The organism is Desulfopila aestuarii DSM 18488, from assembly GCF_900143695.1.
Taxonomy (GTDB): Bacteria; Desulfobacterota; Desulfobulbia; order Desulfobulbales; family Desulfocapsaceae; genus Desulfopila; species Desulfopila aestuarii.
The window spans coordinates 230,510-288,180 of sequence record NZ_FRFE01000002.1 but is presented as its reverse complement, the minus strand read 5'-3'; the positions used below and the strand labels follow the sequence as shown (position 1 = coordinate 288,180).

General features: G+C 47.3%; 49 protein-coding genes and 1 riboswitch (1 of these 50 cut by a window edge). Of the genes, 24 read left to right on the top strand and 25 right to left on the bottom strand.

Features of this window, described 5'->3' with window-relative positions:
* Positions 1 to 515, bottom strand: partial view of an FAD-binding and (Fe-S)-binding domain-containing protein gene (locus tag BUF15_RS03080; RefSeq protein ID WP_073611986.1) — the beginning only. It extends 2,299 nt beyond the left edge of the window; the window shows 515 of its 2,814 coding nt (coding positions 1-515); it begins with the start codon at positions 513 to 515; its stop codon lies off the left edge, out of view.
* A gap of 1,316 nt (positions 516 to 1,831) precedes the next feature.
* Here BUF15_RS03080 and BUF15_RS03070 point away from each other — a divergent pair.
* The 4 genes from BUF15_RS03070 (at position 1,832) to BUF15_RS03055 (ending at position 5,388) form a co-directional block, all read left to right on the top strand.
* Positions 1,832 to 2,575 (top strand): hypothetical protein, encoded by a 744-nt coding sequence (locus BUF15_RS03070; protein WP_200802316.1) that lies wholly within the window; start codon positions 1,832 to 1,834, stop codon positions 2,573 to 2,575.
* Between the two features lie 152 nt (positions 2,576 to 2,727).
* Complete coding sequence (locus tag BUF15_RS03065; RefSeq protein ID WP_073611983.1) at positions 2,728 to 3,477, top strand: FadR/GntR family transcriptional regulator; 750 nt, start codon at positions 2,728 to 2,730, stop codon at positions 3,475 to 3,477.
* A gap of 416 nt (positions 3,478 to 3,893) precedes the next feature.
* A complete protein-coding gene (locus tag BUF15_RS03060; protein ID WP_073611982.1) occupies positions 3,894 to 4,598 on the top strand; it encodes a FadR/GntR family transcriptional regulator in 705 nt (234 codons plus the stop codon).
* Between the two features lie 85 nt (positions 4,599 to 4,683).
* Positions 4,684 to 5,388: a B3/B4 domain-containing protein gene (locus BUF15_RS03055; RefSeq protein WP_073611981.1), complete on the top strand. Its 705-nt coding sequence runs from the start codon at positions 4,684 to 4,686 to the stop codon at positions 5,386 to 5,388.
* Positions 5,389 to 5,677: 289 nt separating this feature from the next.
* Here BUF15_RS03055 and BUF15_RS03050 read toward each other — a convergent pair whose 3' ends face one another.
* From BUF15_RS03050 to BUF15_RS03035, 5 genes are all read right to left on the bottom strand, one after another.
* Complete coding sequence (locus tag BUF15_RS03050; protein WP_073611980.1) at positions 5,678 to 6,619, bottom strand: 2-hydroxyacid dehydrogenase; 942 nt, start codon at positions 6,617 to 6,619, stop codon at positions 5,678 to 5,680.
* Between the two features lie 233 nt (positions 6,620 to 6,852).
* Positions 6,853 to 8,460 (bottom strand): methyl-accepting chemotaxis protein, encoded by a 1,608-nt coding sequence (locus BUF15_RS03045; RefSeq protein ID WP_234981094.1) that lies wholly within the window; start codon positions 8,458 to 8,460, stop codon positions 6,853 to 6,855.
* Between the two features lie 23 nt (positions 8,461 to 8,483).
* On the bottom strand, positions 8,484 to 8,798 hold the full coding sequence (locus tag BUF15_RS27635; protein WP_234981096.1) for a hypothetical protein: 315 nt from the start codon (positions 8,796 to 8,798) through the stop codon (positions 8,484 to 8,486).
* A gap of 420 nt (positions 8,799 to 9,218) precedes the next feature.
* Positions 9,219 to 11,327 (bottom strand): acetate--CoA ligase family protein, encoded by a 2,109-nt coding sequence (locus BUF15_RS03040; protein WP_084553414.1) that lies wholly within the window; start codon positions 11,325 to 11,327, stop codon positions 9,219 to 9,221.
* Positions 11,328 to 11,533: 206 nt separating this feature from the next.
* Positions 11,534 to 14,029, bottom strand: a complete 2,496-nt coding sequence (locus BUF15_RS03035) for a 2-oxoacid:acceptor oxidoreductase family protein (RefSeq protein WP_073611978.1) — start codon at positions 14,027 to 14,029, stop codon at positions 11,534 to 11,536.
* Between the two features lie 266 nt (positions 14,030 to 14,295).
* Between BUF15_RS03035 and BUF15_RS03030 the strand changes: the two genes are divergently transcribed.
* From BUF15_RS03030 to BUF15_RS03015, 4 genes are all read left to right on the top strand, one after another.
* Complete coding sequence (locus BUF15_RS03030) at positions 14,296 to 14,979, top strand: FadR/GntR family transcriptional regulator (protein WP_159441209.1); 684 nt, start codon at positions 14,296 to 14,298, stop codon at positions 14,977 to 14,979.
* Between the two features lie 211 nt (positions 14,980 to 15,190).
* Positions 15,191 to 16,177 carry an MBL fold metallo-hydrolase gene (locus tag BUF15_RS03025; protein WP_084553412.1) on the top strand — a complete coding sequence of 329 codons (987 nt, stop codon included), beginning with the start codon at positions 15,191 to 15,193 and terminating at the stop codon, positions 16,175 to 16,177.
* A gap of 485 nt (positions 16,178 to 16,662) precedes the next feature.
* Positions 16,663 to 17,109 carry a cytochrome c3 family protein gene (locus tag BUF15_RS03020; protein ID WP_073611976.1) on the top strand — a complete coding sequence of 149 codons (447 nt, stop codon included), beginning with the start codon at positions 16,663 to 16,665 and terminating at the stop codon, positions 17,107 to 17,109.
* 19 nt (positions 17,110 to 17,128) lie between these two features.
* Complete coding sequence (locus BUF15_RS03015; RefSeq protein WP_073611975.1) at positions 17,129 to 18,784, top strand: FAD-dependent oxidoreductase; 1,656 nt, start codon at positions 17,129 to 17,131, stop codon at positions 18,782 to 18,784.
* A 154-nt stretch (positions 18,785 to 18,938) separates the two neighbouring features.
* Here the strand turns inward: BUF15_RS03015 and BUF15_RS03010 are convergent, their stop codons facing one another.
* Positions 18,939 to 20,807, bottom strand: coding sequence for a bifunctional acetyl-CoA hydrolase/transferase family protein/GNAT family N-acetyltransferase (locus BUF15_RS03010; protein WP_073611974.1), 1,869 nt, complete (start codon positions 20,805 to 20,807; stop codon positions 18,939 to 18,941).
* 240 nt (positions 20,808 to 21,047) lie between these two features.
* The gene (locus tag BUF15_RS03005; protein WP_073611973.1) at positions 21,048 to 22,004 is read right to left on the bottom strand and encodes a LysR family transcriptional regulator; all 957 of its coding nucleotides are present in this window, start codon (positions 22,002 to 22,004) and stop codon (positions 21,048 to 21,050) included.
* A gap of 174 nt (positions 22,005 to 22,178) precedes the next feature.
* Between BUF15_RS03005 and BUF15_RS03000 the strand changes: the two genes are divergently transcribed.
* A complete protein-coding gene (locus tag BUF15_RS03000; RefSeq protein WP_073611972.1) occupies positions 22,179 to 24,680 on the top strand; it encodes a 2-oxoacid:acceptor oxidoreductase family protein in 2,502 nt (833 codons plus the stop codon).
* 110 nt (positions 24,681 to 24,790) lie between these two features.
* A complete protein-coding gene (locus tag BUF15_RS02995) occupies positions 24,791 to 27,202 on the top strand; it encodes an acetate--CoA ligase family protein (protein WP_073612072.1) in 2,412 nt (803 codons plus the stop codon).
* 310 nt (positions 27,203 to 27,512) lie between these two features.
* Here the strand turns inward: BUF15_RS02995 and BUF15_RS02990 are convergent, their stop codons facing one another.
* The 3 genes from BUF15_RS02990 to BUF15_RS02980 all read right to left on the bottom strand — a co-directional run bounded on the left by BUF15_RS02990 (position 27,513) and on the right by BUF15_RS02980 (position 30,011).
* Positions 27,513 to 28,220 carry a DnaJ domain-containing protein gene (locus BUF15_RS02990; RefSeq protein ID WP_073611971.1) on the bottom strand — a complete coding sequence of 236 codons (708 nt, stop codon included), beginning with the start codon at positions 28,218 to 28,220 and terminating at the stop codon, positions 27,513 to 27,515.
* A gap of 213 nt (positions 28,221 to 28,433) precedes the next feature.
* Complete coding sequence (locus BUF15_RS02985) at positions 28,434 to 29,384, bottom strand: zinc metalloprotease HtpX (protein WP_073611970.1); 951 nt, start codon at positions 29,382 to 29,384, stop codon at positions 28,434 to 28,436.
* A 42-nt stretch (positions 29,385 to 29,426) separates the two neighbouring features.
* Entirely contained in the window at positions 29,427 to 30,011 is a 585-nt protein-coding gene (locus BUF15_RS02980) for a hypothetical protein (RefSeq protein WP_073611969.1), read from the bottom strand.
* 264 nt (positions 30,012 to 30,275) lie between these two features.
* On the opposite strand from BUF15_RS02980, the gene BUF15_RS02975 reads away from it, so the two are divergent.
* Positions 30,276 to 30,722, top strand: coding sequence for an Hsp20/alpha crystallin family protein (locus tag BUF15_RS02975; protein ID WP_073611968.1), 447 nt, complete (start codon positions 30,276 to 30,278; stop codon positions 30,720 to 30,722).
* 39 nt (positions 30,723 to 30,761) lie between these two features.
* A complete protein-coding gene (locus BUF15_RS02970; protein ID WP_073611967.1) occupies positions 30,762 to 31,148 on the top strand; it encodes an Hsp20/alpha crystallin family protein in 387 nt (128 codons plus the stop codon).
* 276 nt (positions 31,149 to 31,424) lie between these two features.
* Here BUF15_RS02970 and BUF15_RS02965 read toward each other — a convergent pair whose 3' ends face one another.
* Positions 31,425 to 31,802 (bottom strand): pyridoxamine 5'-phosphate oxidase family protein, encoded by a 378-nt coding sequence (locus BUF15_RS02965; protein WP_073611966.1) that lies wholly within the window; start codon positions 31,800 to 31,802, stop codon positions 31,425 to 31,427.
* Positions 31,803 to 31,810: 8 nt separating this feature from the next.
* The gene (locus BUF15_RS02960; protein ID WP_073611965.1) at positions 31,811 to 32,833 is read right to left on the bottom strand and encodes an ADP-ribosylglycohydrolase family protein; all 1,023 of its coding nucleotides are present in this window, start codon (positions 32,831 to 32,833) and stop codon (positions 31,811 to 31,813) included.
* A 551-nt stretch (positions 32,834 to 33,384) separates the two neighbouring features.
* Positions 33,385 to 33,458, top strand: a riboswitch (cyclic di-GMP riboswitch).
* A 138-nt stretch (positions 33,459 to 33,596) separates the two neighbouring features.
* Between BUF15_RS02960 and BUF15_RS02955 the strand changes: the two genes are divergently transcribed.
* Positions 33,597 to 35,150 carry an MltF family protein gene (locus BUF15_RS02955; RefSeq protein ID WP_084553410.1) on the top strand — a complete coding sequence of 518 codons (1,554 nt, stop codon included), beginning with the start codon at positions 33,597 to 33,599 and terminating at the stop codon, positions 35,148 to 35,150.
* A 101-nt stretch (positions 35,151 to 35,251) separates the two neighbouring features.
* Here BUF15_RS02955 and BUF15_RS02950 read toward each other — a convergent pair whose 3' ends face one another.
* Positions 35,252 to 35,602: a winged helix-turn-helix transcriptional regulator gene (locus BUF15_RS02950; protein WP_073611964.1), complete on the bottom strand. Its 351-nt coding sequence runs from the start codon at positions 35,600 to 35,602 to the stop codon at positions 35,252 to 35,254.
* Positions 35,603 to 35,774: 172 nt separating this feature from the next.
* Between BUF15_RS02950 and BUF15_RS02945 the strand changes: the two genes are divergently transcribed.
* The 4 genes from BUF15_RS02945 (at position 35,775) to BUF15_RS02930 (ending at position 40,024) form a co-directional block, all read left to right on the top strand.
* Positions 35,775 to 36,410 carry a flavodoxin family protein gene (locus tag BUF15_RS02945; RefSeq protein ID WP_073611963.1) on the top strand — a complete coding sequence of 212 codons (636 nt, stop codon included), beginning with the start codon at positions 35,775 to 35,777 and terminating at the stop codon, positions 36,408 to 36,410.
* Positions 36,411 to 36,507: 97 nt separating this feature from the next.
* Positions 36,508 to 37,053: a nitroreductase family protein gene (locus BUF15_RS02940; RefSeq protein WP_073611962.1), complete on the top strand. Its 546-nt coding sequence runs from the start codon at positions 36,508 to 36,510 to the stop codon at positions 37,051 to 37,053.
* Positions 37,054 to 37,065: 12 nt separating this feature from the next.
* A complete protein-coding gene (locus BUF15_RS02935; RefSeq protein WP_073611961.1) occupies positions 37,066 to 37,974 on the top strand; it encodes a radical SAM protein in 909 nt (302 codons plus the stop codon).
* 145 nt (positions 37,975 to 38,119) lie between these two features.
* Positions 38,120 to 40,024 (top strand): sigma-54-dependent Fis family transcriptional regulator, encoded by a 1,905-nt coding sequence (locus BUF15_RS02930; protein ID WP_073611960.1) that lies wholly within the window; start codon positions 38,120 to 38,122, stop codon positions 40,022 to 40,024.
* Positions 40,025 to 40,107: 83 nt separating this feature from the next.
* Here the strand turns inward: BUF15_RS02930 and dctP are convergent, their stop codons facing one another.
* The 9 genes from dctP to BUF15_RS02885 form a co-directional block, all read right to left on the bottom strand.
* A complete protein-coding gene (gene dctP, locus BUF15_RS02925) occupies positions 40,108 to 41,106 on the bottom strand; it encodes a TRAP transporter substrate-binding protein DctP (protein ID WP_073611959.1) in 999 nt (332 codons plus the stop codon).
* A 26-nt stretch (positions 41,107 to 41,132) separates the two neighbouring features.
* A complete protein-coding gene (locus BUF15_RS02920) occupies positions 41,133 to 42,437 on the bottom strand; it encodes a TRAP transporter large permease (protein ID WP_200802314.1) in 1,305 nt (434 codons plus the stop codon).
* Positions 42,438 to 42,442: 5 nt separating this feature from the next.
* Complete coding sequence (locus BUF15_RS02915) at positions 42,443 to 42,961, bottom strand: TRAP transporter small permease (RefSeq protein ID WP_073611958.1); 519 nt, start codon at positions 42,959 to 42,961, stop codon at positions 42,443 to 42,445.
* Positions 42,962 to 43,028: 67 nt separating this feature from the next.
* Positions 43,029 to 43,388, bottom strand: a complete 360-nt coding sequence (locus BUF15_RS02910; protein ID WP_073611957.1) for a RidA family protein — start codon at positions 43,386 to 43,388, stop codon at positions 43,029 to 43,031.
* A gap of 18 nt (positions 43,389 to 43,406) precedes the next feature.
* Positions 43,407 to 44,834, bottom strand: a complete 1,428-nt coding sequence (locus tag BUF15_RS02905; protein WP_073611956.1) for an FAD/NAD(P)-dependent oxidoreductase — start codon at positions 44,832 to 44,834, stop codon at positions 43,407 to 43,409.
* The gene (locus tag BUF15_RS02900) at positions 44,818 to 45,120 is read right to left on the bottom strand and encodes a (2Fe-2S)-binding protein (RefSeq protein WP_073611955.1); all 303 of its coding nucleotides are present in this window, start codon (positions 45,118 to 45,120) and stop codon (positions 44,818 to 44,820) included. Before BUF15_RS02900 ends, BUF15_RS02905 begins: the two co-directional genes overlap by 17 nt.
* Entirely contained in the window at positions 45,113 to 46,234 is a 1,122-nt protein-coding gene (locus tag BUF15_RS02895; RefSeq protein ID WP_159441208.1) for an NAD(P)/FAD-dependent oxidoreductase, read from the bottom strand. Before BUF15_RS02895 ends, BUF15_RS02900 begins: the two co-directional genes overlap by 8 nt.
* Before the next feature lie 491 nt (positions 46,235 to 46,725).
* Positions 46,726 to 48,165 (bottom strand): aminodeoxychorismate synthase component I, encoded by a 1,440-nt coding sequence (gene pabB, locus BUF15_RS02890; protein WP_073611953.1) that lies wholly within the window; start codon positions 48,163 to 48,165, stop codon positions 46,726 to 46,728.
* Positions 48,162 to 48,758 (bottom strand): anthranilate synthase component II, encoded by a 597-nt coding sequence (locus BUF15_RS02885; protein WP_073611952.1) that lies wholly within the window; start codon positions 48,756 to 48,758, stop codon positions 48,162 to 48,164. Before BUF15_RS02885 ends, pabB begins: the two co-directional genes overlap by 4 nt.
* Positions 48,759 to 49,291: 533 nt before the next feature.
* Here BUF15_RS02885 and BUF15_RS02880 point away from each other — a divergent pair.
* From BUF15_RS02880 to BUF15_RS02850, 7 genes are all read left to right on the top strand, one after another.
* The gene (locus tag BUF15_RS02880; RefSeq protein WP_073611951.1) at positions 49,292 to 51,538 is read left to right on the top strand and encodes a molybdopterin-containing oxidoreductase family protein; all 2,247 of its coding nucleotides are present in this window, start codon (positions 49,292 to 49,294) and stop codon (positions 51,536 to 51,538) included.
* Positions 51,531 to 51,857 (top strand): 4Fe-4S dicluster domain-containing protein, encoded by a 327-nt coding sequence (locus BUF15_RS02875; RefSeq protein WP_073611950.1) that lies wholly within the window; start codon positions 51,531 to 51,533, stop codon positions 51,855 to 51,857. The genes BUF15_RS02880 and BUF15_RS02875 overlap by 8 nt, the downstream gene beginning before the upstream one ends.
* A 613-nt stretch (positions 51,858 to 52,470) precedes the next feature.
* Positions 52,471 to 52,884, top strand: coding sequence for a DUF3592 domain-containing protein (locus BUF15_RS02870; RefSeq protein WP_073611949.1), 414 nt, complete (start codon positions 52,471 to 52,473; stop codon positions 52,882 to 52,884).
* Between the two features lie 75 nt (positions 52,885 to 52,959).
* A complete protein-coding gene (locus BUF15_RS02865; RefSeq protein ID WP_073611948.1) occupies positions 52,960 to 53,265 on the top strand; it encodes an NIPSNAP family protein in 306 nt (101 codons plus the stop codon).
* A 91-nt stretch (positions 53,266 to 53,356) separates the two neighbouring features.
* A complete protein-coding gene (locus tag BUF15_RS02860; RefSeq protein ID WP_073611947.1) occupies positions 53,357 to 53,833 on the top strand; it encodes a GNAT family N-acetyltransferase in 477 nt (158 codons plus the stop codon).
* 62 nt (positions 53,834 to 53,895) lie between these two features.
* Positions 53,896 to 54,408 (top strand): AAA family ATPase, encoded by a 513-nt coding sequence (locus BUF15_RS02855; protein WP_073611946.1) that lies wholly within the window; start codon positions 53,896 to 53,898, stop codon positions 54,406 to 54,408.
* Positions 54,409 to 54,584: 176 nt separating this feature from the next.
* Positions 54,585 to 54,881 carry a hypothetical protein gene (locus tag BUF15_RS02850; protein WP_073611945.1) on the top strand — a complete coding sequence of 99 codons (297 nt, stop codon included), beginning with the start codon at positions 54,585 to 54,587 and terminating at the stop codon, positions 54,879 to 54,881.
* 498 nt (positions 54,882 to 55,379) lie between these two features.
* Here BUF15_RS02850 and BUF15_RS02845 read toward each other — a convergent pair whose 3' ends face one another.
* Together BUF15_RS02845 and BUF15_RS02840 are read right to left on the bottom strand one after the other, a co-directional pair.
* On the bottom strand, positions 55,380 to 56,195 hold the full coding sequence (locus tag BUF15_RS02845; RefSeq protein WP_073611944.1) for a cytidylate kinase family protein: 816 nt from the start codon (positions 56,193 to 56,195) through the stop codon (positions 55,380 to 55,382).
* A 20-nt stretch (positions 56,196 to 56,215) separates the two neighbouring features.
* Complete coding sequence (locus BUF15_RS02840; protein WP_073611943.1) at positions 56,216 to 57,499, bottom strand: L-lactate MFS transporter; 1,284 nt, start codon at positions 57,497 to 57,499, stop codon at positions 56,216 to 56,218.
* Positions 57,500 to 57,671 lie beyond the last annotated feature (172 nt).

The window sequence follows — 57,671 nt, the reverse complement described above, 5'->3', positions numbered from 1 at the left end:
ACGATCCTGATATCCTTCATTGTTGCATAGGCATTCTGCTCGACAGTACAGCACATTCCGGCTGCATTATTGACTATAATGCCACCCATATTTGCCGAGGCAAGGGATGCAGGATCAGGGCCCATCATTTTCTGAAAAGGCTTCAGCAACTCGTTGACTTTTGCTCCAAGAACGCCGCTCCAGGCCTGGATGTATCTACCCTCATCCATTACCTTGGTCTGGTTCCAGAACGGGCCGCGAATCCGAGCCAAAATGCCGGAACCGCTGCACTGTCCATTAATGCTTGTTCCACCGGCACGAAAGGTGATAGGGGTGCCGGTCGTACGAGCATGCTCAAGTAATTTGACGACTTCCTGTTCGTCTTGTATGTCGACTACTGTCTTGGCCACACGATCAAACATGCTGGCATCGACGGAATAGGCTGTTCTTCGAACTTCGTCCCTGTAGATTCTTTCCGGTTCAATAAAATTATCGAGATCCTTGGTAACATTTTGAGATGTTTTAGCAGTACTCATGACTTTCCTCCGAAGCAGCGTAACGCATTTCCATATTCCAAAGCCCCGCAATAGAACCGGAATAACAATAAGGCCAACCAGGCAGGTGGGCTGTCTGATAATTTTCGTCCCCTCAAGCGGGCGCTGAGTCAGACAAAAACAAGATGGTAAATGTCCAACTTTGTATTTGTGTAAATTAAACGTTAACTTAAGTGGTATGTTTAGCTGGAAGCTAAATTGCTCCGTTCCAGTTTCAAGGTCTTCCACCACCAAGATTTCATTTTTTACTCATACGCCAACTTATAATGTCAGATGTATTAATTCTATTTGTCAACTCTTGTCAACTCATTTTTGTTGCCGTTGCCATCGTCATGATGTTGGTGGTAAATTACTGTTATGCTGTTGAATATGAAAATTTAAAACGCGGTTTCGTCTGAATGTATTTGTTTTTACATGTAATAATCCGGCTTGGTTGTTGCTGTTTTTTTCGTCTCGTTCGTGATTCGAGATTGTAGTAGCGGTAATTTTTCATCTTTGGCGTGATGAAAAATTGATTTTTCTCAAACATGGCATGATGTTTTTTTGTATGGAGACTGGTTCCCTGATCATATGCCCGAGTATCTCCTGAAACTCGGAGTTGAGGGAAGGTACATCGTTAAAAATCTCTCTGTTTCTTGTCGGCCTGTTGGGTCTTCATCGCTGGGCATGCGAAATAATATCACATAAAAAACGATTATTTAATGCATGAATGTGGGTAGTATGTCAGCGATGAGATGTCAATGAGATCATGTTTTTTTTACAAAGTGATAATCATCGTAGTTGTGAGTACTCACTGCCATGGTCGATGGGCTTGATAGCCTTCAAGGGGCGTGTTTATGTTTTCAGGTATATCATTTTCAGTGAACTGTTTATTCGTCTGACCTTATGGGATGTTTTTAGTTGACATAATGTCAGACTTTTAATAATTTCTCATTCACACAGGAGTTCACCTTCCTTTGAATGAAGGTCCAGACCGTGTGTGAATTTTATCTGCAAAGAAGACACAACTGCTACTATTGTCAAAATGGTCGTCCTTACATGATGCTGTGAATGCTGCCGTTGTTTTCCTGGACCAATTTTTGCCCGGTCTACACGCTCTTTTACAAACGGATACATCGTAATTCCTGCCTTCATCCGATAATGGCATTTTGCCCTCTTCTCGTAGGCATCTCTGTTTCTTGTAACTGACTTGGGTGGGGGCTTGATTTTTAACTATATTGAATAGTGTCTGTGCACAGACACTATTCTCAAAAATACAGGAAGTAGTAGGAAATATTAATTTTTTACGGTGTGGTAACATGAGCCACATTGCACTGAGGAATGGAATGAAGGTTGCAGATTTTAAAGTTTTTATGGCGGTGTTTTTGTTTTCTTGCGTGTTTATTTTTATCCCGGAAGCTGGTGAAGCGTTTCGGAATGCCAGTATTCACCATGGATTTATTTTAAGTTTTTTCAAGTTTGCTATTCTGGCGACGTTTGGAGAATGTCTTGCTCTGAGGATGCGTACAGGAAGTTACAATCAGCCGGGGTTTGGCATACTTCCAAGAATGTTCGTATGGGGGATACTCGGAGTAATCATTAAGACGGCATTCACTGTTTTTTATACGGGAACTCCATCAGTCCTAGTATACTTAGGGTTTGCGGATAAAACTGCTGACCTCTTTTCAGGCTCTATGGAGCTGAAAGTCTTAACTGTTTTTTGCATCAGCGCTGCAATGAATATGACTTTTGCTCCTGTAATGATGACAATGCATAAGATTACAGACATGCATATCACCAGCAATGGCGGAAAACTTTCAGCTTTTTTGTCTCATAGAATCGATTTTGCTCAGGCGCTCAGGGACATCGACTGGAAGGTAATGTGGAATGTTGTTTTCAAGAAAACCATTCCGTTTTTCTGGATTCCTGCCCACACCATTACATTTCTGCTGCCGGCAGAATTCCAGATGCTGATTGCTGCGCTGCTTGGAATGGCGCTGGGCCTGATTCTTGCTGCCGCAGGCAACCTGAAACAGGAAACACCTTGTCTGGCGACGACATAAAAAGCATAAAATACCCGTTGCTAGACGATATCTCAACTGTTAGGTTATTGTTGGCGTGTACGAATGCAACGGGTCATTTTCGCAATGTCACCCGGCATGATTTTCTTCATCTTCTCTTTTGAATATCTTGCATACAATGTTGGGGTGATATCGTGGATCTTTCAAAAGCTGTTCCTGCCCAATCTCAGAGTGTCATACCTAATCGTAGTGATGAAATTGTCACTCTTCTCAAGAGGAAAATTACTTTCCAGGAATATTTGCCGGGAGATGTGCTTCCAAACGAGGAATTGTTAGCGCAGGTATATTCCGTCAGCCGTGCATCAATTCGCGAAGCTCTTGGTATTCTTAAAGCCCAGGGATACCTCGAATCACGTCGGGGAAAGAATGGCGGCACCTTTGTCAAAAACATCCTTGAATCTGAGAAGATAGATAATCTTTATAGTGATCTCGTATTGATGGGCCAGATGAAGATAGAAGATCTTCTCTCGGCCCGTCTGCTTATTGAACCTGAAGCTGCACGGGCCGCAGCCATTCGGGCCACTCATGATGAGCTCGAAAAACTTGCAGAATATCACAACCTGGCAGCACAGGCCAAAACGCTGGATGAACGCATCCAGGCGCATATTAAATTTCATAACGCAATCGGCGAGATGAGCGGCAATCCTTTTTATGCCATATCCATTCGTAGTTTCATGAAATTTACCTATATGTTTCTTAAAGTGGTTGGCGACAAATTTTCGCATGTTCATGAAGATAGAGATCACAACAACATCCTGCAGGCATTACGGTCTAGAAAGCCTCAACTTGCCTATGAGACAATGTATGTTCACGGCTCCAGTACTAAAAGCAGTATGATGGTCTTGGAACAGATGTTTCGAGAAATACGGATGAACCAAAAATAATTTGCCGTTTTAACAGAGCAATAAGTTGAGCAAATGGCAAAATTCTCTCACCGTGCCACAGATAACCGTACTGCAGTAAAAAACCGCTTTGTTGTTCCTATCCATTCGATTCTGAATTTTCCTTTCATTGACAACCGCATTTCCACGCGAAAATACATCTTGAGATGAGAGGTTCAAACCTTCGATAAGATCTATCTCCTAAAGGTGAAATCTGAATGCCCGCCCCAACTTTTGGGGCGCGATGTTCTGTTTCGGCCAAATGATAGGCGATGATGGGAATCTCTTATTATCTTTCTGGCAAGAGACGAAACGTTACGGTATCTTATTGTGCTGATCCTTGTGTGTAAAGTTGGGCGCGATAGTCGATTAATTCTCGCCATGAGGTTAAGGCAAAGCATTTTCAATAGGATAGGTACATGATTAAGCCTGTGAAACATCGCAACGTCGCTGATTTGGTTCATGAACAGCTTCGCGATATGATCTATCGTGGGGAGATTGAGCCTGGTGGTCGTTTAATGTCAGAACGTGATATGTCCGAGCGTTTCCAGGTTGGACGGCCGACCATTCGTACAGCGATCCAGCGACTCATCAGTCAGGGGCTCGTTGAAAGCCGTCGAGGCGTGGGAGTGTTTGTTCTTGATCAAGATCAGGCTATCGATAAGAGACCATTGCTCCAGGCGCTTAACGGTGAAGTGTATACTATCGCCGATATCCAGGAAATCCGTATGGCACTTGAGGTGAAAAGTGCTGAACTTGCGGCAAAACGAGCGACAGATGAAGATATTCGACTGCTGAAAAAAGGCCTTGAGCGAATACAAAAAGAACGTATTGAAAATAGGATTCGCATCAATACGGATATCAGTTTTCACATGAATATCGCCTATGCCAGTAAGAATGTGGTTCAGATCCACTTGATGAAAAGCTTTTATGAAGTGCAGACCTATGCCATGTCCTATTCATATATTAATGTATTGGAATCACTTAATATAGGTGAGATGGTGGACCGGCAGCATGAGGAAATCCTCGCGGCTATTGTCAACCACGATCCAATACGGGCGCGCCAGGCTATGGAAGCCCATATAGGTGCCATCCTTGAGATTTGCCTGGAACACGGTTTATAAGCCGACCCTCTGACGTTACCAAACGGACCATGTCCGGAGCCCTCATTGGGTTGAGGTCGGAGCTCATTTTCTAAAGGAGTATTACGTGAAATTTAAAGTACATCCGGATGTGTTTGCAACATTGCCAACGTGCTGCTTTGGTGTAGTAACGGCCTACGGCCTCGATAACACAAAGAGCCAGCAGAAAATCGGCGACCTTCTGGAGGGTTCGATTGCAAACATTCGTGATCGTCTGCTCGACGTCAATATCAGGGAGTTACCAGAAATAGCGGTCTACAGGAGCGCATTCCAGACACTTGGCTACAACCCGAACAAGTTCATGTGCTCCATTGAGGCTCTGGTCAAACGGATTTTGAAAGGTGGCAATTTCCCGACAATTAACACCGTGGTGGACCTCGGAAACGCCATTTCCCTGAAATACATATTACCTATCGGTGCCCATGATCTCAGAGCCAGCGAGGACGATATCGAGATTCGTTTTTCAGTGCCTGGGGATACCTTTGTACCTTTTGGATCGGAGGAGCCTGAGAACGTTGATGTTGGTGAGCTGGTGTATGCAAGAGGGAGTGATATCAAGACCCGCCGGTGGATCTGGCGGCAAGGCATTTCCGGCATGATCACGGAGAACACAGATGCGGTTTTCTATCCGATTGACGGTTTTTCCGGGGTAAACGATGCGGCTGTTCTCAGTGCAAGAGATGAGTTGGCGGAATTACTCAAGAATGAATTAGGCTGTCAGGTGAGTGTTGGTTGGGTGGATTCAAAATGTATGGAAATGAATATAGGGTAGGGTAAGGGTCGCATACCCATACTGTGGTTATCCTTTATTATAGGCCCGGGCAGTTCTGTCTGGGCCTTATATTTTGCACCTTCACTTTTGGTCGAGTATCTTACGGACCTTTGTCGTCAGGTCATCTTTAGCAAATGGTTTCTCCATGAAGTGAAGCCCCTTTTCAAATAGATCACCGTGAACAATGATATCAGTTGCATAGCCTGACATAAACAGGCATACAATGTCAGGGTGCAAGTGTAGTCTTGCTTGCGCCAGCTCTATGTATATCGTTATTTTTACGAGACGATCAAAGGTTAACAGGTGTCAATAATGTTTTACCTGCAAAGAAAGCATCGACGTTGGCAAGGGTTAACTCCCCCATTTTTAATCTTGAACGATGTGTTGCTGCCCCAAGGTGCGGCTGCAGCACAACATTATCGAGCTTGAGCAACTCCTCTGGAATATTCGGTTCAGTCGAAAAAACATCAAGCCCGGCCCCCCAGATTCCCCCGTTGACAAGGCGTTCCACCAGGGCTTGCTCATCGACAACAGAGCCTCTGGCAACGTTGATAAAAATTCCCTGTGGTCCAAGTCTATCCAGAACAGGTGCGGAGATGATTCCCTGTGTTGCCTTTCCACCGGGGCAGGCGGCGATTAAAACATCAGCCCAGCATGCAAGATCTTCGAGACTCTGATAATAAGTGTACTCAACAGGTTTACGCCGGGGACCAAAATAGCCTATGTCTGAACCGAAAGCCTTACAGAGCCGAGCTACCTCTTGCCCTATGGCCCCTAAGCCAACGATACCGATTTTCATATCTCTTATGGAACTGCCAAGCGGAAAATGGCCTTCCAACCATTTTCGCTCGCGCACAAATCTGTCTGCTGCAACAACTCGTCTTACTGTGGCCAACAAGAGAGCGATGGTTAAATCGGCGACATCATCTGTTATCACTCCAGGAGTGTTGGAGACCGCTATCCCGTTCTGGGTGCAGTAGTTCACATCAATCAAATCTACCCCAACCCCGAAATTTGCAACCAGCTTCACACCTGGTAATGCGGCTAGATGATTTCGTTCAATCCCGGTTCCGCTGTTTGTTACAAAAACGCGACACTCTTTCGACCAGCTGTCAGGAATTGATGCAAAATCTGCCTCACTCTGAATATGGAAAACATTATAGGCATTTTCAAATTTTGTTCGTATCCCCGGATACATCGATCCGGCCATAAATATCTTATGTTTTTCCATCACGTATCTTCTTGGTTGAGGTTATCAGGCTTTTTGTAACAGGACTCACGAGACGGTTTCTTGCAAAGCAAGCTTGATCATGCAGACTGGCTCTGCAGACACGTACAACCTTCTTTAGAAAACTCGATGACGAGGTGTTGTGTCTGAAATGACAATCTGATCATACATAGGGTACGTATGGCCTTTATCATTTCAGACCGAAAACGATGGAGAAATATTTCCCTACGAGGCTATTACACTTTAAATTTATTCACCTGGCTATTGAGTTGAGTTGCAAGTTCTGCCAAACCGAGAGCATTGGTCTTCACCTGTTCACTGCTGTTGGATATTTCATCCGAAGCGGAAGTCACTTCAGTAATATCTTTGGTAATCTGCAAAGTTACGGAATTTGCTTGGGCTACATTCTCATTTACTTCAATAAGTCCTGCTGATGCCTGGGATACATTACCGGCAATTTCATTGGTTGTGGCCGATTGTTCTTCAACTGCAGAGGCAATTGTAGAAACTATATCGTTTACCTCATTGACAACTGCACTGATTTCTCTGATCTGGTTAACGGTAGTACTGGTAGAAGAGCGAATGCCTGTTACTTTATCTTTTATTTCACCCGTGGCGGCAGCTGTCTGTTTGGCCAGTTCTTTTATCTCATTTGCTACAACCGCAAAACCTTTGCCAGCCTCGCCGGCTCTGGCTGCTTCGATTGTGGCATTGAGGGCAAGAAGATTTACCTGTTCAGAAATATCTGTGATCGTTTCAATTACCTTGCCGATATCTTCAGCAGCACGTCCTAATTCGCCAACCTGTTCGGATGCTTCCTGTGTCTGATAGACTGCATTTGTCGTTATCTGGCTACCTTTGGCTGCGTTATTGGCAATTTCGTTGATGGTGACGGTCATTTCTTCTGCGGCAGAGGATACCATATGTATGTTGGTCGTGGCTTGTTCCATGGCGGCTGCCACTGAGCTCATATTTGCGCTCATCTCTTCTGACGCGGTTGCCACGGTATTTGCCCTATGAGAGGCATCTTCGGCACTTTGTGCCATGGATCTGGAAATCTCCAACAGCTTGCCTGATGAATTCTCAAGCTCGGAGGTATTACCGGTAATATCCTGAATGATGATCTGTATTTTCTCAACAAACAGGTTGAACCATTTACCGAGATCGCCGACTTCATCATCTGTTGTGATCACGATTCTTTTGGTGAGATCTCCTTCTCCTTGGGCAGCATCTTTCAGGCTGTCGACCACCCTGTTGATTGGGGTAACGACTGATTTTGTAATAAAAAATATTATACATGAGGCAATGACAATTACTGCTGCCGTTACCAGAAGATTGGCACGGCCGAGTGAGGTGACCGCAGCAAAAACCTCATCTTCCACAGCGGTTATGACGATGGTGCAAGCGAGTTGGTTGTTGGTTTTATACACGGCAATTTTATTGACACCGTTGAACTCATACAGTTCCGTACCATTTTTTGTTTGCATCATTCTCTTTCCAAAGTCCAAGGTATCAATGTTATCTCTCGAGACCTTCTCTTTGTTTGGATGACTGACGGTAATTCCATTCTTCATAAAGGAAAATGTGTAACCATTTTCGCCAATTTTTTGTGTATCGATAAATTGCTCACTGAAGGCGCTATAGTTAACAACACCGAACATGATTCCGATTATTTTTCCATTGTTTATGACGGGAGTAGAAATAACGATGATGGGCACATTGGTTTTTCGATCTAAGAGCACTTCAGAGACATAAGTGTTTCCTTTTATTGCCGTTTGGAAATAGGACCTGGTAGAAATATTATCCTTTTGAGTCATATCTTTTTGATTGGGATCAGCGACGATAATACCATTGGCATCGGCAAGTACTACTGATATATAGTAGGGATAATTTTTTTTAAATCCTGAAGATCTTTTACAGCGGTTTCTGCAGAAGATGTCCCTGCTAATAAGCCCACAAAGTCTTTTCGGTTGCTCCAGTAAACGATATCTCTTTTTTGATCGTTCAGCCAACTGTCCATCAGGTTGATAGTCTCTTCAGCTTGCTGATTTATTTGTGAATTCAACGCATCGCTGATGGCATTCTTTGCTTTGTAATACGAGATGGTACCACTTGTTCCCATTCCAAAAAATATGAGCAACAGACTTGGTAGAAGAAATTTATTTTTCAGGGTTAAGCGCATTTTTGTCGCCTCGTCGTAATTGAAAATTGTTTTTCGTTAAACAATCTATAATGCAATTTAATTGAATCTATAGGTCATTGTTAACTACAGAGTAGTTTATCTGAGTTTTCCACGATTCTGCAGGTAATGGACGCGCCAATAGTATCGTTTATATATCCACAATGGTTATTGACGAAATTACCACAAATGGTGTGATCTGGTTTCCATCGAAAGGACTTGCACACCTGTGAAAATTGGTAATGGACATTTTGCAAACCAAGGATAGGTAAGGAAGATTATGCGTGTCGGTAGGAGGTAGTGGAGGACGATAATATCAAATTGTGATAATTCGTACTAACGCCCCTGGGAAACTTGTATTTTTCATTGGCGCGGGCGCTGTTGGCCGCGCCAATGAAGAGTGTATTTATGAAAAAGTGATTCTCATTTTTTCATGATGATGCGGGAATCTACAACATAGAGACGATCGCCGGTGCCTTTGACCGGATTAAGGTCGATCTCAGCGATCTCTGGAAAATCAGCAACGAGATGACCAAGACGGACCAGGAAATCTGACAGGATATCGACATTCATTCCCGGCTCACCGCGGACACCGTCAAGCAGTGGACGACAACGAATTCCATCTATCATTCGACGTGCTTCCACTGGTGCGAGTGGAGCCAGAGCAAAACGTACATCTTTTAATACCTCGGCATAGATACCGCCAAGGCCGAACATGACGAGATGACCGAACTCCCCTTCAAGGCTGGCGCCAAGAATCACTTCCTGACCAGTTACCATAGGCTGCAGGAGAACACCAGTAGCCTCGTTTATTGCCATGAGCTCTGTCCAGGTCTTCAGGGCGTCTTCTTCATTGGCAATGCCGAGGCGGACCCCGCCGACATCAGTCTTATGCAGCGGGCCGATGACCTTCATAACAAGCGGAAAACCGATGCGCTGGCACTGTGCAGCAAGTTGCTCTTTTTCGAATACCTCGATTTGTTCAGGCAGAACAAAACCGGCAGAAAGAAGCACCTGTTTAACGATAGCCGGATCAAGGGCACCTTCAACTCCAGTCAACGCCTCTTGGATTGCAGTCTGGTCATAGCCGGCAGGACGGTCAGTTACCTCAACCGGTTCGAAGTAACCGGCGACTTTGCCTACGGCAGTCGCCATTCCCACTTCGTCTGGAAAGAAGACATTGCCCTGTCGGATGAAGGTGTCAATCTTCTCGCCGCAAGAGGTAAGCGAGCTCAGCATCGGCAGGATCGGAATCGGGCTCTTGGGTGCCGCATCGGATATCGCCTGATAGATTGCGGCATTGTCGGAAAGGCCTGAATCGCCTGTGAGAAATGCGATGGCATCTAGATTATCCGCTTCGAGTTCACCCAGGACGCGGATGATAGCCTCAATCTGTTTATCCGTACGGGACGGCAGAGCATCAATAGGATTAATGATCGAACTCTCTGCCGGCAGGATTTTGGCAAGCTCTTCCAGAGTTTTCTCTGACAGAGCAGGGAGTTCCATTTTCGCCCGGTTCAGCTCATCGGCCAGCATAACTCCCGGACCACCTGCATCGGTTACGATACAGACGCGTTTTCCGGAGAGACGTCCTTTAACCGCTTTAACAACGCAGCCAACATCGATCAGGGCCCCACGACCGGCAACCCGGATAATGCCAGCTTTCTCAAACAGTGCCTCAACTGCAGTATCGCTTGTGGCCATGGCACCGGTATGACTGGCAGCGGCCCGTGAACCCGCCTCGGTAGCTCCTGACTTAATGCCAATCATGACGCAGCCTTTTTTGCCAAGACTCCTTGCATGTTGAAGCAAGAGTGCCGGCTTTTTGACGGCTTCCATGTAAATCATAAGGATCTTGGCACAATCCTCATTGTAGTTTTCATCGTAAATCTTCAGCAGATCCTCAACGCCCAATTGAGCAGAGTTACCGAGATTGATGACGGTTCCAAACGAGAGTCCACGGGCCTCGGCGCATTCCATTACATAGTCAACCGTTGCACCGGAACCGCTGATGAAATCCACATCTCCACCTGGCAACTGGGGAACAATGCCAGCGAACTTGCCTTTATATGTTGTGGTAAGAAAGCCGGAGCAGTTGGGGCCGATCAGGGCCATACCGGCTTTATCAGCCACCTCTTTCATTTTGTTTTCAAGCTCTTTACCAGCAGCATCTTTTTCACCAAAGCCAGAGGTGAGAACAATAACCGCACCTGTGCCCATTTCGGCCAGTTCGGTGACTGCATCGAGTACCATGTGGGACGGTATGGCAATCAGTGCCAGATCCGGGGCGGAGGGTAAGGCGGCAATCGATGGAATAACCGGTACTCCGTGGAGTTCTGTGGCTTTAGGGTTTATCGGCCAGAGAGTCCCTGCGTACCCATGTTGATGGATGAGATTAAACACCCGTCCACCAGGCTTCAAAGGGGCAGTACTGGCTCCGACAACCGCGATGCTCTGCGGCCGGAACAGACATTGATAGATTCGCTGCGAACGCTCTGAAGCGGCAACAGCTGTAGCATTATTTATTGTCATGACAACTTTCTCCTGGTTTCGCGTCCATCCGGGACCACGGTGTTGTATTTGAGTGCAGGTAATCCTGGACTTCCGGTAAATGCAGACTCCGAGACACAGCAACTGCTATCTCGGAGTCTCACTCATCACTTATCGGAGGATAAAATCTGACAATTTCGCCGGGTATCGGCGAAATTGTCTATGAAAACGGGAATTAACTTTGTTTCTTACAGAAGTTTTCGCCCTGCAAGAAATGCCTGGTAATTGCCACCCCAGGCCGGAGCAGGTGTGACCTGCTTCAAGGCTCTGAGCCAAACCTGATCTGGGATCTGATTGAAAGGAGCCATCATGCTCAAGGCGCCCATCATAACAACGTTAGCGATGCGACCGGTTGTGTCGCCAAGTCCAAGCGCTGCCTCAAGGACGTCGATTTCGATTAATTTGAAGCCTTCCGTTGCCTTTCTGATAGCGTCCAATTCCGGGTAATCTTTTTTATCCATACCCTGCGGTACCAGAACTGTTTTGGCCGCGAGGATAGTACCGTTCGGGCGCAGCAGCTCAAGAAAACCCGGTCGGAGTATCTCGCTCATTTCCATGGCGATCAAACAGTCAGCTTCGCCTGGCAGCAGTACCGGACTGTGAACTTTGCCACAGGCAAAGGTACTGATAACCGGCCCGCCCATCTGGGCCATGCCATGGGTTTCACCCTTGACAATGTTCTCTTCGCCATAACCACTTAAGAAAGCGACCTGGGTGAGCACTTTGCCGAAGAACAGGTTGCCCTGGCCACCAACTCCGCGAATAGCAAGACTCAACCTGGCGGGCAGTGAGTTCCGGTCCAGACGAACATCTGTCAGGGCGGGTGGCTCATCAAAACGTGCGGCACTGGTTTTGACCTTATCAGCTTCGGTAAGGGGTTCCATCGCTTTGTGAGGACACATCTGCATGCAGGCATTGCCCTGTTCGCCGCAGCCTGAGCAGAGATTGTTGAACTGTGGGAACCCGTTTGGTCCTTTCTCGATTCCTGAACAGATGAGACAGGAATCACACTGTTCGCATTTCTCCTCGTTGATCTTCAAACGGATGCCTTTTTGTGCTGCAGGCAGCTTTTTCAGGCAGCAGCCGCGAACGACCAGGGTTGTGAACTGTCCTTCTGCGGCATCTTTCAAGGCATGACGCAAACCGGTTTGCAACTCTTTACGATCGTATGCATTAACTGCAACAGTTTTGGTGCCGGTACCTTCAAGAGCCTTAAGCAGATCGAACCGACATGGATCTCCAGCAAGGTTGACTGGTGAGGACGGGGAGGGCTGGCCACCGGTCATGGCTGTCCAGTAGTTGTCGAGAACAACTTTTACGCCAGGTACATTGCGGAAGACGGTATTGCGGGTTGCGTCCATACCGCTGTGGCACTCAGTACCGTCGCCTAGCACGCTGATGCACTTGTCAGCCATTTCCGGGCGGGAGAGAACAAATCCCATACGTTTGGCCTCACTTGCACCCATGGCAAGACCGGTATCAAGGGAGTTCATGAAATAGAGAAGGGCATTACAGCCGATATCGCCAAAAATGGCTTCCAGCTTGCCGCGTCGCTTCATGGTGGAAACGGTCTGAGCGAACAGGCCGTATGGGCAACCTGGGCAAATCATCGGCGGACGTTTAACAGGGGCCAGCGAAGCTCCCTTGGTCGTTATTTCACGTCCGAGAACCTCTGCTATTGCAGCGGGTGTATATTCGGTACGAGGTGCCAATTCTTCTTTACCGTAAACCTGAAGGCCCATGAGTGTGAGCTCTTCCTGGAGATACTTGTAACCGTCATCAATGACATAGACTTTTCCAGAAATTGCCGCATGGAACTCCTGAATGAGTTTTTTGGGAAGAGGGTTGGTGAAACCAAGCGACAGGATATCGATATCTTCGCCGAAGGCTTCCTTTACTTCGAGGGCAAAGGCGGTGTTGATGCCGGTGGTAATGATGCCGATTTTACCTGAGCCTTTAATCCATTCATTATAAGGAGATTCCTCAACCATCTTCATGAGGGCAGGCATCCGCTCAGTCAGGACTGTATCGTAATTGTTGCGTGCCATACCCGGCAACAGGTTGAAGGCGCGTAAATTCTTGTCCATCGCCAGTGGCTCACGGCTCTGAATCGGATTCAACTTAACCAAGCCCTCGCTATGGCAGAGTCCACCGGAGGCGAGCACGACGACTGGAGTCTTGTATCGTCGGCCGATATCGGCAGCGATACCTGCGGCTTCCAGCATTTCCTGGTGATTACGGGGTTCAAATACAGGCAGGAAGCAGGTTTTGAAGAGATAATGGGGGTCGACTAAGTGCTGGGTGGAGCTGGGGGCAAAATCACTGGCGATGAAATAGATAAGTGCGCCACGCTCCTCGGTAAAAAATGAAGAACTGGTGAAAATATCGCCAGCCTGGAAGAGGCCGGGGATTTTCATGGTGACAATCGAATCTCGACCGGCCAGGGTGTGGCCGAAAGCAACGGATGTTGCAACTGCCTCGTTCAACGACCAACCGACAGTGATCTTGTCCTGCACCTGTGACAGACCACGGTCGATGACTTCAGTGCTGGGGGTTCCTGGATAACCATCTGCGCTGTGTATTCCTGCCCGCACACAACCAACCGCAAAAGCAATATTTCCCTGAAGTACCTCGGCCTGGCCCGCTTCCTGTTCGCACAGTACTTGTATTTTATTTTTTTTCATGATCTGGCCTCCTGCTGTTTTTCTGTAATGGATGTCAAAACCCCTTCATCCACGTTGATGTTTCACATTGGCACCCATTTTACTGGGAGCCATTTTTAATATGTTAAACGTATGACCTTTGATGTTTGACAAAGTATTATAGAATTTGGTATGGTGTGTCAAGTTTTTTTATTAATCGAATTTGTCACCAAAAATGACGCTACTGGAACAGTATGGTATTACCTCTTCGAAATGTCGGACGGCCCCAGAATCTGTATATGGAGGCAATGAAATCCATAAAAGATGCAATCTTTCGTGGTGATTTCAGACCTGGTCAATCGCTGCCAAGTGAAAAAGATTTGTCGCTGCAATTAGGCGTAAGCCGGCCGGTTCTGCGCGAGGCCCTGAGGGCCCTCCAGATCCAGGGTTTTCTGGATGTCCGAAGAGGCAGCCGCGGCGGTACCTACGTCACCGATCTGAGCAATATCTCGATCAGGGACAACCTCGAAGACCTGCTCCGGATTGGCAAACTCTCCATGGCTGATCTGACCCAGGCGCGTTTTCTCCTCGAACCGGAAGTATTCCGTCTGGCTGCGCAGAACGCCACAGACGAGCAGCTGACGGAAATGGAAGCGGTGGTGCATGATGCAGGTGCAACCAGAGACCTGAGACTTCGCATCCAACTCCATTCCGATTTTCACCGGCTCGTCGCAATAGCCACCGGTAGCGAGATCTACCTTCGTTTCATGCAGATTATCTTCGATTTTCTGGAAGTCTTCGCAGTCAATATTCAGCCTGAAGATTTCCAGGTCCACGATGATCAGGACCATGAAGAAATCTTCGACGCTTTGAAACGTCGCGATGGTGAACTGGCTGCGCGACTTGCAAAAAGCCATGCTGAGAAAGTGACCAAGGCGATGATAAAACTTGAGAAACAGTGGATGAAGAGTCTGGAAGCTCAGGAATCCTGAGTACTCCGGAAGGCTGATAAACGGGTGGTTTATACTGCAGAAGAAAAAGGTTTACCCACAGTCAGAGCAAAGCGTTGAGACAGGTAACCTTGCAATTACAGCAAGCATACCAGATCAACTTTGATCTGGGACAACGTCTCAATGTATTGGAGAAAATAACCTTTTTTCACGACTGTGAACTTGCAAAACAACTCACATTGAGAGGCTGAAGATGGATTTGAAAAACAAGGAAACAATTGATTTTGAGCGAAGAAGTTTCTTGAAAACGAGTGCTGTTGCTGCACTAGGTGTAGCCTCCACGAGTTTGATTGGTCCATTTGGTACGGTAAGTTCAGCATTTGGACAGGGAGAGGCCACGCTGAGTGAACTCGATAAACCTCGTACCTTTACTGGTGTACCTCCAGGTGTTCCGCCAGGACTTCCAGAAGAGTTGTTTGATGATACTGCTCTGGTACCTACGAAGGTTTTTGACAATTTGTATTGTATTGGTAGTCGAAGTGTCGTTGCCTGGGTATTAACAACATCCGAGGGGATTATTGTCATCGACTCCATGTGGGATAATCGTGACGGAAAACTCATTCTTGATGGCATCACGCAACTTGGCTTAAACCCCGCGGACGTTAAAATAATAATTTTAACCCATGGTCACGGGGATCACTATGGCGGCGCTCAATATATCAAAGACAAGACCAATGCAGAAATATTGCTGGGTAAAACTGATATCGGTTTTATGAAAGCAGTCAGTACCGGTGCGAACGGGCCCCGTTCGCCAAAACCAAGCATTGTCTCTCCCATGAGTGACGGTCAGAAAATTACCTTGGGTGACACGACAGTGACAGTCATAGATACACCGGGGCACACCCCAGGCTGTATGTCTCTCATTTTTCCGGTAAAGCAGGGCGGAAAAACCTATATAGCAGCACAATGGGGTGGAACTGGCGCGCCAAGAGAAATGTCTGATAAACTGACATATAAAGAATCTATTGATTATTTCGAAAAAAAGACGCAGGCCGCAAATGCGACGGTGAAGATCAACGCACATCTCTTTGAGGCTCATGGCTATGACATGCTGGATGCGGTGAGAAACCTGAAAGCCGGAGAGGCGAATCCTTGGATAATTGGTAAAGATGGCTTGACCGCGTATTTCGATGGATTGCGAAAATATATAGGTGAAGCAATCGAGAAGAAGCCCGCATGATATAAAAAAGGCTGCCATTTGTCTTGGCCTTTAAACAGTGGTACAGGTGTGGCGATAGTCACGATTGAAGTGGCTATCGCCTTGTTTTCCATACACGATTGCACAACGGGTAATAGTATCTCCGCATTTCTTTCCTTTGTTCGACTCCCTTCAAGGTTGCCACGCAGTAAGCTGCAACGATAGAAATCACGAACTTTCTCACAATCCACTTGCAAATATCATGTTTAAAAACTGCCTTTGGTTGATCTGATAGGCTTTGATCCATGAATTTAATACTAGAAGGAGAACGACACGGAAAAAACAAAAAAATACAGCAGGCCAACTGCGGAAATGGGAAATGCTGGAACTCAACTAAAGAGGATGAGAATGCAGTATTTCTCTGCTCACATGGCCACGTTAGTACGGTCAATTACCTTGAAAATTCGACCTGTTCAATCATGAATGAGTAGTCTTAGACCAGTTATTTTATTGGAAGGAGCTATCTAATGCCCAAGAAATTCGTTACGGCGTTATTATCACTATTTTTTGCCATGCTGGCATGCAGCTTCACAGCTGAAGCAGTCGAAAAAAACAAAATTCCTCAAGATATAAAACCCTACCAGGATTCTCTTAGCGCAGGGGACCTTCTCGCAAAAAGTCATGGCGATGCAGGCCTTTCCTGCCAAGATTGCCATGATGCCTCTTCAGCGTATCCAGAAAAGGGGACGTTCCAGGACGAGTTCTGTCTCAGATGCCACGATGCAAACGAGATTGAAAAGAAAGTGGTTTATACATCCAAAGGAGCTCAAGTTCATCCGCACGATGAACATGTGGGTGACATACAATGCGTTGACTGCCATAGCATGCACAGTAAATCAACTCTGAAATGCGCAGAATGTCATGTTCAACCCTGGATGAAAACACTTCCCCAACGCTGGGAACAACCTAAATAATAGACCTTCTGAGGCTAATATGGATATTAAGGGTAAAGAAGTTATTGATATAGCGAGAAGAAAGTTTTTAAAAACAAGTGCGGTTGCCGCACTTGGTGTTGCTTCTGCAGGTTGTGCTGCTTCCACTGGTTTGGTTGGCGGTGATGCATCTCAAGGGGAAGGGAAACAGCAGCAGTCATCAGCATGTGAAGGGCAGTATGCTTTTGAAACAGCTCCAGAGCCAATTCCAGCGTCCAAGATTACAGAGACTGTAACTACTGACGTTGTTGTTGTCGGAGCTGGTGTTTCAGGCGTTATAGCCGCACTTTCTGCACAGGAAGCAGGTGCCAGGACTATTGTCCTGCAAAAAGGACCGGTAGTAATGTGCCATGGAACTACTTTTGGTGCTATCGACAGCAAGTTGCAGTTAGAAAAAAAATGTCATGTCGATAAGATGGGCGCTATCAATGAGTTTCAGTACCAGAGTTTAAATAAGCCGAAATATCAGCTCCTCAAGAAATGGGCTGATCATAGTGGAGAAACCTTCGACTGGATCAATAAGATTACTACAGAGCAGGGTAATCCGGGGAAATTTCTGGACAAGGCAGGCTCTCCCACTGGGAATACAGGGGGGAAAAGTTGGTTCAACGCCTATTCAACCGGACATACGTGGAAAGGCGGAATGATGAAGGTTATCAATCAGGTTGCCAGAAAAGCGATACAAAAAGGTGTCGAGTTCCGGTTTTACACTCCTGCTGTTCAGCTTGTCAGGAAAGAAAATGGCCGTGTTACCGGTGTAATAGCCAAATCTGAAAAAACTGGCCAATACAAACAATTCAATGCCAGAAAAGGTGTGATCCTCTGTACTGGAGACTACAGCAACAACCCCGATATGGTTGCTAAATACTGTCCCTCCGCTGTTGGCCTGCAGAATTACTATCAGCCTCGATACAACACCGGAGACGGTCATGTAATGGGGTTGTGGATAGGTGCCGGTATTGAACAAGGCCCACATACCAAAATGGCTCATGTGCATTCAAGCCTTGATACCGGTAAAGGTGATGCACCCTCGAAAGGCGCCCCCTGGCTTTCAGTTAATCATAAAGGTGAGCGATTCTGCAATGAAGATATGCCATTCTTTCTTATGGCAAATCAGACCGGTGGGGATCAAGGTGACGGTTATTACTACCATATTCTTGACGCAGATTGGGAAGACAACCTGAAGCAATTTCCTCCACGGATTCAAATGGTAGGAAGGCCTGGAGAATTTGAACAGGCTCTGAAAGCTGGAACGATCATTCAGGCTGATACAATTGAGGAACTTGCGAGTCGCCTGGGACTACCACCGAGTAACCTCAAAGAGACCGTTGCCAGGTATAACGAACTGGTCAAGAAAGGAATGGATGAAGATTTTGGTAAGGATGCGATTGATTTAACCTTTATCAAAAAAGCTCCTTTCTACGGAATTCCCCGGCTTGCGTGTGTTTCAGTGGTGCTTGGCGGACTCAACATTAATAGCAACATGCAGGTGCTTGATACGGAAGGTGAGGTCATTCCAGGCTTGTATGCCGCCGGTAACGCATCTGGTGATTTTTTTGGCGGGGCCAATGATTATCCATTTCCTATCATTGCTATCAGCGTTGGACGAGCTGGGACTTTTGGACGTCTTGCAGGCAAACATGCCGCAGCTGCATGAGGTGATTGGTAATTGAAATCGTACGTCAGGGCTCGCAACAGATCGAGCCCTGACAATCGCAGGCTCTCTCTGAATGTCTTTTGCTGTACCAAATGTATTGTCAAATCGTCATCTCAGATCTTCCATGAAGCCGATTGAACTTTTTACGAGTCTATTATGATGAAATTTCCGGAGAAAACTTCATCCATATTTCCGTTTCGTCTGCAGTTCTTTTTATCTGAACATCGGAAAAGCATTTCTTGCACAGGTTGAGCATAGCCCTGTTCTCAGGTAGTATGGAGGCAAAGAATCCCTCAAAACCATTTGCCGCGGCAATTTTTTCAAGCTCCTTGAAAATATACGCGGAAATACCCATGTGCTGAAAGTCTTCCCTGACCACAAATGCGACCTCCGCCCATTTGTCATCTTTTTCCGCGTAGGTACCTATCGCAATAATCTCTTTATTCCCCTTGTTCTGGACCGTGCCGATCAACGATATGTTTTTTCGATAGTCCATATTTGCCCAATGTGCCTGGGCCATTTTTCTGGAGAAGATGGTGACAGTATGGAAGAAACGTAAAAAAATCGTTTCTTTCTGTAGTGAATAGAAGAAATTGCGGTAAGCGATTTCATCGGAAGGCAGTAACGGGCGTACAGCCATGGTCTTGCCATTTTGCAGCTTTATGCGGCTTTTGTACTCCTCGATGAACATGAGATCTTCGGCTCGAGGGGGTAATTGATCGGTGAAGATGTAATGATGTTCTTTGGCCGCTTCAATCAGGCTTTCCCTGAAATCCGGATGAGCTATCTGGCACAGTTCTATTACTCGTTGACTGATACTTTTCCCTTTGAGCTGTGCTATACCAAACTCCGTAACGACAAAATTGACATCCGCCCTCAGTGTGGCGACTCCGGCACCGGCACTGAGGGTCGCGACAATCCGTGAAACCTTCCCGCCCTTTGCGGTTGAGGGGAGAGCAATGATGGACAAGCCTCCTTTTGATAGGGTCGCTCCTCTGATGAAGTTCGCCTGATCACCGGTGCCGCTGAAAAATTGCTTACCAACAGAATCTGAGCATACCTGGCCTGTCAGATCAACTTCCAGGGCGGAACTAATCGAGATGAAGTTATCATTTTTCCCAATGATGGCAGGTGTATTTACCCAGTCTGCTGTACCAAAATAGAATTGGATATTGTTGTCTATATAATCATACGCAATCCGCGAGCCCATGCAGAAGGTGGCCACGGCACGGCCAATCATAAAATTTTTACGTTTATTGTTAATGATGCCATCTTCGATAAGAGGAATGAACGCATCTGAAATCATGTGAGTATGGATGCCGAGGTCATTTTTGTTATCAAAATAGCGTAGCAGGGCATAGGGCATATGTCCGTACCCAACCTGCAGGGTGCTACCATCATCAACCAGTTCTTTCACGTATTGTGCGATCCTCCTGGCGATTGGCTCCTCGACGCTCTCATGATCTATACAGATCAACTCCTCTTCATGGGGAATCAGATAATCGATTTCATCGATATGAAGAAAACCGTCACCATGGGTTCGCGGCATCCTGGGATTGATTTGAGCAATGACCGTTTTGGCATTTTTTACTGCCTCCAGGGTCACATCAACCGAGACACCAAGGCTGGCGATACCAAAAGCGTCCGGGGGACTTATCTGGATGAGTACAGTATCGATGACAATCTGGTTATTTCTAAATAAATGTGGCAGCTGGGAAAGGTAGGTTGGAATGTAATCAACCTTACCTTCGAATGCCGCCTGCTGCATTTTTATAGGTACAAAAAAGAGTTTTACGGAAAAGCGCTGGAGAAAGGTTTCGCTGTTCAGGTAATCGGCAAGAGTGTGAGCCAACACCTGGAATATCATGATATCGTTCAGGTTGTGGTTGTTGGCCAGAGTATGAATGAGGTGCTGAGGTTCGCCGCAGCCAGAACCGATAAAAATTCGACTGCCATTTTTAATGGTTGCTATTGCTTCATCCGCAGTGACGTATTTTCCCTTGAAACGTTTGTTGTCTGCCATTGTCTCGGAATTTCCTCCTGTGCAACAAGGATGAGTGACATGCCGGCAACAGATACATCAGATATTACAGCCATAATTTTGCCGGCCATCTTTACTATGCAACCATTTCAACTATCCTACCTCTGAAGTGACTGCTCGAACAGTAGAAAATCGATATTGTGCGAAAATTTGAATGAAATTCAAGGTAATATGAACATGCAGATTATGCTGTTGGATAGCAGCTACGTTAGTTCCGGCAGATCATTTCAAACTCAGGCTAAGCCGTTTGAGCGCCTTGCTCTTTCTGGAAACAGATTCGAAGTGTCTGAGGAAGGTTCGCTCGGTGAGTGTTGGGATCTTATCCTGCAGTTGGACGACAGAGATCCTGTTGACGGCTTGTAGTTCTCCATCCCGTATTATAACGATTTTTCCTGATTGAATATCGTCCCATACAAGATGGTTTACGATGATACCGAGGCCGATATGATGTCTGATGCCTGAAACGACTGTCTGATGATGAGCAATTGTGAGAACGATATTCAATCGTGTCGGTTTTTTGCCAAAATGATGGAGGAACCAGTTGTAGAGAGCCCTGCCATCTTCTTCCTGGGAGATAAATGGGGAGGTTACCAGGTCGTCGTATGTAGGCTCTTTTTTGAAGTGGGTATCAAAAAAGGATTTGGAACAGGCAAGCACAACCTGTTCGTCAATGATGGGCTGAACGCTGAAACTGCCAAAATCACTATAGTGTTGATCTTTAGTAGGAAAGGTATCGACAAAAGCAAAATCCAGTTCCCCTGAGTTCACCTTGGCTAACAGGGTTGATGGCCGGCCCAGTTCAAGGCTAAAGGAAACCTTGTCATACTTTGCCCGGAAGGTCGAAAAGACATATGGCAGGTAGATGGAGCCAAACTCCATGGGTGCGCCGATTCGCAACAGCCCGTTTGGTTCACTGCGCTCCTCTGCCATTACTGTAAGACCTGCATTGAGATCTTTGAGGATTGGTTCGATCAGTGCGAAGAGACGATTGCCTTCAGCTGTTGGCACCAGTTGTTTGTGCAGGCGGGTGAACAGCACCATCTTCGTCTCCTGCTCCAGTTTCTTCAGCTGTTGGCTGACTGCCGAAGGAGTGATGCCCAGTTCTGCAGCAGCCACGGTAATGCTGAGGCGCCGGAAGATATGATAGAAAATTTGGAGCCGGTTAAGATCATGTTGCATTAGATTTCCTTACCCATAGGTGAATATAACATAAATTTACTAAACCTTATGGAAAGTGTAAACACTTTACGAGATGAGTCAGCGGATGAGCAGGGCCGAAGTCCTCTGGTTGAGCATGAAACCTCGATATACAATATCCTTGCAGAGCAAGAGAACTGGTAAAAGGAAACACACATGAATCCGATTAAAGACCTTTGCACACAGGAAACCGGCACCCCGACCGTCCTTCAGGGAAACATCGCATTTGCAGCCGGTTGCGTACGATATGGAATCCACGCTGTCGACGGCTACCCTGGAACTCCCAGCACTGAAGTGATCGATAAGGGGTTGTCTCAGGTTCAGGATATGATCACCGTTGGCTGGTCCGTGAATGAGGCTGCTGCTGTTGCCATGGGCCATGGTCATTCCCTTGGTGGCAATGATTGTGTGGTCACCATGAAAATTCCAGGCTTGTTTCAAGCGGGTGACCCCTTCGCCAGCAGTGCATTTTTCAACGATGATCGTGGTGCATTGATATACTATATAGCTTCCGACTATACTCCGAGCTCTACCCAGCATCTGGTAGATCCACGTCCGTTCATTAAAAGCTGCTTTACACCCATTTTAGAGCCGCGAAACCATCAGGAATTTCATGATGCACCCGAGATCGCAGCTGATCTGGGTCGTGAATGTAATAGCCCTGTTGTGATCATGGCAAGTGGGACTCTCTGCCACAGTGAAGGCCTTGTTCGTCTCTCGCCGATAAAAAAGCGTGAGAAGGTAGAGCTTACAGTCCCGCTCAAAACGTTCAACACCCTCCCCGGTGTCGCCCGGAAAAATTACGACCGCGTTGTTACTGAACGTCTTCCAAAACTCCTGGAGATTGTCGAGAAAAGTACCCTGAATAGATGGGACAGAGGGGCGGGGAAAGTTGGGGTCGTGACCTACGGCGTAAGCGATCTCATGGTTCGTGAAGTAAAGCAATCTCTTGGAGAGAATATTGATATACTTTCTTTAGGGTTCACCTATCCTCTGCCCATGAAACTCATTCGCGAGTTTTATGAGTCCATCGATGGTACACTCTATGTCATTGAAGACGGCTATCGTTACCTGCAGGATGAAATGCTGCGCCAGGGGATGCACGTCGAAGGAAAGAGCGAGACTGAAACGCTTACAGAGTGGAGCCCTGCAGAAATTGCGGCAAGAGTGGGATATAGCATTGAACAGATGGAAACTCCGTCGGTCCAGCCGCTTATGCGTCCGCCCATGATTTGCCCTGGTTGCCCCTATAGGTTATTTGGGGAAATAGTTCGTAAGATGAAAAAGAGAGGCAAGCTGGAGAGCGTATTTGGTGATATTGGCTGCAATACATTGCTCTATTTTATGGATGCGGTTGATACCAATCTCTGCATGGGTGCTTCTGAAGCAAACCGTTCCGGCTATGTCCTGGCAAATCCTGAAAAAGCATCGAAAGTTCTCAGTCTTCTTGGTGACGGAACGGAAACCCATAGTGGCCTGGACGCGACAAGAAACGCTCTTTTCCGCCAGGTCCCAGGGGTAAAGGTTATTCTCGATAACAGCTGGACTGCCATGACTGGCGGCCAGCCTGGACCAACCTCTCCTGTAAACCTCGCCGGCCAAAAGAATAGTTTCGATTTGCAGGCATCGCTTGCGGCACATGGTGCCAGGGTGCTTGTTGCGGATGGTTATGATAAAAAGGGAGTTGAGCAGGTCCTTAAAGATGGTTTGACTGCTGCCGCAGAAGGTGAATTTGTCACTGTTGTCATCACAGGCGTTTGTATCCGGAAAATGCCAAAATCCGCCCACGGGACAAAGATGCAAGTTGACCGTGAACTTTGCGTGAAATGCGGCATGTGCCAGATTTGTCCCGGCATTTTACTTGATAAAGAAGGGGCTCCACACTTTAACAACAACTGCTCCGGTTGCCTGAGTCAGGCTGCTGCCTGTGGGCAGATGTGCCCGAAAGGGGCGATCTCTCCAATTGCAAAGCAGGAGGGTGCTTCTGTAAATGCACGACCTGCGCTTCCGGTGGCACCCGAAGGGATAGAGCTGCCAAATTTTGCAGGTTTATCGCTTCCTGAGAAAATAGCAGTGGCAATTCGAGGTGTCGGCGGCCAGGGGAACCTGTTCTTTGGCAAGGTGCTCACGCAAATGGCCTTTCTAGCCGGCTATGGTGAAACCAATGTCGTAAAAGGGGAGACCCATGGGATGGCGCAGATGGGTGGACCTGTTATATCGACCTTTAGTTGTGGTAAAGTATGTTCGCCGGTTCTTTTACCAGGGACTGCAGATTGCCTGGTAACCATGGAGAAAAGTGAGATCTTGCGCCAGGGTTTTCTTGATATGCTGAAACCGGGTGGAACCGTGCTTATGGCCAGTACCAGAGTGTTTCCATACGGGGTAGATGAAGATCAATATCCTACGGATCAGGAAATCAAAGATGTTCTTGCAGGGTATAAAATTGTTGAAGTCGATGTTCTTGCTGAGGCACTGGCCCTTGGAGATGCGAGCGGGAGAAGTGCGAATGTCGTTATGATGGGTGCCCTGAGCAAGCTCGCTCCTTTTGGCGATTTCCCTGAAGAACTGTGGCTGAAGGCGCTGAAGAATGTCAGTCCAAAGCCTGCAATCTGGACAGCGAATTATGCTGCCTTTAATGCTGGAAAGAAGCTGGTGTAATGACCTTGTTTCTTCTGTAAGTCCATCAGTCATAGGGTGAGCTACTATGGTGAATCCCTATGACTGATTCATACGTTTTCTTCCCCAGCCTCCTTGACCAAGACAAAGCCATGAATCCAAAAATCACTACTCAGATAAATTTTGATGATATTACGGAGCTATTCCGTACAGCTCAGCAGGAGAACCGTAACTTCCTCTTTGAGTATGAGGTGTACAATCTTCTTGCCAGGTCGGGTGCAGAAACACCACCAAAGTCTATCCTTATCCCGAGAGGAGCCAGGCCTTCAGAGGAGGAGCTACTTGCACTTCCCGGTGAGAAAGTTGTTTTAAAAATTGTTTCTCCGACAATCATTCATAAAACGGAAGTGAAAGGAGTTCGGGTTGTCGAGAAAGATCCAAATAAAATACGATCTTCCATGCGCAGAATGCTTTATGAGGTTCCTGAGAATTATGCTGCCTGGTGTCAAGCCAACCCTGACGGCATGCCGGAGGTGTACCGGGGATTAACCGGGGAGGTCCTGATAGCTGCAATAAGCAGAGATCTTCAAGGCGTGCTTATGGTGCAGTTTATGCCGCCTGACTCCGGGGCCTTTGGCAATGAGCTTATTGTGGGTCTACGAAACACTCGCGAATTCGGCATGATTATCAGTGCCGGGCTGGGCGGTACCGATACCGAGCTCTATGCGAAACGATTTCGTAAAGGACAGGCCATTGTTGCAGCCTCATGTGAACTTATCGATGGTGAACACTTTTTTGAACTGTTCCGTAAAACAATTTCCTATAGAAAACTTGCCGGCCTGACTCGTGGACAGAGACGTATCGTAACGGATGAGCAACTCATTGAATGTTTCAGTTCCTTTATTGAGATGGGTCGCACCTATTCTGTGACAAATCCTGCTGCGGAATTTGTGATTGAAGAAATGGAGATTAATCCTTACGCCTTTACGGATTTCCTGATGGTGCCACTGGATGGCATGTGCAAGTTTTCACTGCCCCAGAGAGTTGACAATACAAGGCCCGTTGCCAAGATAGATAATTTGCTCCATCCTAAAACCATAGGTCTGATAGGGGCTTCAACCAAGCGTAAGAACTTTGGCCGTATCATCCTCGATAACATTCTAGCCGAAGGGTACAGCAAGGACAATATCGTGGTAATCAAGCCTGGAGCCGATGAAATTGATGGCGTCAAGTGTGTACCTGATCTTACATCCCTGCCGGAAAAACTTGATCTCTTTGTGGTGGCAATTGGCGCAGAACAGGTTCCTGCTCTTGTCGATGAAATAGTCGATCTCGATTGTGCCAATAGTGTCATGTTAATCCCGGGTGGCATGGGGGAGAACGAAGAGAGCAAAGAGCGAGCAGAACAGGTAATAGCTAAAATAAATGCAGTGCACGGCACAGAAGGCGGTGGTCCGGTATTTTTAGGCGCCAACTGTATGGGCGTCATTTCGCATCCGGGCAAATACGACACCTGGTTTATTCCTGAGGAGAAATTACCCAAAAACAGAGAGCTGAAGCCACACCGGGCAGCACTTGTGAGCCAGAGCGGGGCGTTTATGCTTCATCGCTCCAGTCAGTGTCCCGAATTGGCCCCTGCTTATCTCGTCTCGATGGGTAACCAGACCGACCTTACCCTGGGCGATATGGTCAAATACTTTAAAAACTCCAAAGAGGTTGATGTTATTGCCGTCTATGCAGAGGGCTTTAACGACCTCGATGGTCTCGAATTCGCCAAAGCAGTTCGTGAAGCTGTCCTTATGGGTAAAGAGGTTCTTTTCTATAAGGCCGGTCGTACCCCTGAGGGCCAAACTGCTACCAGTGGGCATACGGCATCCCTTGCCGGAGACTATATGGTTTGTGAGAGCTGTATTCGCCAGGCCGGAGCCATTGTCGCCAGATCCTTTACCGAATTTCAGGACCTCTTTCTTCTTGCAGAAAATATCAGCACCAAGAAAATCAAGGGCAACCGGTTGGCCGCAATGAGTGGCGCTGGCTTTGAAGCTGTTGGCATGGCAGACTCTATTCAATCAGATGACTTTCAGATGCAGTTGGCGAGTTATTCCGCGGCAACAGTGAGCAAGGTCGCAAAAGTCCTTACCGAGAAACGTTTGGATAAACTTGTCACCATATCCAACCCATTAGACATTAATCCATCAGCAGATGACGAAGCCCACGCCGAGATTGTTCGCGTGTTGATTCAGGACGGCGCTGTAGATGCAATTGTCGTTGGTCTGGACCCATTATCCCCGGCCATGCATACCCTCGATGAGACGGAGGTCCCTGCATTTTCCATGGATGCCGAAAATGGGATTATACCGCTGCTTTCTGAAGTGGTCAGCAACAGTGATGTGCCCGTTATTGCAGTAGTTGATGGGGGGAGACTGTATGACCCATTTCGCGATGCATTACTCGCAAGAGGTATTCCGACGTTTCCGGTTTGTGATCGCGCTGTAGCTTCCCTTTCACTTTATATAGAAAGCCGATTGTACGCCGAGAGCATCAGGGTTGGAATTACTCAGTAATTCACGAAAATGAACGCATAGCCGGAAAAAGGGTGTCCGGCTGTGCGTTGCTTACGGCTTGCAATCGCAGGGCACGTCCTCTGATGAAAAAACTAGAAGGAGTCTTTATCACCTAAAGACTCCTTTTGATGTAAAGGCTATGAGGACGAGGCGCTTATTTTTTCGTTTCCTTGCAGATGATCTGTCGCAAGTTACAGAACAGGCTGGCTGTTCCCGTTTCTTTGAATCGCCAGTTTGTTTCGAGCTTTATCCGTCCGTGTATCATCCGCCCCCTTTGAGATGTCACCGATATTCGTAAACAGGCATGATGTTAGCGTCTTTCATAAATTTTTATTATTGCTGATAACTGTAGATCCCGATCATCGACCCGCGTAACCGGAAGCTGGATAATATGACCGGACGCGACCCCGGCCGGAAAACTAATAAGCAACTGTTTTTCACCTGTCAGATATCCGGTGCCATTACAGCGCCAGCAACCTGCCACTCCCTTGTGGCCAAAACAGTTGCAGCTCGGGCAGCGAATCTGCATGGGCACCTTCAACCGAACATTGCCGCCCTGTCTTGCCTGTTCTCTGGTTAGCTGCACCTCGATGGTACTGTTGTGGGTGAATCTTGGATGCCGGTCTTCCTCAAAGCCAGAGAGCAACCTGTCGAACAATCCGTCAAAAAGACTGTTATACCCATGGATTGAACGATCCAGAAACCTGTTTGGATAACCATCTCGATTTACTTCGGGAATGAGCGGCTCAACAACGCTCTCGCCTGAACCTGGTTCGGTATAGGCGGGTTTCGGTTGTCTGTGTACCTCGACCCTGTCCTGGAGGTGACTGTCGTAGGTTCTTCGGCTGGCCGGATCACTCAAAACGGAGTACGCTTCATGAATCGCCTGAAAGGGTGTTTGATTTTCTCCGTAGTGGTCGGGATGGTATTCCTTTGCCAGCCTGCGAAAGGCTGCCTTGATGTCTTCCTGTGATGAAGTGAATGGAATACCTAAAATGATATAATAGTTCTTTGGCATTGCAGATCCTCCTGAAAAATAACAATCGCTCCGAAATTATTCAGAAATATCCATAAGTCAAATCTGTACGCAAACTATCTGTTGTTGCTCTTTAATTACTCTTTTTGCCAGGTCGCTGGCGTTTTTCCTCCCTTGGATTAGCATTCCTTTTGATGTCCAGTAGTGTGTAGCAGTCTCTTGATGCCATCTCTATTTTTTCATAAAAATTTTGTTTCAGCAATTGAAACAATGTACCTGTCGAATGGTTAAAGGACGATGCAGAGAGCGTGAGCTCATAGTGCGGTTTGGCTGTTTCCCAAGCCAATCTGCTGAATCCGCACCCCTCAGTTCCATTATTTTATTGATCCGCTGAGCTGTCGGCGGATGGGTCTGCAGCCATGACGGGGCCATATAGGTCCAGGCTGAGAAAATAAGATTGCGCAAATAACTGCGATGATATTTCTCAAGCTTATACAGCGCATGGGCCATCCCCGCAGGGTCCCGGGTAAGCTCACAGCTTACGAGATCTGCCTCAAACTCCCGTGTCCTTGATAGGGCCATCTGCAGTATCATAGCCACCGTCGGGGCGAAAATTATAAAGAGAACAGGGACCATGGGCAGTTCAACCTGCCCTGTAAGAGCTAGCGGCATGGTGAGTAGCAGCACTATCTGGCCAAAGGCAGAAATGACGCCGGTAATTCTTCGGACCCTGTCCGCCAGGGCTATAACCTTGAGGTCATTGTTTTTTATATGAGCGATTTCGTGCCCGACTATACCTGCGATCTCACGCAGGTCGAGATTTCTGAGCAAAGTGTCAGTGAAGACAATCACCGGATTGTCGCTGTCACCGGTAGCATAGGCGTTCATGGCTCTGGAAGGCTCGCAGAAGAGTTGAGGGATCCTGGAAAGTCCCGCCCGTCTGGAGATCTCTTCCGTCACCCTGTAAAGGTTCGGGCTGGTGAAGCGGGAGAGCGGTCGGACTCCTTTGGTACGGAGCAATCGCTCTGTATCCATGGTTCCTGAAATGACGAGGGGTACACCAGTGACCAATAACGCCATCCAGACCCCATCCCACCCTGCTACCATATACGCGGCAAGCCCGGTCACTGCTGCCATGACTGCAAGCAAGACCACTGTATGCAGGAAGTTCTTCAGTTTATTTTGAATAACAAGGTTGCTGTTCATAATCACACCTCGCAATAACGTAGTTTCGGGGAACCTTTCGTGTTACCAATCCTCCATCGCCATACCTCTTTCGATCAGAGCGTCAATCTCTGCTATTTTCTTTTCAGTCTGGGTCAACTGCTTTTCTATCATGGTGAAAATTTCATCATCGGTTCCGAGAAGTTCTCTTGTTTTCTGCTTCAATTTTTCTCCGGCAAGAAGGTACTCCCTCATATCCTTGCGAATGATCTTTCGCTGGTGATGCTTCTGAAGTTCAGTCTCGACCAACGGCACAAGACGTCTGATGGAAACCTCCACGATCAGATCCCGTGGAACGTGATACTGCTTTGCTATGCTGTTGATAGTATTGAGAGTCGATCTGCTCAAAACGAAGGTCTTTTGCTTGAGCGCATCCTTGCCGCCCTTTGTATCCTTGGTCTTTTCAGCAAGCCTTTTCAGCTCAGCCCTGTCTTGGGTGAGTTGATCCAGCAGGGATTTCTGTTTGATCCCAAGTTGGCCTGAGATCACCCCGAGAAGTTCTATAAGCTCTGTTGGCAGCTTGAAGGTCGCTCTGACCGACTGTTTACAAATCAGGTCGTTTAAAGTGATCCTGGATTTTTCGTTATATGTCTGGTGGTTTGTCTCCATTTTCTTGCCTCCGTAATAGGAAATTATGAACTGATTATTACTATGTCAACAAATGTGATAAAGTAATGAAATGAAAAAATGATGAAAAATGAATTTCAAATATTGACATGAGCAAAGGCAGTATTAATTTCTGGGTCATAGACATGAACAGTCGAAGGAAAAGTTCGTAACGTAATGTAAATGCTTAGTTAAGTTTCAAACAATGCGTGCGGCTGAATCTCCCCTGGGATTCAGAGTGAAAACCCTTTAAGAGGAGGAAAGATTATGTGGACAAGAGTGAGTGATATTGACCGTATGTTTGGAGCTATGAATCTGTTGCACTCCAGGATGAACAGGTTGTTCACGGATTATGACAGATCTTATGGCACTGATGCAGGTTGGCGTGTTTCCGGAGGAACTCCAAAAACAAACATGTATGACCTCGGCGACAAGCTGCAGGTAGTCGCAGAGCTACCGGGTGTGGCAAAAGAAGACCTGAACGTGCGCATCCAGGGTAACTATCTCGAACTGAGCGGATCGCGTAAATCAGATGGCCCAGAAGGATACAAGGCCCACAGAATTGAGCGGGGCTCCAGCACCTTTACCCGCAGCTTCACGCTGCCAGTGGATGTTGACTCAGAGCGGGTGGAGGCAGTGCTCAAAGATGGTGTATTAAAAATGATCCTGCCCAAGGTTGAGGCCGCAAAACCCAAGCAGATCACCGTCAGCTGACATGTCGATCATAACATTTGTATATAAGGAGGAATTGTCATGAGTGAAAGAAAAGATATTACCACACGGCAGGAATCCATATCTGAGCGAAATATCAAGATCCCCACTGTCGCCCCCCTGGTCGATATATATGAGAATGACGAAGAAATCCTGCTGCATGCGGACATGCCTGGGGTAAAAAAAGAGGAGATTACCATTAACATTGATAACGGCAGACTTGAACTTTCAGGCATCAGGAAGATGGAAACTTCAGGTGCCACCGGCTGGGAGGAGTTTGGTGAGGTCGAATACCAGAGGGTTTTCTCAGTGCCCCAGTCTATTGATGTTGGAAAAGTCAATGCGGAGCTGAGTGATGGCGTGCTGAAACTGCATCTGCCAAAAGCGGAAGCGGCTAAACCCAGAGTTATTGAGATAAAGGCAGCTTAAAGGAAGTATGAGTGGACACCAGCAGCTAAGGAACATGGACCCCTTGATATGTAAGGCGACACTATTGTTACCTCAAAATTACATTTAAGCTCATGTACGAATGTATTTTCCTACTCATCAGGTAGGACTGCTCAGTAACTATAGTCAATGGCCACCAATACCTCGGCGTCAGCTCTATCTGGCTGAGGTATTGGTGGCAATAAAAAACACATAACCATCCAGTCTCTGGTCAAGGCCGGTTATCTTGCATCCTGTACAGTATGTATACTGAGGCAGTTAATACTGGCCGCTTAACAGTGGAAGATCCTTTTCCACCGTGAAGTATACTAAAAAGGAAGCTTCGCCACTCTCTTTCTCTACCCTGCGGCGCTTAATTTTCTCAATAAGTTCCGGGTTATTTTCCTCCCTCACCTTTTTCAAAAACAGTCTCCTGCCCCGGTATCCCTCTCCTTCCTCGACAAAGAGGTAGGATGCGTAGGGGTTGGATTGCACATTGTGATGAGTAAGACGGTCACGCATGATGAACGTCAGTGTTCCTTCCTCCAGAAAATGTGGTCGCGAATAGATGGCAGTATCGACTTTTCCTTCGCTGTCCGCAGTTGCCAGTACCCCGAATCCCCGTGTTTTTTCAAAGTAGTCTTTTAAGTTTTCCATGTCATATCCTATAATAGTTGTGAAAATTTCAACAGCGGTGGTGGATCGAGAAGACCTTCAACCCATCTGGCGGGCCAGCAATCCATCCCGTTTTGCGCTCCCAGGAGCGCTCCTAAAACTGCTCCTCTTCCAGCATTGTCGCCACCACACATTGTGTTGGCTATGAGTCCTTGCTCAGGTTGGTTCTGATACTTGAGGGCAAGGTACAGGGTAGCCGGGAGTGCTTGATCGACATAGCAGGCAGATGAAAAATGTCTGCCGACCACGATATGGTCGGGATAGTTTGCCAGTGCCCTCAGTCGATCTTCTTTCAGCTCTGCAGGAAGTGTATCTGTAGATGATGTCATTGCCTCATGAAGAGAATCCCCATATACCAGTGCAAGTTGCAGTCTTGCCAGAATCGATCCCCAATACTGCACCTTCTCTCCTCCGTGGGTCAGGGGAAGATGATTGAGAGCAGTGTCAATGGCAAGCTCAGGATCCCTGGCCAGTACTAGCAGCACTGGCAGCATCTGGGTAAAACCTCCTATGTGCTTTTCATCAGTTCTACCACATTTCTTCAGTTCCACACCTTTCCCGTATCTGAGAAAAAAGTGTCTCAGATATTCTTCTACATACGTGTCGTTATGGCAACCAGGAGTGGTCATGTACTCCACCAGCCTTTGGAGCCAGTTCTCGGCGGAATACGAGCCGTTTTCAAGCAGCAGATTCAGCAATTCTTTGGCCAGTTTGAGATTCAGCGTATTCTCCCCGGCCTGCAGAAACTGATGATAATGTATGTTTTTCTGACCCCAGAAGCACTTTTGCTCATGTAGAATATCCGCCCTGGCTGAACGGGCAGTATATACGGAGCGATAGAGAATGGAGTCCGGATGTGGATTTCGTGGCTGCACATAATTTTCAACAATTCCATAATCTCTTTTCAGGGCATTGGTGTCATAGTACCAGTGGACCGGCATTGCCAGGGCGTCACCAATAAACATCCCGTAGAGGGCACCGTTCAAGCGGTCAATGAAATCATTTTGGTTCATGTCTTTACTTCCTCTACTCCAATTTACTCATACTCATTAAAAATAAGCGTCATAGACTATTAGCCAATGGGTGCTGATGGGAGTTGTAGTGATAGTTAAAGCTATTATTTATAGGTGAGGGAACAGCTCGGGCGTGGAGCTCTGCTCAATGAACTTCAGCCGTTATTCTGTTTAGATATTCGCTGTTATGGGGCAGAAAGACGGGTAGCCAAAAGGGGGGAGGCAATTGAGGCTTGCCAAGAAAGATCTTTCTCTTGTTTCGCCAAGGTGATTTACTCGTAGTCAATTTGAACAACTCATCACTGAAAATCCTTAATCTAGCGTGCAGATATGAAAAAATCTCAGCAATCCAATTTCCGTACCGTTTAGATGGTTAAGATTGGCAAGTCTATATCATTGTTCTAACACAACAATTATTCACTGTAAAAGCATTCGCCTAATAGCTATAACGGCGTGAGCATGTATTGTCAGCCGGTGCTATGTTGTAGGCTTGTTTCTTTTTCTGACCCTGTAGTATAATGAAATACGAATAATGCTCTAAGAAAACTGACAACAGACAAAGCCAAACCTGCTGAAAGGCTGGGTCGGAAAGATACGGGTCTTAACAGATAGCCGAGCTGCCTTGAGGAAAGGTGGTTCGGCTTTTTGTTTTTTTTGACATAATTAGCGTGACTTGAGATTGAGCTATTTTTTACAGATGGCCCCTATCCTTTATCTGAAGCAGAGGGCCAGCAACAACGAGATTTAGAGGACATCGACTGATATGCAAAAAAAAAGCAAATGGATAGTATTCTTGTTGTTTGTTCTACTCGTAATTGGCTCACTTGTTTTTAAATATTCTCCTCTATTCTATGGTTCTGATGACATATCAGTAGAGAAGGGTGGGCATGTCAGCATAAAAACTCTCGATGTTGCGCCTGAACAACTCACAGCCAGTCAAGAGGCTGAGATCGATAAACTGGTGGCGCCAATCCCTCCTAATTGGGTAGGTGATTTTGATGGCATTCGAAAACGTAATTATATCAGAATCCTCGTACCCTATAGTAAAACGTTTTTCTCTGTTGATCGTGGCAAACAGCACGGCATCGATTACGATTTCGGCAAAGCTCTGGAAAAATGGATTAATAAAAAATATCCGTCTCAGGTAAAGACCAGACCATTTGCGGTACTTTTTATCCCTGTAAAACGTGATCAACTGCTTCCAGATCTCGTTGCTGGTAAGGGTGACATTGCTGCGGGTGGTCTTACCGTTACAGCAGATCGCCAAAAGGATGTTGATTTCGTATCGCCATTTGCCAGTGGGGTGAGGGAAGTGCTGGTTACTGTACCAGATTATCCGCCTGTATCGAAAATTGACGACCTTTCCGGCAAAGAGATCACCATCAGAGCCTCAAGTAGCTATTTTGAGCATCTGACAGCCATTAACACGCGTCTAAAAGAAATGGGTTTACAGCCCACCACAATCATTTCAGCTGATGAATCGCTGGAGTCTGAAGACCTGCTGGAGATGGTCAATGCCGGCCTGATTCAAGCTACAGTCGTTGATCGGTACTTGGCCCAGATCTGGCTACCTCTTTACACTGAAATGAAGATCAATGATTCGTTGTATATCAATGATACTGGAGAGTTGGCCTGGGCTATACGCAAAGACAGCCCACAACTTTCAAAGATGTTGAACAGCTTTATGAAGGAGCATAAGGTTGGAACAACTTTTGGCAACATCCTGGTTAAGCGCTATGTCGAAAATCCTGAAAGAGTCCTTAATCCGACATCCAAAGAAGAGATGCAGAAGTTTGAAAATCTCGTAGAGTTGTTCAAACTACATGGTAATACATATAATTTTGATTATCTCATGCTGATGGCACAGGGCTATCAGGAATCAATGCTGGACCAGAAAGCCCGAAGTCATAGGGGAGCTGTCGGCATTATGCAGATACTTCCATCAACAGCGGCAGACCCGGTGATCAACATTAAGGGGATTGAAAAAGATCCGGCCAAAAATATAGAAGCTGGGGCAAAATATCTGCGATTTTTGACTGACAAATATCTGAGCGATGAGGACATTACACCTTCTAATCAAACACTTATGGCATTTGCGGCTTATAATGCCGGCCCTGGTAATCTACTGAAGTTCCGCCGTCTTGCCGAGAAGTCAGGGCAAGATCCGAATATCTGGTTTCATAATGTCGAGTATGCAGCGGCTCGCATAACAGGTCAGGAAACTGTCAAATATGTCGCTAATATTTATAAATATTATCTTGCCTATAAACTTGTTACTGCAATGCAGGAATCTCAAAAGAAACCGTTGACCAATTAGGCCAATAGAGAACGCACTTCATGGGTATCAATCTTCCTCTTGTAGCCCATGATACGGAGCAGGCTTGGAAGCGGAGTAGAGAACTTCGTCTTTTCCGGTTCCTAATCCCGCAAATGATCCCGCGCCCAGTCACACATCATATCAAGAATAGGATAGATACTTTTTCCCTTGTCAGTAAGAGAATATTCAACCTTTGGCGGAACCTGCGGATAGACCTCGCGGTGCACCAGGCCATCGGCCTCCAGTTCCCGTAGTTGTTGAGTCAACATTTTTCGTGTGGTGTCGGAAAACTGCCGCTGCAGTTCAGAAAAGCGCATTGTCTCCTGTGCTAGATGCCAGAGAATGGAAGCCTTCCATTTTCCTCCGACCACGGCCAGGGTGACATCTATGCCGCACTTGTACTCTTTGCCCCGATACACTATCAGGTCATCTATTGCTGTGTTCTGTTCCATTGCCATCCCCCCTGGAGGGTTTCAAAAAAATAAATAGGTACCCTGGAAGTTCCTACGTACCTAAAAAGTACGTTATTGACTAAAGGTGTCGTATGAGTGAATGTAGCACAATAGTTTTGTAATGAAAAGATCACACCCAATATCAACTTCAATAAAGGACAGAGGCGAGCTTATGAAAGCATTAGCATTTAATGGTAGTCCCAACAAGAAGGGCAATACCTATCATGCACTGAAGATGGTGACGGACGAATTGGAAAAAGAAGGGATTGAAACAGAAATTCTTCACGTCGGCAACAAGGCTATCCGGGGTTGTCTGGCCTGTGGGCAGTGTGCCAAAAAACAGAACGAGCAGTGTATTCAGACCGATGATCCGGTTAATGAGTGGATACAGTTGATGAAAGATGCCGATGGCATCCTCGTCGGTTCACCTGTTCACTATTCAGCTATTGCCGGAACGATGAAATCGTTTCTCGATCGTGCTTTCTACGTGAGCGGCGTCAATGGATCCATGATGCGGCATAAGGTGGGAGCGTCGGTGGTGGCGGTCCGCCGTTCCGGTGGTCTGCCGACATTTAATCAACTGAACAACTTCATCTGTTATTCCGAGATGCTGATGCCGACATCCAACTACTGGAATGTCATCCACGGAACCAAACCGGGAGAGGCGGTACAGGATCTGGAAGGTGCGCAGATTATGCGGACTCTTGGCAAAAACATGGCCTGGTTGATGAAATTGGTTGAAAACGGCAAGGGCGTGATTGCGCCGCCGGAAAAAGAAGACAAAGTCTGGATGCATTTTGTCCGCTGACGGCGGCGGAGAACGAAAAGAGGGGGGTGGTTCTACTAACTGCGAAGTACTTATACAGGAAGGTGGTGCGCCCCTGAATTGTACCTACAGGTGAAATATGGAACTCGTAGAAGCGATCAAAACCAGAAGAAGCATTCGCCAGTTTCAGGATAAACAGGTTCCCGAAGAGCATGTAGCGGCCATCATTGAGGCCGCAATGCTGGCTCCGTCTGCCGGCAATCAGCAGCCCTGGCATTTTATCATTCTCTCTGAGCGGGAAAAACTTGACCAGATCCCTTCCTTCCATCCTTACAGCAAGATGGTGCTACAGTCTCCTGTGGCTCTTCTGATTTGCGGCGACCCCACCGGCACCCCTTGGCCAGACTTCTGGCCACAGGATTGTAGCGCCGCCACGCAAAACGCGCTTCTGGCCGCGCGGGACCTTGGCCTGGCAACGGTCTGGGCCGGCATATATCCGGTGGAGGAGCGAATGGCAGGATTTCGCCAATTGTTGGGCATTCCGGCACATGTCTATCCTTTTGCACTGATTCCTATAGGATGGCCGGAAGGGGAGTTTAAGGCAGTCGACAGAAGCAAACCAGAGCGTATACACCGCGAGACTTGGCAGGGGCAGAGTAGCCAGCCGGAATCAGGTGTGAAATAGGATGGTGCCACGATGAAATACACCCACCCGGTTTTCAGGCCGCCTTTTGAAGCACATTCTCTTTTGCTACAGGTGACGGTGGGTTGCAGTCATAACAGCTGTGCATTTTGCAGCATGTACAGTGATGTTCGTTTTCAGGCTGAAACAATTGAGCAGATTGAGCGTGATCTGCGGGAGGCGAGACGAAATTGTATAGAGGTAAAACGGGTTTTTCTGGTAAGCGGTGACCCTTTTTGTCTCAGTAGTGCTCGTCTGGCTGAGATTGCAGACAAGATTAATGTGATCCTGCCAGAGGTCGAGACCATCGCCATGTACGCATCCATACAAAATATTGGTGCTAAGACGGATGATGAGTTGAAAGCATTACGTGCCCGCAAGATAAATGATCTCAATATCGGTCTGGAATCGGGCCTTTCTGAAGTTGTCCATGATCTCAATAAGGGCTTCACCATTGATGAGGCGAAGCATCAGCTGCAGCGTCTGCAGGCTGCCGGTTTCGATTTTAGCCTTAATATCATCATTGGTGCCGGCGGCCGTCAGAAATATCGAGAAAATGCTATCGCATCCGCAGAGATAATCAACGAGATCCAACCGCATCTCATCTTTATTGCAACGCTTCATCTGGAGGAGGATTGCGTCCTGGCGGCAAAACTCGAACAGGGACTCTTTGCAGAGAATACACTTCGAGAAAACCTTGAGGAAGAGATACTCTTCCTCAAGCATCTGCAACTGAAGAACACCCGTTTTTTCGGCTTACACCCTTCGAACACTATCCGCCTTGACGGGCAACTTCCGGTAGACAAAGAGCGGATGTTAAAAGAACTGGAGCATGGGCTAGCCTCTATCGACGCAAAATATCTTGATGTCCAGAACACACGATTGGTCAGAGGTAATGAAGGCGCCGTTCTGCTCCGAGATTAAGCTCTGTTGCATTTGGAGGTATATCCGTGATCAGGGCAAATCGGCGTTCGTCTGTTGAGTTATTTCGACTCTTTTTTATTGCTCAAAAAGTGGCACAATGATAAGTATTTAGTGGTGTTTGATACTTTCTTTCAGGGGTGTTGCTATGAGTGTGGTATGCGATAAGGGGGCCATTCCAACGAGCGAGCAGATGGTTGAACTCATTCGTGAATCTCAGATGCGCTCCCGTGAGTATGGCATTTGTTCAGAAGAGCGAAACACAGCACAGGTAAAACTCTCCCCGGAAGGACTTAAAGAACGGATACACTCCAACAATACGCTGTATGATGTTGTTGTTTCGCATATCAAGGAATTCTATCTTCTGTTATCTCCCGAAGATTTTATGATCGCATTGGTCGATCGTGATGGCTATATCCTTCATCTTGATGGGAGTGAACGGATTCAGGCGATTTTTGCCGAGCGAAATTGTGCACCGGGCTATCGCTGGCAGGAAAAAGATGTCGGGACTTCGGCAATCAGTCTCTGTTTGCGATTACAGGCCCCTTTTCAGCTGAACGACACGGATCATTATTGTCGACGCGGTCATGGCTTTACCAGCTCCGCAGCTCCCATCTTTGGTCATGACAAGGCGCTGGAGGGCGTCCTGGTCATCTCCGGGAGTACCAGTCTGACGCATCCGCATACACTGAGCATGATTACTTCTGCCGCTCGCTCCATTGAAGAACAGATGAGACTGCTGCGCCGTAATCAAGAACTGTCTGTATATACAGGATTCCTTGACAATGTGCTCGAAGCCGCAGGTACAGGTCTCCTCACCTTTGATAAAGAGTTTCGTATCTGGAAGGTCAACAGGAAAGGCGAGGAGATTCTCGGCCAGGAAAAGCTTGCAGGAAAACAGCTTTCAGCTGCAACCGGGCTGCAGCTTGACCTAGACGATATTGCCAGGAATCCAGGTGAATGGAAGGGCAGAGAGTGCTATTTCAAACATAATGGCCGGGGGATCCACTTCTTCTATTCAGCTCAGCCGGTATTTTCCAGGCAGAATGCGTTGCTAGGGGCAGTTCTTGTTTTTGAGGAGTTTGGCAATATCAAAAAACTGGCCAACAAGATCTCCGGCGACCGGGCGTTTTTCACCTTTGAACATCTGATCGGTCAATCAGAAAAGTTTCGCGATGCAGTTGATATGGCACGGCGTGCTTCCGGCTCATCGAGCACGGTGCTGCTGCTTGGTGAGACCGGCACCGGCAAGGAGTTGTTTGCCCAGGCCGTACATAACGCTAGTAAACGTTGCCAACAGCCGTTTATTCCCATCAATTGTGGCGCGATTCCAAACGAATTGCTGGAAAGCGAACTGTTTGGCTATGTAGATGGTGCCTTTACCGGGGCCTTGAAGGGTGGGCGTCCCGGGAAGTTTGAACTCGCCAATGGCGGCACGGTTCTGCTCGATGAGATCGGTGACATGCCCCACGACATGCAGGTGAAACTGCTACGTGTTCTTCAGACCGGAGAGGTTCAACCAGTGGGCTCCGGGTCATTGCTGCGAATCAATGTACGCATTATCGCCTCGACCCATGTCAATCTTGCCGAGGCGGTTGCCCAGAACCGTTTTCGTCGCGATCTTTTCTATCGCCTCAATATCCTGCCGATCAACATTCCGCCTTTAAGGGAGCGGGGGGCGGGTGATATTGAGCTGCTGGCAGCGTATTTCATTGAACGTAACAGGCCTGGCTGCAGTCTGAGCCGGGAGGTCCTGGACGAACTTCATGGCTACAGTTGGCCTGGCAATGTGAGGGAGCTTGAAAACACCATCCAGCGGGCTCTGCATCTCTGCGAGGATGACCAGCTGCTTCCGGAGCATCTTGATCTTCCTGTTGATACCGCACGGCACATTGCCCCTGTTTCCGGAACACTTCAGGAGATAGAAAGAACGGCTATTGTATCAACACTTGGGAAGACTGACTGGAATATGGTCCAGTCAGCAAAACAGCTTGGAATTTCCCGTGCCACGCTCTACAGGAAAGTGAAAGAGTATAAACTGGTAAAAAACTAAGAAGGTGCAAAGGGCAGACTGGTGCTTTGGGGCATCAGAGAACCCGCTGGTGAGTCCAACGGGTTCTTCTGGTTGTGCGGGGACTATTCTTTAATCGCTGCGAGTACTTTTTCACCCCATTCTGCGCCAACATCTTCCAGAACCTGGGGCCATACTTCCTTCTTTATTTTTGCAGCCGTTGCTGCTATTTGTTCATCAGTAACAGGTACGATCGTCGCGCCATAATCAGCTAGTTGCTTTTCATTGGCTGCCTGATCCGCCTTGGCCATATCCCAACGCCGATCTTCAAACTGGGTGGCCACGTCGGTGATCTCCTTTTGCTGTTCAGGAGACATGCCGTCATACAATTCTTTGTTGATAATCAGATACCACACTTCAAAATGAGTATTCGAAGGGATGTAATATTTGGTCACATCTCGGAAGGACGAATAGTACCCTTCTGCGCCAGAGCCAATAACGCCATCCACAACACCGGTCTGCACTGCGGTAAAGGCTTCAGAAAATGGCAGTGGTGTTCCAAGGTAGCCGGTTTTGTCAGCCAGTAATTGAAAGGTCTTCATTGGTGGAACACGCAGTTTGATGCCTTTTGCTGCCTCAGGATTGCCTGGTTCTACCGGCTCTCTGTTCAATGCGATTCCGCCAAAGTAAACAGGCCATGCCGCAAGCAGATGGATGTTTTGCTCGTTGTACAGTTCAGCCACGACATTACGGAGCGGTGCTCCTGCTGAATAGTTCCGTCGAGCCTGCTCCCAGCTCTTGACCATATAGGGAAAGTAGACAACCTGAAACCGCTTGTCAGCTGCGGAGGCAGGCGGCTGGCATGCCATATCCACAGCACCGAGTCCGACTCTTTCCTGAACGACGGTGTAATCACCGAGGGCGCTGGCTGGGTAGATTTTAGTTTTAATTTTACTGTCAGAAGCCTTTGCCAGTGTTTCCGAGAACCAGCGGAGATCCTTGTCAATGGCCGTATCCTGCGGACGCACATGCGAGATTTTCAATGTTTTTGCCTGCACGGAGGTGGCCAGTAGTGCAGCACAGGCCAAGGCGAGCCCTACACGGAATACAAATGTCTTTTTCATTACCTCACTCCTTCGTTGTTGATGGATTAATAGCCAAAAAGACCCGGGATAAAGAGGGACAGGTCTGGCCACAATGATGTCAGGAACACGACGGGCACATAACCGAAAGCAATCAGGATCATTGCCGGCTTGATAACTTCCGAGAATTCTACTTTGCCGATACGCATGCCGAGGTAGAGGATACTGGCATACGGTGGCGTTACCCCGCCCATGGCGGTATTGACACCCATGATGGCTGCAAACTGAACGGGGCTTACGCCGATAGCCTCCATCAGTGGCAGCAGCAAGGGGGCAATGAGGATGATCGAGGTGACGTCATTGACGATCATGCCCACAAAGAACAGCAGGAAATTAATGAGAATCAGGAGAATGATCTTGTTCTGAGTGATGGTAAAGACACCTTGGACCAATGCCTGCGGTACATCTTCCATGACAAATATCTGGCTCAGCATCAGGCTGAAGACGATCATGACCATGATCGCACCGACGGCGGTGGCAGAATTTTTCGCCGCTTCAACAAAGACACTCCAGGTGAGCCCCTTGTAGATCATGAATCCAACTGGGATGGCATATATGACGGCCACTGCTGCGGCCTCGGTGGGCGTCATGATACCGCCGTAGATTCCACCAAGAATGATGGTCGGCATGATCAGCGCCGGAATTGCCCGCGAGGTAAGAGTAACTCCTTCCTTGACCGTTTCCGCCATATTTTTGGGAGGATCGAGTATCAGGGGAAAGTTCCTGGCCATGACCAGATTCACGACGGAAAAGAGTGCGGTGATCAGTAGTCCCGGGCCGAGCGTTGCCAGAAAGCAGGCGAGGATTGAGGTGTCGGTAACCCAGCCATAAATAATCATGGTCACACTCGGCGGGATGAGGAGGCCGAGGATGGAGGAGTTGGCTACAAGAGCAGTAGCATATCCGCGAGGATAACCTTTTTCGGCCATCTCCGGTATCAGCAGGGGGCCGGTTGCCGCCACACCGGTCAGGCCGCTGCCGGAGATGGCGCCGATAATTGCGCAGCTGACGGAGGCGACTACACCGAGACCGCCACGTATCCGACCGACAAATATATTGACGAACTTCAAGAGACTGGCGGCTATACCGCTTTCACTCATGATGGTTCCGGCAAAGACAAAGAGCGGGATGCAGAGCAGGACCGGATTTGAGAGCTGATTGAACCCCCAGACCATGGTGCCCTTCATGGTGGCACCGCCAAAGAAACACATGGTCATCAGGGCGCCGCCGAAACAAAATGGCAGGGGAACGCCAAAGCTGAGCATTACGATGAGAATGGCAAGTGATATAAGGGAAATAGTTACAATATCCATATTCGTCACACTCCTTGCTCAGGCTGAGGATCGGCGATGATGTTATCAGGATTGCTGCGATACGCCTGTCGCAGCGATGCCCTTATATTCTTCAAAAGGTAGAAGCCGGTATAGCCGGTCATGAGCACCAGACCGATAAACATTGCAGCTTCCGCATAAATCGTAGGGATATAGAGGGTTGGGCTTTCTTTCCAGACCCGGTTGGCATATTTGAAGTAATCCCAGGCCCAGTAGGTCAGCCAGCAGGAGACAATAAGCGACATCATGTCGGCTATGACCCGGACGAGAAGCCGTGATCTATCTGATTTCAGAAAAACATCGAGGACATTGGCCTTTATTTGCGTATCTTCTCTGGAGGCGTTGACGCTGCCCAGGAAATAGAGCCAGAGGGTGGGGTAGACGACTATTTCTTCAAGGCCCATGACTGGTATCTCGAAGATATATCGCATGATGACCTGAAAAAACTGCATAGCTGCAACAGTACTTATCAGTATCATCAGCACGTATTTAAAGATGCGTTCCATTCCAGACTGCCCTCCAGATGATTGGGGTCGTTATCAGATGTGTTTGCCTCTTTGTAGCCAATACTGTTCAGCCGGTTTTTCTGGCAGCGATAACCGATATTTCCACTAGTAAATCCGGCCTCGCCATGGTCGCCTCCACACATGCCCTGGCCGGGGCATATCCTGCCGGTACCCAGTTGTCCCATACCTCGTTCATGGCAGGGAAATCTTTCATGTCTTTCAGATAGATAGTCGCAGAAAGCAGGTGCTTCCTATCGCTTCCTGCCTGAGCCAGCAGGGCGTCAACCTTGGCGAGCATATTCTCGGTCTGAGGGCCGGCACCCTGGTCGCTATTGTCGGCGACTTGGCCGCAGAGATATATTGTATCGCTGTGGATGACGATTTTGCTCATGCGTTGTGCGGTTTCCATTCTGGCAATTGTGCTCATTGTCTTCACCAATATTTTCTATTTACTTTGATTTTTGAATAAATTGGCAGGTCCTGAGCCATCAGGGCCCAGATCCATTGTGGCGACCTCATCCAAGGGGATCGGTTTCAGGGGTGGGCGGATGTTCAGTAATCCTGCTTTTTGTATTGAAACACCGCTTTCGCTCGCGACGATTTCGGCAAGTGCCGGCCCGCACATTCGTCCCTGACATGGACCCATGCCGGAACGGGTTATGATCTTCACCTCATTGACCTCATGAACTCCTTCAGCCACCACTTTGCGAATGTCACCAACGGTTACGTGCTCGCATCGGCATAATACCGTTTCGTCGGGAAGAGCAGTTGCATCGAAATGTGGACTGAACAGAGCATCGATGAGAGGTCGCGGATACATATCCTTTTTCAGCGCTGCCCGAAGTGGTGCAGCTAATGCGTCCCGCTCATACTCTGGTAGAATACCGAGGCAGCGTGCAGTTTCAAGGGCGGCAAGTTCACCTTTATACTCAGCGGCCAGGGCTCCGTATACCGCAGCTCCGTCACCGGCGGCAAAAATTCGCTCGAAATTGGTCCGGCCCCAGTTGTCGCAGACTGGATGCCAGTAGCGTTGATCATTTTTCCAGGCCATACGACAGCCGGCCTGTCGGAATATATGCGTGTTGGGAATGACGCCGAAGTGCAGCAGCACCATTTTAGCGTCAAATGTGAGAGTACGATCGCCTTGACGTGCTTCGACCCCTGTAACCTGTTCACTGCCCAGGCAGCGGATATCGGTCACACCCTTGAGGTAGGGTACGGATGAGCGGCGGATCATCTGCATCATGGCCACTCCTTTGAGGAGGAAATCGGTTCGCAACAACGCAGGTGGGATTTTGGGGGCTGCTGAAAGTGGAGGAATCTGGGGTGTTGTATCGAGTATCGCTTCGATCTTTGCCCCTTTCTTGATGAGTTGGGTGGCTTCAAGCAGGAGAAGCGGACCACTGCCGGCTATAACAAGCGGGACATCCGGTTGGAGCCCAGCTTCTTTAGCCAGGTTATTGGCCGCCCCAGCGCCTATAACTCCCGGCAAGTTCCAGCCAGGAAGCGGTACCGGGCGCTCCATCGCACCTGTTGCCGCAATGATATAGGAACCTTTTATTCTCTTTGATTTTCCATGGCGGGAATAGCAGATACTGCCATCCGGTTCGATCTGCCATACGGTTGCACTACTCTCATATTTTGCGCCGCTTTTCCTGAAACGGGCTGCAAGGATTTGCCCCCGAGCATAGTCATCACCGAGAAAACGGAATTGTTGGTCGCTTGCCTTTTCTATATGACGATAGATCTGGCCACCCAGGCGAAACTGCTCATCAAGGGTGAGCACATCCAGACCGAGCTCAGCCAGACGGCTCGCTGCAGCCAGCCCGGCAGGACCTGCACCGATGACCACGGCATCATGCTGCATGCTCATGCTGATCCTCCTTGTTTTTAAGGATATTCCGGTTAATCACCATACCCTCCTGGACTTCGGTCATGCAGGCCTGGCGCTGGTATCCGTCGATTTCCATGAGGCACTCATAACAGATTCCCATCAGGCAATGGGGTGAGCACGGTTTGCCTGATGATGGCGACAGTCTGGACACTATTTCACCAGTGGCGAGAAGTGCCGCCGCAACGCTCATGCCACCGGGCAGTGAGGATGGTCGTCCGTCAAGCAGGACGGAAACAGCTTTGGTTGGGTGTTGTTGTTTAAACATTGAAGCGTCCGTTGCTGAAGGAGGAGATGAGTTTGTCTTCACCTTCGCCCATAATCCAGGGGGCAATGGCAGATAGTTTTAAAGGTGCAAGAGAAACGGCACTGTGGAGTGCCATAACGGTGATGTCCGGATACTCTTCCAGTTTGGAATAGATTGGTGCTCCGTCAGGCGTCATCACCCGCACCGAACCCCAGGCTCTTGTCCAGTTGACCTTGGCAAGGTCGGGGAAAAGTTGGAGAGCACCAGTCGCTTGATTTTTCATGGCTTCGACGGTAACACGGCTGTCGTGGGCGGTATCTTCAGTAGACAGGCCAACCATGAAACTGCCATCTTTGGTCTGTCGCACAGCTAGCACCGGAAACGTCATAACCTTTTTTTGGCGTTCAGTGACCATCAACTGACCGCGCTGAGGATAGATGTTCAACTTCACCCCAAGTGGTGCAAGCAATTTGGCGGAACCGTGACCGGCGGCGATAATCACTTTGTCACAGCAATATTGGTCCATGCTGGTGTGGATAATGAAGGTACCGTTTTTTTGCGGGGATACTGAGGTGACGGACTCACCACAGAGGTATGTTCCACCCCGCTTTTGAAAGGCGCAGCGCATGGCACCAAGCAATTTGAGAGGATTGACGTGACCTTGATCCTCTGTGAACATGGCTCCTGAAACCTGCTCTCCGATAGTCATGCCCGGAATGAGGTCGGCAAATTCAGCCCGGTTCAGCATGCGAACCGGGTAATCCATTCCGACTTCTGCGCAGATCTTTTTTAAATTTTCTATGGATGCTGCATGTGCTGCAAACTGTTCTTCGCCAATGGCGTGAATTGCTCCGCCATTCCATTCAAGTTCCAGGTCATAGCCTGTCTCTTCTTCAAGTTCTGCGGCAAAGTTGGGCCAGGCGCGGGTGGCCATTCTGCACCACTGGGCATAGGCCGGATTGTTACCGCCTTTGCACATAAACCAGGTGAGTCCGAAGTTTCCTCGGGACAAGCGTTGTGCTGACAGCTGTTCATCAAACAGCAGCACTTTGCCGGCATTCTTTCGTGCCAGTCCGTAGGCCACCGCAGATCCGGATAAACCTCCGCCAATTATTATAATATCAACCGACCTCACAAATGACCTCCTGTTCAGGCTTGTGCATCCTTGTAGTGTATTGTCGGTGATCAGTAAGCGAGAAGCGTGCCAGAAGATTTATGGCTCAGATTTGCGAAGTGTTCGTAGAATCGAATCGATAGGGTCGCTGCAGAAATTTTCCGCTGTAATGACTTCTATGCAATTGTTATGACAAGATATGATTGAAAGGTTACCTTTTTTCCTGGCGGAAAAGAGATGTTCTACACATGTTTTAGTCAATTTCAAAAAGGTTCAAGTAAATTTGCACAACAAGTGTTTCATAACGAGACAGTCTCGAGTGCAATAATTTCCAAATTGCTGCTTTTTCATCAAAAAAAGGTCTTTGTCTCATACTTAAACATGTCTCAACATGAGACAAAAACCTTTTTCGTTCTGAGTTGAGTCATTTGGGTGTTAACCAATTCTTGACCAGAGCAGTTGGGGCTGGGTTTGTAAATAATCTTCACGCCATGTTTCAATTCATAGCCTGATTAAGCTCCTCTCAGGCAAGCTTCAATCAGTGTTTTGCCTTTATGAAGAGTTTCTTCATATTCAGATTTGGGGATCGAATCGAAGACAATACCTCCTCCCACTGAAAAAGAGAGGGTGTTGTTGACAACCGTGGCGGTGCGAATGGCAATGGAGAGATCCATGGTGTCGTGAAAGCTCAGGTAGCCGATGCTGCCACAGTACACATGACGGCGGTGGCTTTCCAGCTCATCAATGATTTCCATGGCGCGTATCTTGGGGCATCCGGTGATGGAACCACCTGGAAAGGTGGCCGTGATAAGATCAACGGTGTCTTTGTCGGAATCGAGTTTACCTTCGACGATTGATACTTGATGAAAGACGTTTTGGTATGCTTCCATACGCTTATGCTCGGCAACATGTACGGAAAAAGGTGCGCACACCTTTCCGATATCATTGCGCAGCAGATCTACTATCATGGACAATTCGGCATCATCCTTGGTGCTGCTGATCAGGGCCTGACGCATATCCTGATCCTCAGACGCTGTTTTTCCACGTGGCATGGTACCCTTAATGGGCCGTGCTTCTATCCGTGAACCTGAGCGGAGCAGAAATCGCTCTGGAGATGTAGAGACAATCTGGTGATCGCCGGCTTGAACATAGGCAAAAAATGGCGCAGGATTTTTCTGGTAAAGATGGCTGAACAGCGCAAAAGTATCACCGGAAAAGGGCACTTGAAATCGCTGAGAAAGATTGACCTGGTAAACATCTCCGGCGCTAATGTATTCAAGTATCTGCTGAATTGCCTCTTCGTAACCAGTCTGGCTGAAGTTTGATGTTAATTCATTGAAGCCGTCAGCAGTGGATAACGATTTGGCTGAGCTTTTGGCTGACATAGCATAAAACTGCGCTTTCAGGAAATCCACATCTCGACATGCTGCAGGTGAAACTCCATCACGGTGTGGTATCAATAATTGCGTTGTGTTCGTCTCTTTATCATGCACTACTAACAGTGAGTGGGCATAGAGAAGCATTTCGGGGAGTTTGAGATCATCCACACCGGTGTTCGGAAGTTGTTCGAGACAATTTTTCAAGTCGTAGGAAAGATAGCCTAAAAAACCGGCAGCCAGTGGGGGAGGCCAATCGCCTGTTGGGAGCGTCAGTTGAGTAATGAGCCAACGGAGGAGTTCAAAGGGGTTGCTATCAAGGGTGAACGTTTCCTGATCAATTATAACATTTGCCTGCTGGGTGTCTGCTGACAGGGTCAACCACGGTAATGCGCCCATAATGTGGTAGCGTGCGCAGTCGAGATCCCCGCCGCTGAGTAACACAACGGTGCCAGGTATGTGGGAAAAACGGGCTGCTAATTCTATAAAATCAATATCTAAATCGATGTTCTCGATATGTACACCGGACAGGCGGCCAAGGTGTACGCTAAGATTTTCCTGCGCATCATTTTTCATATTCTCTCCATTGAGCCGAGATTGAGAAAATTCTCTACCATTTGGAATCCGTGGTCTGTGAGAAAGCTTTCAGGATGAAATTGCACTCCATGGAGGGGGGCGTAGCGATGTGATAGCCCCATGATAATTTCGTCTTCGGTACGGGCCGTGATCGTCAGGTCGTCGCGCAAGGCAGACACATCGGGCTGTACAACCAGAGAGTGATAGCGGGCAGCACGAAAGGGCGAGGGGAGACCTTGAAAAACGCCTTGGCCCTGATGGAAAATATCGGAAGTTTTGCCGTGCATTGGCAGGGGGGAGCGAATGGTGAGACCGCCAAATGCTTCATTTATGCATTGCATCCCCAGGCAGACACCTAAGATCGGTACCTTTTGGTACCAAGCTTTAATCAGAGGTATTGAGATGCCGGCACTTGATGGTTCTTTAGGACCGGGACTGATGAGGATATAGTCCGGAGAATAGGAGGCGACGCCATCTAAATCGATCTGATCACTTCGATGTACCTGGATCGTCAACGGGTATTGGCGAAACATCTGTACCAGATTGTAGGTAAACGAGTCGTAATTATCGATAACAAGGAGTTTTGCTGTCATTACCAAATCTCATATATCAGAGCCGTAAATAAAAAAAGCCACCCCAGAGCGAGTCTGGGTGGCTTGGCCTATTACATAACTCGAAATATGCAGATCTGTGATGGCAATCTGCTGCGCTGTTAAAATATTTACCTTCTATTACTCAAAAAAAAATCTACCGTCAAGCGTGGTTGCCTTATTTACAGAAGTGCAGAGTGACATCCTCACATTGCATTGGAAATGACATGTAATGTATGGTACGTTGTGAAAATAATTATTTTGCCAGTAATAATTGCTGTGAATATGAATTTATCTATAGAAGTTAAAAGCTTAACTATTTGTCTTGCGGAATATGCCGGAGAGATCATCTTCGCTGCCTGATGGACTTATACAAAGAATGCTTGATAGAGTTGTCCTTGGCTGTGTGACTTCAAAGTAGCCTTCAGGCAATCGTTGCCTGTCCACAGGCGGAACCGGCATAGATTGTCTCTTTGATTGGCAACCTGCAATAGACCAATGATGCATTTTGACTTCATCATAAATGGAGAGTTTATATGAGTGATACCAAGCTATTCAAAACTGTTACCTGGTCGGCCGGGCCAGGCTGCCATGGCGGATGCGGGCAAAAACTCTATGTTCGGGATGGCAAGGTGGTCAAGGTTGAGGGAGATGAAGACAACCCTTTTAACCAGGGGCGCTCCTGTCCGCGGGTTCTGGCCATGACGCAATATATGTATCATCCTGATCGGATAACCCAACCGCTCAAGCGGGTAGGGAAAAGGGGAGAAGGGAAGTTCGAACCAATCTCCTGGGATGAGGCATTTGATATCTGTGAAAAGAAGATGAAAATCATCAGGGGTGAGTATGGTGCAGAGGCGATGATTTTTGCCCAGGGTACTGGCAGGGACATCGGCGGACCCATCTCTTTTCTCACCTACAGTTACGGCAGCCCCAATTGGGCGCAGCTCGGGCTTTCGGGCCAATCCTGTTATACTCCGCGTCTTGGTGCCATGAAAGCTGTGATGGGCGATTTTACGGTCACCGACTGTTCACAATTTTTAGAAAAACGTTACGAAGATCCCGCCTGGCAGAGGCCTGAGGTGATCATGGTCTGGGGGCAGGACCCGGCGAATGGCTGTCCAGATGCCTTTATGGGGCATTGGGTGGTCGATTGTATGCGCATGGGGACCAAGATTATCTCGGTTGACCCGCGACAAACCTGGATGACGACACGGGCTGAACATCATCTTCAGCTTCGCCCTGGCACAGATGCCGCACTGGCTCTTGGCATGCTCAACGTCATTATCAATAAAGATCTGTATGATGCAGACTTTGTCAGAAACTGGACCCACGGTTTTGCTAAGTTGCGGGAACGGGTACAGGAATATCCTCTGGACAAAGTTGCAGCCATTACAGGTGTACCGGCAGAGTCAATTGAGGCAGCCGCAACTTTTTACGCAAAAAGTAAACCTGCAGCGGTGCATTGGGGAGTACCGGTGGACATGTCGCCTGAAGGTACTTCGGTGGCGCATGCCATTATCTGTCTCTGGTCAGTAACCGGTAATATCGATGTGCCTGGTGGAAATGTCATTGCCCGACCGTCCCATGGTGTCTCCTCCTATCCATATTCTACTGAGGAGTTGGTGGAACTTTACGGTGAGGAGCTTGTACAGAAGCTGACAAAAAAACGGATCGGCGCCGATGTTTATCCCATGGTGAAGAATTTCCGTGGCTGGGCTCAACCGGATATGGCCATTGATCAGATCAACAGCGGTAAACCATATCCGATCAAAGGTGCCTGGATACAGACAGCCAACATCCTCGGTGGCCAGGCGGCACGGGCAAGGTTACACTATGACGCGCTGAAAAAACTGGATTTTGTTGTGGTTGTCGACCTGTTTCATAATCCAACCTCTATGGCCTTGGCCGATATTTTTCTGCCCGCAGCCACCTTTGCCGAAAAAGACAGTTTCAGGGCCTGGTGGGCACCACTGGCGGTGATTAAGAAACGTGTACAGGTTGGTGAGTGCAAGTCTGACTGGGAAATAAATTTTGAGATGGCCAAACGGTTCAATCCGGAAGGCATGCAGAGATGGAATTCGGTGGAAGATCTCTTTAATGAACGGCTGGCATCGTCGGGCATGACCTTCAAGGAGATCCAGGACAAGGGTGGCTGGGTGATGCCCGAAGAAGGACCGTGCAAGCCATACCTTCGTCATGAGCGGGGGCAACTGCGCAAAGACGGTAGCCCTGGTTTTCAGACCGAATCGGGCAAGGTCGAACTCTACTGCACGACCTATGAATCCTGGGGGCTCGATCCACTGCCCCATTATGTTGAACCACCCCAGAGCCCAACGGCCACGCCTGAGCTGTTTGCCAAGTATCCGCTTATCATGATTACCGGGGCCCGCAGTCAGCTGTTTTTCCACTCCGAGCATCGTGGTATCCCATGGTTAAGAGAAAAAGAACCTGATCCGTTGGTGCAGGTCCATCCCGATACTGCGAGGAAATTTAATATCTACGATGGGGAATGGATCCATATCAAAAATGATATGGGCAAAGTGAAGCGTAAGGTGAAAATTACCCGCAAGGTGCATCCCGAGAATATACAAACCCTTCATGGCTGGTGGTTGCCAGAGTTAAAAGGTCCTGAGCCTGATCTGTTTGGCGTCTGGGACTATCAGATCAACCAGCTCATTCCGGGCCCCCAGTGCAGCACATCCGGTTTTGGCGGGGGGCAGTATAAAACAACGCTGGTCACCTTGGAGAAGATCGGGAATATGGGAGAGAACAATGGCTAAATACGGTTTACTGATTGATTATAACTATTGCACCGGATGTCATAGCTGTGAGGTCGCCTGTCAGCAGGAGCATGGCTACCCTGAAGGAAAAACCGGTATTAAAGTGGCAGAGTTTGAATATGAGACATTCAAAGGTCTGGCCATCGATTTTCTTCCATATCCTACAGATCTTTGTGATCTGTGTGTCAGCAGACAGAAAAATGGTGAGCGGCCTGCCTGTGTGAAACATTGTCAGTCACGCTGTATGGAGTTCGGGTTGCTTGGTGAACTTGTTACGACCATGGAGAAAGGGCATAAGATGGTAATCTTTGCTCCTTGATTTCTTTTTTGAAAGATAATGCTCGCTCATCAGCGATCTGTTTTCTAAACGTTTTTTCTCAAGTTGCGTATAACTATAGTCTTTGTTCTTTATGACTTGGCCCGGGGACCCCTCCCGGGCCAATTTTTCCTGGGCTCGCGCGGGCCATTATTGACGGCCTGTAGAGTTTGATCAAAAATATGTACTACTCAACAAGCTGATTATGTAGTTATTTTGAAAATAGGTACGTTATTTTGCAATTATTGCGGTGCGGCATAATGAGGGATATTTCGTATTATATTGAGCCATTACAGTGAAAAACATAGCAAATATAGAGTTCTCTGGGGCATATGGACAATGATTCTGCGTATTATATGGATCCATATAATATGTAAATAACCGGTTAATGTAGCTGTACCTTATTGCCGTGTTTTTGCTTGCTTCGACGAAAATGATAAGCTATTATTTTAAATTACTAAAATATTTCTGGTACATGGGTGATTGATAGGGTAAGGCCACTTGGGTTGATTGGACTTGGGTTACTTGATGTTGAAGTGACTCAATGTGAGAAATCTGGGTGGCAAATCCCCAAAATGCTTCGTCTATATATTAAACGTTATCTAATGGAAATATAATGGAAACTTTACTTGTAAACATCCTTATGTATTTCCCAGATATTATGTTCGTTATTGGAGTTGGTAACTTTATAAAAAGGATACTCTTTTTTAAAAATACAATCACAACATTTGGTGATGTCACAGGAATAGAAGAACGTAAAATTCGATATGTGTCGGGTAATTCGTGGGGCAATAGAATCGTTTACCATCCAATTATATACTTTCATGATAAGTCTGGTAAAAGATATAGGTGTATACCAGGAATGCTCGGAAGATTTATGTCCTATAACACAGGAGAAAAAGTTCCTGTAATTTACAGAGAGTCAGATCCTATTAAATCCATGGTTGACAGTTTTTTTATTGTGTGGACAATACCTACATTACTTTTGATAGTTGGGGTAACTGCAATTTTTTTGAAATATAATATATAGATAACAAGGCGTTTCTACGGAAGCCGCAAAAGACGCGGCTCCCGCAGAACTCACCGTTAACTTCAGAAAAAAAATATGATCACCTGTCATTTGAAATACATTATCGATCCGTATAAAATTCATGAATTTGAAGATTACGCCAAAATGTGGATACCACTCGTCAATAAGTTCGGTGGTACTCATCATGGGTATTTTCTCCCACATGAAGGTGCAAACAATATTGCTTATGCACTTTTTAGTTTCCAAAGTTTGGCAACATATGAAGAATACAGGGAGAAGATCAAAACCGATGAAGCCTGCATTAAAGCTTTCAAACATGCTGACGAAACACGGTGTATTATCAGTTTCGAAAGAAGTTTTATGAAGCCAATATTTAAATAAATCATATAAAATCAGATATGTAATTACCAGTTGTACCGAACTCGCAGAGCTGACCGGTCAACTTTTCGTGTTATCTTTTACGTACAAAAATATGTTCTTTAATACTAGAAATGTGAACTTAGGCGATCATCAGAAAATAATTGATGTAATGCCTAACTGGTGGGGTGGCAGAGATCTCACTTCAGGCTTATCGAAAATTTATTTTATTCATTTTCAAAACAGCAGTTTCGTTACATTGAATGATGGTAATATTATTGGTTTTCTAATTGGCTTCATGTCTCAAAGTATAAAAAATCAGGCATATATTCAGCTTGCTGGGGTGGATCCAAACTTTAGAAAGCAAGGTGTAGCAAAAATGCTTTATAATGAGTTTTATGAAATATGCAAAAAGTCATCAATAAGTACCGTTACTTCATGTACATCACCTGTCAATGAACTTTCTATAAAATTCCATCAAAGCATGGGTTTCGAAATTTTAAAAGGAGATTGTATTGAAAATGGTTATGAGATAACCAGTAATTATCTTGGAGAAGGAAACCATAAAGTACTATTTAAAAAAGATATTTAAGGTGGCAAGCTAATAAACCGGACGCAAACAATGGCACTGGTTGTCACATCGTTGCTAGAGAAATGAAAATCATAATAACTGGTAACTCAGGTAGCGGTAAAACATGGCTGGCAGAAAAACTATGCAATAATCAAGCAACATTAGTTAGTTTAGATGATTTTTTTTGGAAGCCAGATGATTTTAATATAAAAAGAGAAAAAAGAGAAATAGATAGTTTAATCAAGGAAAGTCAAAAAAAACACGAATGGGTGGTCGAAGGCGTTTTTGGTGAACTTATAAATTACTACATTCCAGAAGCACAAGAATTGATTTGGCTGGATATGCCTTGGCAGTTATGTCATAAGCGACTTATACAAAGAGTCTCTGAAAGCAAAAAACATATGAATCGTACTCAATCGACTGTAAGTATAAAAAGACTCATTGAGTGGGCTCAAAATTATTACACCCGGACAGATTTAAAATCCAGAATTGGCCATAAGAAAATCTATGACTCATTTATAGGCTCAAAATTAATACTTAGATCTCAAGAAGAGACCGATAATTATATAGAAAGTTTTCACAACCAAAGAGAATAATTGAGGATAGACCCCAGCAAATTACCCATTCATCATGAATGGCAAGAGAATTCAGAAGAACAAGGAGGAAATTTTAATTGTACAATTTTTGACAAGTTGAGAACGTCCCAGTTTGCTTTTGCTTTTTATCGCTGGATGGTGCTGCAATAACAAATAAATTTTGTGAGGAGGACGCCATGGAAAGCTGGTATGCACTTGAAGTAGAAAACGGAGTGAAATACAAAAAACTGAGATCAAGACTCCTGATGACGTTTGATGCCCTTTACTTAAAGCTGGGAGCTCCTCGTAATATGGGTGTTTATTCGAAAACGGACGCAGAAAAAAACATCGTCACGCTCTATTTTACTCCGGTAACAAGAACAATTGCTGAAAAGTTCGGAGCTGCAGAGTGTGAAGCCCCAGCAAAAGCCGGCTTAGAGTTAAATATGGGTCCAGATACCTGCCTGGAGTTCTATTCCGTTGAAGCACCATAATGGTGCTATTATTCCCATAGGTGGCCTGCCTGGGTGAAACACTGTCAGTCTGGTTGCATGGAGGTTGAGTTGCCTGGGGAACGTGTTATGACCATGGAGAAAGGGCATATGATGGTCTCTATGCTCCCTGGATACGTTGCCTGTCAAAGAAAGAGAATTGACTGATTGTAATGATCTGGCCCGGGATGATACTCCCGGGCCAATTTTTTTGGATAAGTGGCTTTGGTCTGTCTGAAGAGATGAGGGAAACAAGTCTCGCCAAAAACTTCTTTCTGATTACTCCGAAAGCTCCGCTACATGAAGTGAGGGGTAAGGAGTGAGGAACGCCTGCATGAAATGATAGTGCTCGTTCCAACAAGATGAAAGTAGTAGAGATTTTGTCGAGTAACCACTTCCCAATATGTCACGCTTTCCACCTTACACCTCACACCTCACACCTAACCTTATTCGGCTGAGAATGAGGGGTAATCAAAAACGTCTTTGCTGAACAGGTTGGAATTACCACACCCACGCCAGGCCGACGCGAAGATTATCCGTTACCTCTTTCACGCCGTTAACGTTCCGAGCGATGTCAATTATTGCTTCGGAAACTTTCCGTGAACCGACTTCTCCATGTATTGCCACGTGTCCGTCGTCGGCGGTTATCTGGACTTGAACCGCACGGGTAGGGCGGTTCATGGTCAGCGCAGCCCAGACATTTGAGCTGAGGATGATGTCGTTCATACTGCGGGTCGTGGTATCATCAACCGTGAACTCATCGAGTCGGCTCATTTGGGCAATGGTGTCAACGGCGCTGTCAAGGCTTATTGAATTGAGATTAATAGCCACATCATAAAGAGAAGGATCGCTCCATTCTGTGCCGAGAACCTCAATTGCCCATTTGTCCCGCTTTCTATCCAGAGTGTCGACCATTTCCGAGGCGTGAGCATGGTCAATGTTGTGGTCCTCCATTGCGGCGTTAATTCGGTATTCACGGCTGGCAATGGTCCGGACCCTGAGCATCTTTTTTACCCCTCTTAAGAGCAGATCACCTGCTAGCCCATGATAGACAAGTTCAAGGTTTTCAATCTGCTGGAGCAGCGCTGCGCGGACAAAATTCACATTAGCTGTAGAGATAGGAACATCTCCACGGAAAATGGTCGGTGCCTCTTCCATCGCATCTGTCAGTTGACCTTCTTTGAGATCAAAGAGCTGCGTTGCTTTCTGGATAAGCATTTCACGGCTCAAGCAAGGGTGATTGAGCTTCTGAGCAAGTTTCTCAGCAACGGCCTTGCCGCCACTGTATGTCCCTCTGGAGATGGTGATAATTGCCATAATTCCCTCACGTAATGTGGTTAAAGGGTACGAGGCGGTCCCATTCGTAAACTGACCAGGGCCAGTATCGCCGAGGCGGCCATCATGCAAATGATCATAATGTAGGAAATGTCAGGTTTCCCGGTAATGTCCTGTAGGAGGCCGTTAAGCCATGGCATAATGAGGCCAGCTGTTCCAAATGCACTGAAGAGGAGGCCGTAATTGAAACCAAAGTTGTTGATACCGTAATAATCTTTGCAGGTTGCGGGAAAAAGCGTGTGGTTGGAGCCGTAATTCAAACCAATCATGAATACCACAAAAAGCACAATTGGCCAGGAACCTCCACCCGACTTGGTAAGCCAGAAGAGCAGGCTGACTATCAGCCCCTGGCAGACAAATTCTGCAAAGAGCGTTGCCATCCGGCCAATTTTATCAGATATGAATCCGGCCAGAAGGCGGCCCCCCGTATTGCCGAAAGAAAGGACAATGACGGCTAAAAATGCCCAGGTTCCAAGCGTCTTTTTGCCAAGATCACTGGCGACGCTGATAAAGATCAGACCAGTGGATGAACCGGCAAAAAACATGCAGAACAACAACCAGAACTGGACAGTGGCGAGCATCTGTTTCCATGTTGCATCGGCACTCGGAATGTTTTTGGGTTTACTGCTGTGTATCTGCTTTTCAGGTGTTGGTGAGAAACCTAAGGGGGGCGTACGGATGAGCGACACGAGGGTTCCCACCACCAGCCAGATGCCAAGACCGAGAACGATCATGGTGGCAGGTACGCCTTTTTCGATAACACCCTGGCTGTTCGTTGTCTGGAAAAAGGTGAGAGCCCAGGCGCTGATTGGTGCTAAAAATACCGGAGCCAGGCCGCTTCCGGAAACAACGATACCGACAATGAGACCGGTTTTTTCAGGGGGAAACCATTTCATCGCTGTGGGTGTCAGGGCGCTGTAACCGAATCCGACACCGGTCCCGGTAATGATGCCGAAACCTATGACATAGGCGAGAAGAGAGTTGCCGCCAAGTCCACAGATAATACAACCAAGGCCGGTTAAAAATCCTCCTATCATTATTATGAGACGGGGTCCAATCCGATCCTGCAGGCGACCGGCCGGTACCATAGCTATTGAAAAAGCGATAGCCATGATGGAATAGGGCAGGGCTTTATCTGCATTGGACCAGCCCCAGGCATCGGGAATACCGGCCTTCACGACACTCCAGACGTAAAGAATACCCAGCACCAGGCCGATGCCTGTGGCGCCGACAGTCGTCAGCCAGCCACGTGAGATGGTGATGGTAATATGGGTTGAAGAATTCATGATGCGAAAATTACTCTCCGTTATTGCTTATGATGTCTGCGGGGTACAGATAGAGCGATTTGTATACGTTTTTCTTTGCTATGAGACGCATACAGGGTGCGACTCATTCAAGTCACACCCTGTACGATTTATCACGTTGTATTGTACTATGAGTTCTCGTGACTGGTGTCTT

Coding starts and splice junctions, on each gene's coding strand:
- BUF15_RS03070 (WP_200802316.1), top strand. CDS start 1,832: ATGAGCCACATTGCACTGAGGAATGGAATGAAGGTTGCAGATTTTAAA.
- BUF15_RS03060 (WP_073611982.1), top strand. CDS start 3,894: ATGATTAAGCCTGTGAAACATCGCAACGTCGCTGATTTGGTTCATGAA.
- BUF15_RS03050 (WP_073611980.1), bottom strand. CDS start 6,619: ATGGAAAAACATAAGATATTTATGGCCGGATCGATGTATCCGGGGATA.
- BUF15_RS27635 (WP_234981096.1), bottom strand. CDS start 8,798: ATGCGCTTAACCCTGAAAAATAAATTTCTTCTACCAAGTCTGTTGCTC.
- BUF15_RS03040 (WP_084553414.1), bottom strand. CDS start 11,327: ATGACAATAAATAATGCTACAGCTGTTGCCGCTTCAGAGCGTTCGCAG.
- BUF15_RS03035 (WP_073611978.1), bottom strand. CDS start 14,029: ATGAAAAAAAATAAAATACAAGTACTGTGCGAACAGGAAGCGGGCCAG.
- BUF15_RS03030 (WP_159441209.1), top strand. CDS start 14,296: ATGAAATCCATAAAAGATGCAATCTTTCGTGGTGATTTCAGACCTGGT.
- BUF15_RS03025 (WP_084553412.1), top strand. CDS start 15,191: ATGGATTTGAAAAACAAGGAAACAATTGATTTTGAGCGAAGAAGTTTC.
- BUF15_RS03020 (WP_073611976.1), top strand. CDS start 16,663: ATGCCCAAGAAATTCGTTACGGCGTTATTATCACTATTTTTTGCCATG.
- BUF15_RS03015 (WP_073611975.1), top strand. CDS start 17,129: ATGGATATTAAGGGTAAAGAAGTTATTGATATAGCGAGAAGAAAGTTT.
- BUF15_RS03010 (WP_073611974.1), bottom strand. CDS start 20,807: ATGGCAGACAACAAACGTTTCAAGGGAAAATACGTCACTGCGGATGAA.
- BUF15_RS03005 (WP_073611973.1), bottom strand. CDS start 22,004: ATGCAACATGATCTTAACCGGCTCCAAATTTTCTATCATATCTTCCGG.
- BUF15_RS03000 (WP_073611972.1), top strand. CDS start 22,179: ATGAATCCGATTAAAGACCTTTGCACACAGGAAACCGGCACCCCGACC.
- BUF15_RS02995 (WP_073612072.1), top strand. CDS start 24,791: ATGAATCCAAAAATCACTACTCAGATAAATTTTGATGATATTACGGAG.
- BUF15_RS02990 (WP_073611971.1), bottom strand. CDS start 28,220: ATGCCAAAGAACTATTATATCATTTTAGGTATTCCATTCACTTCATCA.
- BUF15_RS02985 (WP_073611970.1), bottom strand. CDS start 29,384: ATGAACAGCAACCTTGTTATTCAAAATAAACTGAAGAACTTCCTGCAT.
- BUF15_RS02980 (WP_073611969.1), bottom strand. CDS start 30,011: ATGGAGACAAACCACCAGACATATAACGAAAAATCCAGGATCACTTTA.
- BUF15_RS02975 (WP_073611968.1), top strand. CDS start 30,276: ATGTGGACAAGAGTGAGTGATATTGACCGTATGTTTGGAGCTATGAAT.
- BUF15_RS02970 (WP_073611967.1), top strand. CDS start 30,762: ATGAGTGAAAGAAAAGATATTACCACACGGCAGGAATCCATATCTGAG.
- BUF15_RS02965 (WP_073611966.1), bottom strand. CDS start 31,802: ATGGAAAACTTAAAAGACTACTTTGAAAAAACACGGGGATTCGGGGTA.
- BUF15_RS02960 (WP_073611965.1), bottom strand. CDS start 32,833: ATGAACCAAAATGATTTCATTGACCGCTTGAACGGTGCCCTCTACGGG.
- BUF15_RS02955 (WP_084553410.1), top strand. CDS start 33,597: ATGCAAAAAAAAAGCAAATGGATAGTATTCTTGTTGTTTGTTCTACTC.
- BUF15_RS02950 (WP_073611964.1), bottom strand. CDS start 35,602: ATGGAACAGAACACAGCAATAGATGACCTGATAGTGTATCGGGGCAAA.
- BUF15_RS02945 (WP_073611963.1), top strand. CDS start 35,775: ATGAAAGCATTAGCATTTAATGGTAGTCCCAACAAGAAGGGCAATACC.
- BUF15_RS02940 (WP_073611962.1), top strand. CDS start 36,508: ATGGAACTCGTAGAAGCGATCAAAACCAGAAGAAGCATTCGCCAGTTT.
- BUF15_RS02935 (WP_073611961.1), top strand. CDS start 37,066: ATGAAATACACCCACCCGGTTTTCAGGCCGCCTTTTGAAGCACATTCT.
- BUF15_RS02930 (WP_073611960.1), top strand. CDS start 38,120: ATGAGTGTGGTATGCGATAAGGGGGCCATTCCAACGAGCGAGCAGATG.
- dctP (WP_073611959.1), bottom strand. CDS start 41,106: ATGAAAAAGACATTTGTATTCCGTGTAGGGCTCGCCTTGGCCTGTGCT.
- BUF15_RS02920 (WP_200802314.1), bottom strand. CDS start 42,437: ATGGATATTGTAACTATTTCCCTTATATCACTTGCCATTCTCATCGTA.
- BUF15_RS02915 (WP_073611958.1), bottom strand. CDS start 42,961: ATGGAACGCATCTTTAAATACGTGCTGATGATACTGATAAGTACTGTT.
- BUF15_RS02910 (WP_073611957.1), bottom strand. CDS start 43,388: ATGAGCACAATTGCCAGAATGGAAACCGCACAACGCATGAGCAAAATC.
- BUF15_RS02905 (WP_073611956.1), bottom strand. CDS start 44,834: ATGAGCATGCAGCATGATGCCGTGGTCATCGGTGCAGGTCCTGCCGGG.
- BUF15_RS02900 (WP_073611955.1), bottom strand. CDS start 45,120: ATGTTTAAACAACAACACCCAACCAAAGCTGTTTCCGTCCTGCTTGAC.
- pabB (WP_073611953.1), bottom strand. CDS start 48,165: ATGAAAAATGATGCGCAGGAAAATCTTAGCGTACACCTTGGCCGCCTG.
- BUF15_RS02885 (WP_073611952.1), bottom strand. CDS start 48,758: ATGACAGCAAAACTCCTTGTTATCGATAATTACGACTCGTTTACCTAC.
- BUF15_RS02880 (WP_073611951.1), top strand. CDS start 49,292: ATGAGTGATACCAAGCTATTCAAAACTGTTACCTGGTCGGCCGGGCCA.
- BUF15_RS02875 (WP_073611950.1), top strand. CDS start 51,531: ATGGCTAAATACGGTTTACTGATTGATTATAACTATTGCACCGGATGT.
- BUF15_RS02870 (WP_073611949.1), top strand. CDS start 52,471: ATGGAAACTTTACTTGTAAACATCCTTATGTATTTCCCAGATATTATG.
- BUF15_RS02865 (WP_073611948.1), top strand. CDS start 52,960: ATGATCACCTGTCATTTGAAATACATTATCGATCCGTATAAAATTCAT.
- BUF15_RS02860 (WP_073611947.1), top strand. CDS start 53,357: ATGTTCTTTAATACTAGAAATGTGAACTTAGGCGATCATCAGAAAATA.
- BUF15_RS02855 (WP_073611946.1), top strand. CDS start 53,896: ATGAAAATCATAATAACTGGTAACTCAGGTAGCGGTAAAACATGGCTG.
- BUF15_RS02850 (WP_073611945.1), top strand. CDS start 54,585: ATGGAAAGCTGGTATGCACTTGAAGTAGAAAACGGAGTGAAATACAAA.
- BUF15_RS02845 (WP_073611944.1), bottom strand. CDS start 56,195: ATGGCAATTATCACCATCTCCAGAGGGACATACAGTGGCGGCAAGGCC.
- BUF15_RS02840 (WP_073611943.1), bottom strand. CDS start 57,499: ATGAATTCTTCAACCCATATTACCATCACCATCTCACGTGGCTGGCTG.